Origin of the sequence: Paenibacillus abyssi (genome assembly GCF_014640295.1) — a bacterium.
Lineage (GTDB): Bacteria > Bacillota > Bacilli > Paenibacillales > Paenibacillaceae > Paenibacillus_D > Paenibacillus_D abyssi.
This window is the reverse complement of record NZ_BMGR01000002.1, coordinates 115,343-173,013: the sequence shown is the minus strand read 5'-3', so window position 1 is coordinate 173,013 and position 57,671 is coordinate 115,343. Positions and strand designations below refer to the sequence as shown.

Below are 57,671 nucleotides of genomic sequence, written 5' to 3'. Positions count from 1 at the left end.
AGGGATCCATTCCTTGAGGGCAGTTCTTTTGTTATTGTGCGGGCACGGGCGGCGCTCATGAGGGTGGGGAGTGGTCAGCCGTGACCCTCGCTCGCCGCGCGCAGCCGCGCCCGCTCGGTTTGCGGCTGGGATCGGAGGAAGCAGCCGCTGAGGCGTTAGCTGGATGCCGCAGCCGGCCTCCGTGCGCCGGCGCGAGTGGACTTGCTCCCGGCTGGAGCCGGATCGGGTGCCGTTTCTGCGGCATTCTCCGGGTCGGAAGCAATGGTTTCGCGGTCGGCCCGCTCGACGCGCACCGCGCAGATCTTGAACTCCGGCATCCGGCTGATCGGATGCAGCGCATCATTGGTGAGCCGGTTGATCGAATGCTCGCCTGCCCAATGAAACGGCACGAACACGGTTGTTGGATGAATCTCTTTGGAAATCTTCACATCGAATACCAGAGAGCCGCGGCGGGTCGTCAGCCGTACCCGGTCCCCGAAGCGCAGCAGCAGCTTCTCGGCCAGCGAAGGGTGGATCTCTGCGACGGGAACCGGCGTCTTCTTCATCAGCGCCTCGGTACGGCGGGTTTGCGTGCCGCTCAGGTAGTGACTGCCGTTCCGGCCGGTCGTCAAGATATACGGATACAGTGCATCCGTCGTTTCGGCCGGCATGCCGGGCACGATGCCGTGCAGCTTCGCGCGGCCATCGGGATGGCGGAATACGCCGTCCTCGAACATGCGCGGCGTCCCGGGGTGATCCGGGGCGGGGCAGGGCCAGAACAGCCCCTTCTCCGCTTGCAAGCGGCTGTAGCTCATGCCGCTGTAGTCCGCTTTGCCGCCAGCTGAGGCGCGGCAAAGCTCATCGAATATCGCTTCGGGCGACTCGAAACGAAAATATTGCCCCCGTCCAAGCCGCTCCGCAAGCTCACAGATGAGCTTGTAATCAGGCATACTCTCGCCGGGCGGGAGAAAAGCTTGCGGCCGGTGAAATACACGGCCTTCCAGATTGGTAAGCGTTCCTTCAGCCTCCAGGAACGAGGTGCCGGGCAGCAGCCAGTGTGCATGCTCAGCCGTTTCGGTCTCGAACAGATCGACGACAACGAGCAGCTCGAGCTTCTTCAGTGCATCGATAGCGCGATCGCTGTTCGGACTTGAGACGACCGGGTTGGAGCCGAGAACGATCATTGCCTTGATCTCGCCATCATGGATTTTGTCGAACAGCTCGTAAGCCGATACGCCTTTGCCTGGCAGTTCTGCGGTATCGATGCCCCAGACGCCGGCGACATGCTCGCGTGCGGCCGGATCGTCGATCATCCGATAGCCGGGCAGCTGATCGGCCTTCAGCCCATGTTCGCGGCCGCCTTGCCCGTTGGCTTGGCCGGTTACGGCGCCATACCCGCAGCCGGGCTTGCCGATTTTGCCGGTGAGCAGGCATAAATTAATGAAGTTGAGCGTATGCTCGACACCGTTCACCTGCTGCTCGACGCCGCGCGCAGTCAAGACCATGCCGCTCTCCGCCTTGGCGAAGCCGCGCGCAATCGTGCGGATCATCTCCACCGGAATGCCGGTATACATGGAAACTTTATCCGGTGAAAACGCCTTTACCGCTTTATGGATCTCATCGATTCCGTTTGTATGCTCTTCAACGAATGCTTGGTCATATAGCTTTTCCTGCAGGATGACATACAGCAGGGCGTTGACGAATACAGAATCGAAACCTGGCTGAAGCGGAACGTGAATATCCGCAATCTTGGACGTTAATGTCTGGCGGGGATCGATCGTGACGATAATGGCGTTTTGCTTTTTCGCGGCCAGCAAATACGGCATCATAGTTGGCTGGCATTCGGCGATGTTCGTGCCGGCCAGGATGATGAACTTGGAGCGGCTGATCTCTTCGAGCGGAACGTTCAAGCCGCGATCGATGCCGAATGCTTTGTTTTGGGCTGCAGCAGCGGATGACATGCAGAAGCGGCCGTTGTAATCGATATAACGCGAACGCAGTGCGACACGCGTGAACTTGCCAAGCAAATAACATACCTCATTTGTGAGGGAGCCGCCGCCGAAGACGGACACCGCATCGGGCCCATAACGCGCCTGGATCGATTGAATGCGGCCGGCGATCTCATCAAGCGCCTGATCCCAGGAGGCTTGATGCCACCCGGATCCTGTACTGCCGGGCTCAGGCTTGCGCCATTGTGGAACAAGCAGACGCTCAGGGTGAACAACGTGGCCGAGCGAGTTGAAGCCTTTTTGGCACAGTCGCCCTGTAGCAACCGGAAAGTCCGGGCTCGGCTTCACCTCCCAGGCGGGGCCGGTATCCCTTTCAGTTCGAATCAGATCCACGCCGCATTGCATGCTGCAATAACAACAATGGGAATGAAGCCGGTCAGTATCCGGTTGTGCGGCGATGGGGGGTGAAGCGGCCATATGGATCCCTCCTGTCAGAAATAGGTTTCATTACTCTTCAAAAGCGTCAAACAGATCGCCTTCTTCGATTCGTTCAAATGCACTCAGTGCAGGGCGTTTCCTTCTTATGAAGTAATCGTGCTCTGATCAAGCCGGGCTTTGCCGCCTTGGCCGACCCATGTCTTCTTCCATTGGTTCTGCACGATGAAGATGAGGACGATACACGACAAAGCAATAACACTGAGTATTAGGAAGCCAGGCGTGTAAGAGCCGGTTATCATCTTCAAATTACCGAGAATTTTCGGCAGGAAGTATCCGCCGACCCCGCCTGCGGCTCCGACGATGCCGGTCATGATGCCGATCTCGCTCTGGAAACGCTGCGGCACTAATTGGAATACAGCTCCATTGCCCATGCCAAGGCACATCATGCCGATGAACAGCAGCGGTGTAATAACGGCGAGCGGCGGTAAAGTGGCTACGGAAGCCAGCATAATGGCAACCCCGCCGTACAGCATCATCAGCATCCGAATGCCGCCGATTTTGTCGGCGAGCCAGCCGCCTACCGGCCGGAAGAAGCTGCCGGCAATAACGCAAATGGTGGTGAAGTCCGCAGCTCTTACTGCGCTGAGGCCATATTGGGTATTGAAGAAAATCGTCAGATAGTTAGCCATCCCGACGAACCCGCCGAATGTCACAGCGTAAAGCATACAGAACATCCATGTATCGCGCTGTTTCACTACGGAGGCGTAGTCTGCCAGCTTCTTCGGAGCCGGCTGGTTCGGGCTGTCCTTGGCAAATAAGCTGAATACGATAAATACGATAACGATCGGAATAAGCGCAAAACCGAATACGACCTCCCAGCTGCCGTAATGCTGGGCAATCCGGTTCGCGAACAGGGTGGTGATGACGGTTCCGCTGTTGCCGGCGCCGGCAATGCCCATGGCCAAGCCCTGATATTGCGGCGGGTACCAGCGGCTGGCAAGCGGAAGGGCGGCGGCGAAGGAAGCGCCTGCGACCCCGAGCAGCAAGGCTACAATATAAAGCTCGCCCAAAGAACCGACGAACTGCCAGCCCCACACGAGCGGCACCATGGTGATCAGCATCCCGATCTGCCCGGTCCGTTTTGGCCCGATATAATCGGTCATCCATCCAAGCACGAGGCGGAGAATCGAGCCGCCAAGAATCGGGAGTGCGACGAGATTGGCTTTCTGTGCGGCATCCATTGGATAGTCGGCCATAATGACAACGACGAGCGGCCCGAGCAGCACCCAAATCATAAAGCTGACATCAAAGTATAAGAACGAGCTAAGCAGTGAAGGGGAATGACCGCTTTTCAAAAAGCTTTTCCGATCCATCATAGTAAAAACTCCTCTCCATTTTAAACATTCGGGTTCTTTCTCTGGTTTTTCTTCTGGTTATTGCTCTGTTAATGCCTCTGTTAATCCCTGTCTGAATGTCTCCGGCTGATTGCCGCTGTCTGCTTGAACTTGCCTGAACATCGGTGCGTAACGGAATCTTCACACATAAAAAGCCGCACTGCAATCCTACTCTGATTGCAATCCGGCTTCATTGCCATCGGCAGCACGACGGTGTGCATTGCCGAAATATGGGTCACGACATTGTGAACTTATATGGATTATATGCGAGTTCGAGATTCTATGTCAATATATCTTACATAAGTTTTTTTAAATCAATTCATGCTGTTATCCATGTCATGTTATCCATGTATTAATTGGTATACCTTTACGATCGATGCGGCGATATCCCCGATCCGCTTGCGTTCATTCATCGCCTGCTTGCGCAGAAAATCGTATGCTTCGGCCTCGGATATGCCTTTGATTTCGCATAAAACCGCCTTGGCCTGATCGATCCATTTCCGTTCTTCGAGCCGCTGCAATAACTGTTCCCGCTCTTCCATCCAGCGTTTGCGCTGGTGGTGGGTTCGGATGCCCCATTTAAGCGCGAACTGCATCTCGGTGGTGGTCATGGAAGGATAGAGGACACCGTCCAGCGTATAACCCCAGTCCATTTCCTTAGGGAACTCGCTTTCGTTGCATATCCATAATAGAGGGAGGCGCCGGATTCCGGAAACTGCGGCCTGCCATTCGAGCATCCGCTCTAATGGAACATGCAGCACAACGGCGTCAACAACGCTGACAAGCGAGCGCATCTCATGATCGGTTCTTGCAGTATGAAGGGTGCGGCAGTTCTGCCTAAGGCTGTGGAGGGTAATGAGCTTCGCCGCCTCCTCCACCAGCATGATCGCTTTAAGCATCGGGTGTTCACCTCTTTTCACCGGTCATTACGATAAACTGTGTAATAAAATATAACACATAGAGGGGGTGGTGTCGACGGGAAAATGAGAAGATGATGTTAAGTATATTGACATCATCGAAAAATCGGTCTATACTAATCATATCGTAACTCGAAAATGAATACCAGTCGACACAATGGCGTGTCGCAACAATGGCAATGAAGCCTACTTTTTGCAGCTAAGCAGAGGGTAGGCTTTTGAAGTTTTATTAGGAGGAGAGAGAGTATGAAAAAGAAATTAGTCATGATCGGTAATGGGATGGCAGGCGTATCATTCGTAGAACAACTGTTGAAGCTGAACCCTCATCGTTACGACATCACGATTATTGGCGCGGAGCCGCATCCGAACTACAACCGGATTATGCTCTCGTCCGTACTTGCCGGTGATGCAAACATGCAGGATATCGTATTAAATGACTGGGATTGGTACCGGAATAACAACATTACGCTGCTTGCCGGACAAACGGCAACGGCAATCGATACAGCGGCCAAAACGGTCACAACGGATAAGAAAGAAGTCGTTTCCTATGATGAGCTGGTCATCGCTTCGGGCTCTTTGCCTTTCATGCTTCCGCTGCCGGGAGCGGATAAGGAAGGCGTGATCGCGTTCCGCGATATCAAGGATTGCGAGACGATGATTGAAACGTCGAAAAAATACCGTAAAGCGGTTGTGATCGGCGGCGGCCTGCTCGGCCTCGAAGCGGCGCGCGGATTGATTAATTTGAACATGGAAGTGAAGGTTGTCCATATCCACGGCTACTTAATGGAGCGGCAGCTGGACGAGACGGCAGCGCGCATGCTGCAGTCGGAGCTGGAGCGGCAGGGGATGCAGTTCCTTCTGTCCAAGCAATCGGACACGATCCTTGGCAAGAAACGGGTCACCGGCTTGTCATTCAAGGATGGCTCCCAGGTGGAAGCGGATCTGATCGTGATGGCGGTTGGGATCAAACCGAACGTGCAGCTGGCAAAGGATAGCGGGATTGAAGTAAATCGCGGAATCGTGGTCGACGACCATTTGCAAACGAGCGTGCAGAACATCTACTCAGTTGGCGAATGCGCCGAGCATCGCGGCATTGCATACGGGCTGGTAGCCCCGCTGTATGAGCAGGGCGCGATTCTGGCGAAGCAGCTGGCAGGCGTGGAGAACGAAGGCTATCACGGCTCGGTCGTTTCGACGAAGCTGAAGGTATCCGGAGTGAACGTGTTCTCGGCCGGCAGATTTACCGATGAGCCAGGCACCAAAGCGCTGCGGGTACAAGATGATTTGGACGGGATCTATAAAAAGGTTGTTTTTCAAAACGGAAAAGTGGTCGGCGCTGTGCTGTTCGGCGATACGGCGGACGGCTCACGGCTGTTCTCCCTCATTCGAAAGGGCGAGGATTTCAGCGGCCGCGAGAAGGAAGTGCTGTTCGGGCCTTCAGGCGGTGCCGGAGCTGTAGTATCGAGCGCGGATCTGGTTGCGGATATGAGCGGCGACGAAATCGTGTGCGGCTGTAACGGGATCACAAAAGATACGATCATCGAGGCGATAACGGAACAAAGCTGCGTAAGCGTGAATGAGATTAAAGCTTGCACGAAAGCGTCCGGCTCCTGCGGCGGCTGTAAACCGCTTGTCGAGGCGATCCTCACATCCACGCTTGGCGCGGATAATGTAAAGACCATCAAAGAAGGCATCTGCGGCTGTACGAAGCACAGCCGGGACGAGGTAGTCGAAGCGATCAAGAAAATGCATCTGACAACAACCAAAGAAGTCATGCATGTCATGGAATGGGATAATCCTGAGGGCTGCTCGAAATGCCGCCCGGCATTGAACTACTATCTGGGCATGGCTTGGCCGGAGGAGCATGAGGATGAGCTCGAATCGCGCTTTGTTAATGAAAGAAACCACGCCAACATTCAAAAGGACGGCACGTTCTCTGTCGTGCCGCGGATTTATGGCGGTGTGACAACTCCTGAGGATCTGAAGAAGATCGCAACCGTTGCTGAAAAATATAATGTGCCGATGGTGAAGTTCACAGGCGGACAACGGATCGATCTGCTTGGCGTAAAGAAGGAGGATCTCCCGCATATGTGGAGAGAGCTCGATATGCCTTCCGGTTATGCTTATGGCAAAGCGCTGCGGACCGTTAAGACTTGCGTGGGCAATACGTTCTGCCGATTCGGCACCCAGGATGCGATCAAGATGGGGATCGACATGGAGAAGAAGTTTGAGCGGCTGAATACGCCGCATAAGGTGAAGCTGGCAGTGTCCGGCTGCCCGCGGAACTGCTCGGAAGCGACGATCAAGGATCTGGGCGTTGTGGCAATCGACGGAGGCTGGGAAATTCATGTCGGAGGAAACGGCGGCATGAAGCTGCGTGCGGCGGAGCTGCTCGTGAAGGTGAAGACGGAAGAGGAAGTGCTGGAGTGGACGGGCGCCTACCTGCAATTTTACCGGGAGACAGCCAATTTCGCGGAGCGTACGAGCGAGTGGGCGGGCCGCATCGGACTCGGGGCCATCAAGAAGGCGCTGGAGACGAAGGAAGACCGCGAAGCGCTCGTCGCGCGCATCGACAAGACGCTTGCGCTGACCAAAGATCCATGGCAGCAAATCGTCGAGAGCGACGATCTCCGCAAAGCGTTCGACGCGCTTACTGCTCCGGCTAGCCCAGAAGCTGCGGCTGCAGGGGATGCAGCAATCTAATTGGCGAATGAAATGGGCGGTCTGATCAAGAGATCCGATTATGTGGTCGGACCGCCGTCATGCGACGCCACACCGCGCTAACTGATCCGATCACTGAATGGATGAATGGAGATTTAGCTAGAAGGACGGCTTCAATTCATATGCCGGGCATGCTTGAGATAACGATGAATAACATCGTAAACGTGTTTGGTTACCTGGGTTGGTGTCTCGAAATGTTGAGTGTTAATGCGCACGGTTGAAGATCGTAGTTTGAGTTGCGATGGACGAGAGGAGAGATTCCAATGAACGAATTTAAAATTGGTCATATTTCAGAGTTTCCCGAGCGGCGTGGACGTGTTATTCTGTTTGGAGAGATCGAGTTAGCTATGTTCAAGCTTTCCGACGGAACAGTCCGTGCGGTAGAGAACCGCTGTCCGCATAAGAACGGGAAACTGTCCGAAGGCATTGTATGCGACCATCACGTATATTGTCCGCTGCATGATTGGAAGATTGATCTGCATGACGGTTTAGTGCAAGCTCCGGATGACGGTTGTGTCGAAACCTATCCGGTTCTTGTGGATGATAACGGCAATGTGATCCTGCAGGTAAGCGGTGCGAACTCGAAGGTATCGTAACAAGTATAGGATCTTATTGTGAGCAAGGAGGCGTCACCGATGCCAAGGCTGGAAGGAAGAGTAATCGCCGTAACCGGTCCGAGAAAAGCAGAGGAAATGAGTCGAATGATCGGGAAGTTTGGAGGAACCGCAGTCATTCGGCCTGCTCAGGGCACTGTATTTCTCGACGACACACACATTGAAGAACAGCTCACCCGGTTGATCGAGCAGCCGGCCGATTGGATGCTGCTGACTACCGGAGTAGGGACGGAGGCGTTATTGCAAACGGCAGAGAGGCTTGGGCTGTCGGAGCAGTTCCATCATGCGCTGCGCCGTATGCAGCTTGCAGCCCGCGGCTACAAAACCGTCAATGTGCTGCGCAAGCTGGGGCATACGCCGACCGTTCGCGATAATGACGGGACGACAGCAGGTCTGCTGCGGGAGATGGAAGCATACGAGTTAAGCGGTAGAAGGGTTGCGCTGCAGCTGTATGGCGATCCGGCTCCCCGTGTGACAGCTGCGCTTGCTGCGCGGGGAGCGATCTGCGAGGAGCTGCTCCCTTACCGGCATATTCCGCCCGAGGGCAATGTGGTTGAGACGCTGATTGCGGAGATTATGGCTGGCGCGGTGGACGCAGTGGCTTTTACAAGCACGGTGCAGGTGCGTTATGTGATGGACTGTGCGGCGCGCCTAGGCAGGCTGAAGGAGGTTCATGAAGCTTTCAGCAACGGCGTGCTGGCTGTTGCGGTGGGCAAGGTGACGGCAGAGGCACTGCATGAGGAAGGCGTTGAACGCATGCTTTATCCCGAGGAAGAGCGCATGGGAAGTATGGTCGTTGCGATGTCGCGTTTTTTTGATGGTGATGGCTTGGAGGAAACAGGAGCTGTTAAGCCGGACGAAGCGGAAAAGGAACTGCGGCTTGCAGACTCCAAACGTTGGGAAACAGACAAGCCTGAAGGCTGCTAATCATGTTGCAGGGCATAACTCCTTAGCCAAGGGGATAGCCGATCAAAGAAAGCTTGCGCGTTATAGCTCCTGAGCGAATGGGATAGTGAGTCAAAGGGCAGTGTCTGTATTGGGAGCTTACTGGGGAGGAGAGAGAGCGGATGAGCGGGAAAGGTTTCGTGTTTTTGACCGGAGCGGGTCCGGGGGACCCGAAGTTGATTACAGTGCGCGGACTCGAGACCATCCGCTTGGCGGACGTCATTGTCTATGACCGCCTAGTATCCGAAGAGCTGGTGAAGGAGGCGCGGCCGGATGCTGAGCTGCTTTATGTCGGCAAGGCATCCGGATTTCATACGCTTAAGCAGGAAGAGATCAACGCGCTGATCGCAGATCGTGCGCAGCGCGGCTTGACTGTGACCCGGCTTAAAGGCGGCGATCCGTTCGTGTTCGGCCGAGGGGGCGAGGAAGCGGCCCATCTGGCTGAACGTGAGATCCCGTTCGAGATCGTGCCGGGCATATCCTCCTGCATCGCCGCGCCGGCCTATGCAGGCATTCCGGTGACACACCGAACGCTGGCCGCGTCGTTCGCTGTCGTCACCGGCCACGAGTGCGCCGGCAAGAGCGGCGCCTCGGTCGATTGGGCGTGGGCGGCAGGCGCCGAAACGCTCGTTGTGCTGATGGGATTGCAGCAGCTGCCCCATATCACCGAGCGGCTGCTCGCCCACGGCAAAGACGGCAGCACGCCGATCGCGCTTATTCAGAGCGGATCGCGTGCCCAGCAGCGCGTTGTCGTCGGGCGGCTGGACGACATCGCGCAGAACCCCGAGACCGGGCGGCTTGGCAGCCCGGTTGCGATTGTGATCGGACCCGTTGTAACGATGCGGGACCAACTCGCTTGGCGCGAGGTGGATGAGCTGCTCGCCGCCGGTGGATAACGACTGTTTGTTATCCGTCCGCACGCAGCTGCTGTAGATCCAATGCTTGGCCGATTCCGCTTGGAAAGACCGGAAGAACGCGTCTCGTAAGAGGGCGTTCGTTCCGGTCTTTTTATGTTGTACTCCGGGACAAGCGTGCAAATTATGGTTCCGGGAGTCTCATCAAGCCTATTGATTTCTCATCAAAAGGCGGCTATAATCTGAATTAATCTACCTAACGTTCGTTAGGCAACGGGAACGGGCGGACGGCCGTCCACACAATAAGGAGGGCGATGCCTATGACGGCCAATCGTCTAAAGCAAGCGGCGCTCAAAATGTTCGCAGAGGCAGGTTACGAAGGGACGTCCCTTTCGGAAATTGCTAAAGCGGTCGGCATTAAGACGCCGTCTATTTATGCGCACTTTGAGTCCAAGGAGCATCTTTTTCTCACGCTGGTGGAGGATGTTATCCAGGAGGAGAAGGAGAAATTCGCTCAATTTATCGCCCGCATATCCGAGCAGCCGGTGAAAGAGCAGCTGTACGCGATATTCCGGTATTTTACCGATCTCGAGCCTATGACAAGCGGGCAGTCCTTTCTAAAGCGGACGATGATGGTTCCCCCCAAGGGGCTTCAGACTCAGCTGCAGAAGGATTTCATGCGTTATGAGATCCAGCTGTCGGCGATTTACAGCAGGCTGTTCGAGCGCGGAATGGCAAACGGGGAACTGGACGCCGGGAATACGGAAGATATGCTTGCGTTATTCTATGGTTTAACGGATGGCTTGCTCGTGGAGCATCAATTATATGACACAACGCTTTATCGGACGCGGCAGCAGCAGCTGTGGCAATGGTTCTGGAGAGCGATCGCGAAGGGATGAGGAAGTATGGCTTGGATCTATGTACTGATCGGCGGATTGTTTGAAATCGGCTGGGCGATTGGATTGAAAACGACGGAAGGATTTACACGCTTCTGGCCCAGCGTATTTACGGCCGTTGCGCTTATTATAAGCTTTACGATGTTCGCGAAATCGATGATGAAGCTGGAGATTGGCACCGCCTACGCGGTTTTTACCGGAATCGGCACAGCGGGTACTGTCATTGTCGGTATGGTCTTTATGAATGAACCTGCGGGAGCGCTGCGCGTGTTCTTCGTGCTGCTGCTGATCAGCGGCGTGATTGGCTTGAAGATGATCTCGAAGGAAGACACGGACGAGCCGCAGCCCCATAGACAGCTTGATGCGGCTGCGCTGCAGGACGGAATGCACGACGAATTGGCATCTTCTTTGGGCAAAGGGGGCAAATAACGATGTCATGGATCTTTTTGCTGTTATCCGGCTTGGCTGAGGTGGGCGGCGTGACGTTTATGAAATTGTCGAAGGGTTTCTCCCGTTTGAAGCCGACGTTAGGTGCGATCGGTTTTGGCATATTCAGCTTTTATTTCTTATCCCGGGCGCTTCAGGAAATTCCGATCAGCACGGCTTACGGGATCTGGACGGGAATCGGCTCGGCAGGCGGCGTGCTGCTGGGAATGCTGCTGTTCAAAGAATCCAAGGACTTCCGCAAGCTGCTCTTTATCGGCATGATTATCACCGGGGTGATCGGGCTGCGTGTCGTCGGCGGGGGACACTGACTTCCCAAATCAAAAGCTGTCTGGTGACTTCGGTCTCCAGGCAGCTTTTTTCATAGAAGATTAAATTTCCTTTTCATAAGCTGTTACTAAAGCTTTGGCCCTGTCGACATCCTTCTTCCGCACTTTGAGCTGCAGTGTGTTCGCGGCACCGGCGCCGGTCTTCGATTTCACTCCATTTGCTTTGAGATAGGCTTGAAGCCGGTCGATCCTTTCCGTACGTGAGGGGCCTTCGGATTTGATGGGCTGCCATCGCGATTTGCCTCCGGTGAGGACGGCAATAATGACAATGACGGCGATAGCAGCTAGGATGATCCATAGCACTTCCATAATCGCACACCACCTTGAATGTAATGGAGTCAAAAGATGTTATGCTTCATATGTATTCACCGCGCCTCCGTTTCCATGACAACAGATTTGCGCTTTGTGTTAAAATAAGGATTAAAGCCAAGGCAGTGCGGGGTAATGAATAAGGGGGTAATGCTCCGTGATCCATATTGGATTGGCGGGCTGGGGGGATCATGATTCCCTTTATCCGGATAAGGGTTCAACCAAAAATAAACTAAAAACGTACAGTGAGTGGTTTCCGGCTGTGGAAGTGGACAGCTCGTTCTACGCCGTGCAGCCGCTGCGCAATATGGAGAAATGGGCAGGCGACACACCGGATGCTTTCCGTTTTGTAGTTAAAGCATATCAAGGCATGACCGGCCATACGAGAGGGCGGATTCCCTTTGAGGACGAAGCGTCGATGTACAAAGCCTTCTGCGACTCTTTAGAGCCGATCGTGGCGGCAGGCAAGCTCGAGGCGGTGCTGTTTCAATACCCGCCGTGGTTTGATTGCACGCGTGAGCATGTGGACAAGCTGCGTGAAGCAAAGGCGCGAATGGACGGGTTCACATGCGCCTTGGAATTCAGGCATCGCAGTTGGTTTGAGCCGCAGATGCGGGAGAAAACGCTGGAATTCATGCGCGCGGAGGGATGGATTCACAGTGTTTGCGATGAGCCGCAGGCAGGAGCGGGCAGCATTCCGATTGTTGAAGCGTCCACAGATGATGAGCTGACGGTTGTCCGTTTCCACGGGCGCAATGTGGAGGGCTGGCACAGCAGCGGACAGCCGAATTGGCGCGATGTGCGTTATCTGTACCGATATAACGAGCTGGAGCTTCAGGAATGGACGGATCGCCTGCGGCGGCTGCAGAAGCTGTCGCGTAGGCTGTGCGTCATCTTTAACAACAACTCCGGCGGGGACGCAGCCGATAATGCGAAGCGGCTGATGCAGATGCTGCAGCAGCTGCCGCCAAGAGGCTCTTTTGAGGCTCACGCTCCGGATGACGAGATGCCGGAACAGCTGAAATTGTTCTAGCTCAGCCGGGATACGGATGAAAGTATAACAGGCGGCAAGATGCAGCAAAATAGGTGAGCGGCCTATATTGACAACCGCAACTGTAACTGATAATATTACAGTACGAAGCGGAGGGCCGTAACATGAATAGTGAATTTACGATTGCCGTTCATAGTCTTGTGTATCTTGCGTATTTACCTGAACGTATGGCTTCGAGCGAATGCATTGCCGATACGGTGCAGACTAATCCGGCCCGCGTTCGTAAAGTGATGGGATGCTTAAGGCGAGGCGGATTTGTTGAGACGCGGGAAGGAACACGCGGAGGATATCGACTCACGATTGATCCGGCAACCGTTACGCTGGGGGAAATTTACCGCGTCATGGCGCAAGGATCGTTGATGCCGAACTGGTGCTCCGGGGATCCGGATTCAGACTGTGTGGTTGGCTCGAATATGCAGGAAGTCATGAACGGGATATTTTGCTCCGCCGAGAAGCATTTGGAAGCTTATTTCAGCCAGATTACAATCGCGAATGTGCTTGGCCAGGTTCATGAATGCCAGGATTGCTGACGCGATTTAAACACTAGATGTGACGGGTTACCCCTTAACATATAGAGAAGCAAGATGGTTACAAAGCGGTTACCGCTTTACACCAACACACACTTTTTGGAGAGGATGATTACAATGGCAGTAGCATTGACGAAAGACAACTTTACAAGCAAAATCGAGAGCGGCGTATCGATCGTCGATTTCTGGGCACCATGGTGCGGACCTTGCAAAATGCAGCTTCCGATCGTTGAGGAGCTTTCCACTGAGCTTGAAGGCCAAGCGGTTATCGGTAAAGTGAACGTGGACGAGGAGCCTGAATTGGCTTCCCAATTCGGGGTAATGAGCATTCCTACGCTGATTCTGTTCAAAGACGGTCAACCGGTTGACAAAATGGTTGGTCTGCAAAGCAAAGACGTATTGAAAAACAAAATCATGGGTCAAATGTAATTTGGCGCTTCCAAGCAAGACGATTCCGTAAGCAGAGCAATCTGCTTTTATGGGATCGTCTTTTTTTTGTTAATATCGAAACTTATTTCAGTTCCCCATCGTTAATAGTTCAGGCAGCTAATCAATGGAGGGGGAATATAGCAATGAGTTGGTCTACGATCAAAAAGAAACGGATGATGCTGGCGCTTTCCGCGGCAGTAATGTTGACGACCGCTTTGCCTGCAGGGACTTATGCGGAAACGCCGGATTTTCCAAAGATGATCAGTTCTGAAAGCGTTTCATCACCTGTGCAGGAAGGGCCGCTGTCTGTTAAGGGGGATTCGCCTGTGGATGCCAAAATCTCGAAAGAGAAAGCAGCCCGGCTATCAAAGGAATATGTGAGCATTCCGGACGATTACGTGCTTCAGGGGGCTTCCTTTACTAATGAGATGTTGGCACAAGGCAAGCGCAGCCTGTGGAACCTCACCTTCGTAAAACGGGTAAACAACGAGCAAAGGGGAAACATTCAGACGAGAATTGACGCAGAGAATGGCCGATTGCTCGGTTTGGGCACCTATTTTAATGATCCGGCCCGCAAGCCTGTTTATCCACCGAAGGTGGACCGGGAGCAGGCAAAGGAATTGGCGTTAGCATTTATCGGCCAGGTGAGTCCGCAATATAAAGATCAGCTTCGCTATAACGACGATTATGGCACTGAATTCCGGCCGCCTCTTCAGGGGGAGGTTCGTTATCCGATTCGTTATAACCGCGTTGTGGGCGATGTCGCATACATGGATAACTTTATCAGCCTCGAGCTGGACGGCGAAGGCCATGTGATGCAATATGAGGTGCGCTGGGATGAGACGGTGCAATTCGAGCCGGCCGGGAATGTGATTACGATGGAGGAAGCCGTGCTGCGCTTCCGCGCGGAGGCTGAACCGGAGCTTGTATATCAGGTGCCCTACAATATGAAGTCACCCCGTACTCCGATGCTTAGTTACGAGATGCCCCCGTTTATGCTCGCTGCGTCCGATGGTTCCGTATGGAATCCGCAAAGCGGCCAGCTTTTGCCGAATAAGACGATACCGGTCAGCAGCACGCCGCTTGGCGCCAAGCCCGCAGGCGGTAAAAATCTCACTGCTGAACAAGCGGCCGAGCTTGCAGCTGCGGCATTTCTTATACCGGAGCAAGCCGTGCTGAGGGATAGCAGTTACACGGAGTACAATGACGAGGGGACCGGCAGCAGCCAAGCGATGTGGAATTTGAGCTGGGAAGTGAAGCCGGAGGGGGATGATGCGGGCTCCTATTCGATCTGGGCTGCGGTGGACAGCAGATCTGGCATGATCCACAATTTCTCGGCCTACAAACCTGCGGACCAAGTGAATCAAGGCACATCCTACGAGCAGGCAAGGTCCAAGGCGGTCGAGCTGGTAAAGAAGCAGTTGCCTGGTTATGCCCATGAATTATATCTGCAAAATGATGATGCAAGCCGGTATGAAGGGAAAAAGCCGGGAGAGGTCGGCAGCTATTCTTTCCAATTCGTTCGTCGTGTGAACGGGGCGCGCGTGGACTACGAAAGCGTCTATATTAACGTGAATGCAGGAGATGGAAGCATCCAAAGCTACTACGCTGAGTTTTCCGCATATGCGTATCCTGCGCAAGCGCCGGCCGTGATCGGCAAGGCGAAAGCGATCGATGCGTTCATGGATTACTATAAAGTCGAGCTGACATACGTCCTGCCGGTATATTGGGACGGGCAGCCGATCCCAATAGAGAAATACAACCTGATGGTGGCTTCCGGAGAAATTCCGCCGGGTGGAACAGGGGATGGACAAGAGAGCGCCAAAGCAAAACTGGTGTATCGTCTTGTCGAACGTCCGCTGGATGAGCCAGTATTCCTGGGTGCGGAGAGCGGTGAATGGCATAATCGGACGACAGGCGAGGTGACCGAGCTTGTCAAGCGGCAAGCGACTGATATTGAAGGTCATTGGGCGGCCAGGGAGCTGTCGCTTATGGTCGCTTACAAAGCGCTTGATCTGGAGGATGGCAAGGTGCGCCCCAATGAAATCGTGACGCGCGGAGGACTGATCAAAATGCTGGTGCTGGCGATGAATAGCGGGCACAGGCCGATCCCTTATGCAACGAGGGAATCGGCTTCGTTCAATGACGTTGCTGCGGACTCTGCTTACTTCATCTATGTGGAGAGTGCGGTGGAGCAGAATCTGATTGACCGCGGCGACGGATCGTTCGATCCGGAGGGCAAGGTGGACCGTGAGGAGATGGCGGAGCTGATCGTGCGAGCCCTCGGTTACAATACGCTTGCAGAGCGTGAGGACATGTTCAACATTCCGTTCAAGGATGCGGCCTCATTTGACAAGAAAGGCCAGGCTGCGATTGTCGCGGGTTTGAAAATTATGAATGCCAATGCGCAAGGCAACTTCATGCCGCAGCGCCAAGTGACGCGTGCCGAGGCGTCGGCCGCCTTCTTCCGTTTTCTGCAGGTAAAAGCGGAGCTGCAGGAGGCGCCGCTCCGCAATTAGATGATAAATTGGTGAAAGGGACTATCCCAAGCCTTAAGGGCTTATGGATCGTCCCTTTACTTTTGTCCGCATTGGCTTCAGGTGCCATCAGCCTGCATTCACGGTATAATAAAGGTAAAGGTACCAGGCTAAGCTTCGATAGTTGGGGGGATCGGACATGAAGGATTGGCTGTTCAACATCCGTAAAGGTTATGGCAGGAAGCTGACTTCACTCCACACCTGGAACGGCTGGATTGTCGTCATTCTTGCGCTTACCGGCTTGATTCTGCTGGCGGGCTTCTGGCGCGGGGTGCTCGGCGAAGGCAGAGTGTGGATCAAGTGGCTCCATATCGTGGTTGGCATCGCGTCGATTGTGCCTGTGATCTATTATTTGCTTTTGGCGGCAAAACACTGGAAGCAGCTGGCAGGAAAGCCCTGGCAGCGGTTCAACGTCATAGTTGTGCTCTCGCTGCTTGCGGGTTGGTTCGTCTCCGGTGTCATGCTGTGGCTGTACAGGACGGTAGGGCCGACCTGGTCGAACGTTGCGCTGGTAGTGCATGATGCGCTGACCTGGGTCGGTTTGCCGTACATCATTTACCATTCGCTCACCCGTGTGAAATGGCTCAAAGAGCCGAGCCGCCGTACGATTCAGGCACCTAAGGAACCGGATGGCATCCATGATGCGGCAAAGCCGCAGCCGGTGTATACGAGGCGCGCTTTTCTCCGCCTGGCGATCGGTACGGGGCTTGCAGTGACGCTGGGGCCTTCCTTTATCAAATGGTTAGGAAGCTCGGTAGGCACAAGCCGGAACCTTGAGGATTTGATCGAGAATGACAAAAATCATATGGTTCCCGCACCTCAGCCGATGGTTGCATCTTCACCGCCGATTGGCGGCGGCAGCCGCGGGCAATTCCGCGTGTACACCGTGACGCCGATCCCAACCTTTACGAATGCCAATTGGTCTTTTACGATAGACGGGCTTGTCGATAAGGCTTTCAACTATGACTGGGAGTCGTTCGTTGCGCTGCCTCGCAAGGTGCAGGTTAGCGATTTTCACTGCATCACGGGATGGTCGGTATACGATAATACATGGGAGGGCATTCCGCTCAAGGAGCTGCTGGCCCAAGCAGGAGTTAAGCCGCAGGCACGGACGGTGAAATTTTACTCCGGAGACGGTGTGTATACCGATACGCTTACGATGGAGCAGGCGATGCAGATGGACGATGTCATGGTCGCTTTCATGCACGACGGGAAGCCCATTCCGAGTGATCTAGGCGGTCCGGTAAAGCTGATCGTGCCAAAGATGTATGCGTACAAATCGGTAAAGTGGCTGAACCGTATCGAGCTGATCGAGGGCGAGCATGCGGGCTATTGGATCGAGCGCGGCTATCCTAAGGACGCGTGGATATAACATCACTAACGCGGCGGCCGGCAGCTGGCCCGTGCGGCACGCGTTAGTGACGAGAGCATCGGTAAAGAAGGCGGATCAATCCGTCTTCTTTTTGTTTTGCGAGAATGGGGTGACCGATTTGGCTTGCTCGACCGTATCGTTGACGAACGCCATGTCCTGGTTTTTGGCTTTCATATGATTGGTGCCCTTGTAGTTGTTTTTATGCGTTATATTTTCCATGATCTTCAACCACCTTCCTTAAGAATGAAGATAGTATTCGCACGGCTCCACCGTTCCATACGGGCGAATTGCAACGGAAGCCGCCGAGACCTGGGCATGCTAAGACCATTACGGAAGAGCAGTGAGGAGGAAAAGCTTAAGCTTGCGATCTTGCTGCCAAGGCGGGACCGGGGCTGGAGCTCTACTAGAGGAGGCTTTCAAAGTGAGGGGGTTTCAGTTATAATGACCAGAGATTGTTTAATTCGGAACAGGGGTGTCATGTAATGGCTTTGAAAGCAGGGATTGTCGGTTTGCCAAACGTAGGGAAATCGACGTTGTTTAATGCGATCACACAAGCGGGCGCTGAATCGGCGAACTACCCGTTTTGTACAATTGATCCAAATGTTGGTGTGGTTGAGGTGCCGGATGAGCGCCTGGACAAGCTGACTGAACTCATTGTGCCTAATAAGACGGTTCCAACCGCATTTGAATTTATTGATATTGCAGGCATTGTAAAGGGCGCGAGCAAAGGCGAGGGGCTTGGGAACAAATTTTTGGCGCATATCCGTGAGGTGGACGCGATCGTGCATGTGGTTCGCTGCTTCCAGGATGAGAATATTACGCACGTATCCGGCAAGGTTGATCCGCTCAGCGACATTCAGACGATCAATCTGGAGTTGATCCTGGCGGATCTGGACTCTGTGGAAAAGCGCATTGACCGTTCCCGCAAGAACATGAAGGGCGGCGACAAGAAATACGCGCAAGAGGTTGAAGTGCTTGAGCGTATCAAAGAGGCGCTGTACGAAGACAAGCCGGTGCGCAGCCTTGAGCTGTCCGACGATGAAAAATTGTTGATTCGCGACCTGCATTTGCTGACGATCAAGCCGGTGCTTTACGCGGCGAATGTGAGCGAGGCTGAAGTAGCGAATTCGGACGATAATCCATATGTAAAGATCGTGCGGGAATTCGCCGCTTCCGAGAATGCGGAAGTGGTGCCGATCAGCGCGAAGGTGGAAGCGGAAATCGCCGAGCTCGAGGGCGAGGACAAAGCGATGTTCCTTGAAGAGCTGGGCTTGGAGAAATCCGGTCTGGACCGCTTGATCCAAGCTGCTTACAAATTGCTCGGCCTGTACACGTACTTCACGGCAGGCGTTCAGGAAGTACGGGCATGGACGATCCGCAAAGGGACGAAAGCGCCTCAGGCGGCTGGCGTGATCCATACCGATTTTGAGCGCGGGTTTATCCGCGCCGAGGTTGTATCTTACGAGGATTTGGCTGCAGCAGGCACGATGAATGCGGCGAAGGAGAAAGGCCAGCTTCGTCTTGAAGGTAAAGATTATGTTGTGCAGGACGGCGATGTCATGCATTTCCGTTTTAACGTGTAAGACATCCGAATGCAGGGATGAGCGGGGCGGAGACGCCCCCTTTTCGCGTGTCTGCGTATGCGACAGGACCAGGGCTTTATATCGCCAAGTCATTGCCGCGCATCTGACAAGCGGTACGGGGCGTCATCTTGGCGCGGGCAGCTTTTTCTACCATGGCGGCGGCTGACATTGAAGGAAAAGTTGGAACTGCTCAACAAGCAGGAACTTGTGATATAATAATAAGACGGAATTTTCACTTTAGGAGTGTGTGTAATCATGATGTTGGACCGTTTACAGGCGCTTGCCGACCGCTATGAGAAGCTTAGCGAGCTGCTTTGCGATCCGGATGTAACCAGCGATACGAAGAAGCTGCGGGACTACTCCAAGGAGCAGTCGGATCTGCAAGAGCCATACAATGCATATATGGAATACAAAGAAACGTTAGCGCAGTATGAAGACGCCAAGCTGCTGCAAAATGAAAAGCTGGACGATGAGATGCGCGAAATGGTAAAACTGGAGATCGAAGAGCTGGGCGCCAAGCTTGCCGAGCTGGAGGAGCGGGTTCGCATTTTGCTGCTTCCTAAGGACCCTAACGATGATAAAAACGTCATCGTCGAGGTTCGTGGTGCTGCGGGAGGCGATGAAGCGGCGCTGTTCGCATCGGACCTGTACCGGATGTATACCCGTTTCGCAGATTCGCAGGGCTGGCGCGTAGAGGTGCTGGATGCGAATGAAAGCGATCTGGGCGGCTATAAGGAGATCATCTTCATGATTTCTGGTAAAGGCGCCTACAGCAAGCTGAAATTCGAGAACGGCGCGCATCGCGTGCAGCGTATTCCGGCTACGGAATCCGGCGGACGGATTCATACGTCAACCTCCACCGTTGCGGTAATGCCGGAGGTTGAAGAGGTGGAGATCGAAATTTTCGACAAGGATATCCGTGTCGACACGTTCTGCTCCAGCGGTGCGGGCGGACAGTCCGTAAATACGACGAAGTCGGCCGTGCGCGTCACGCACATCCCGACCGGCATCGTCGCAACCTGTCAGGACGGCAAATCGCAAAACGAGAACAAAGCGAAGGCGCTGCAGGTGCTGCGCGCCCGTATCTTTGAGATTCATAGACAAGAGGAAGAAGCGAAATATGCCGGCGAGCGCAAAAGCAAAGTCGGTACAGGCGACCGTTCTGAGCGGATCCGTACGTACAATTTCCCGCAAAGCCGCGTTACCGATCATCGGATCGGCTTGACGCTGCATAAGCTCGATTCCGTCATGAACGGAGATATGGAAGAGATCATTAATTCCTTGACCGTAGCGGAGCAAGCGGAGCTGCTGGAAAGAGAGAATCTGGCTTAATCAGTGCAAACTTATAAGTGCAAACCTAAAGAATGCAAACCTAAACGGCCTTACCGGCCATAAGCTTGGAGGGCTGTTATATGACGAAAGAACAGTCAGACGCTGCGCAGTTGGCGTATACTCCTGGCATGACCCTACGAGAAGCCTGCCTGCAGGCTTCTTCTCTTTTGTCAGCGGAGGGTGTGTCGGAGCCGCGCTCCAATGCGGAGCTGCTGCTGATGCATTTGCTTGGCAAGGAGCGTGCGGAGCTGCTGCGCGACTGGGTCGAACCGATGCCGGTGGAGAAATGGGACATCTGGCGAGAATATATCGGCCGCAAACTGGCGGGTGAGCCGGTGCAGTATATCATGCGCGAGCAATGGTTCTACGGGCTGCCTTTTCATGTTCAGCCGGGCGTGCTGATTCCGCGCCCGGAAACGGAGCTGCTCGTCGAGGCCGTGCTCGAAGCGGCCGATCGGCTGTGGCCGCAGGCCGCGGGCGGGGAGGCGGGCGGCGAATCGCCCGCCCGCGACCGCCAAGTGCCGACGGTCATCGACGTCGGCACCGGCAGCGGCGCCATCGCCGTGACGCTTGCGGTGCAGCGGCCCGCGTGGCGCGTGTGCGCGTCCGACCTGTCGGAGGACGCGCTTGAGGTCGCCCGCACGAATGCCGCCCGCCATGAGGAGGGGCAGCGGATTACCTTCGTGCAGGGCGACCTGCTCGGGCCGTTTATGGTGCGGCCCGATGGCGTCGGCAGCGCAAGCGGCGGCGTCGCCGGGCTGCGGGCCGACATCCTCGTGTCGAACCCGCCGTACATCCCGGCGGGTGAGCTCGCGCACCTGCAGCGTGAGGTGCGCGACTATGAACCGCGCCTAGCGCTTGATGGCGGCGCGGACGGGCTCGATCCGTACCGGCGCATGCTGGAGCAGCTGCCGGGGCTCGCGTCCGTGCCTCGCATTGTCGCCTTCGAGCTGGGCATGGGCCAGGCGCAGGAGGTGGCGAGACTGCTGCGGGAGTACGGGGCGTGGCAGGAAATCCGCATTATAGAGGATTATGCGGGAATCGAGCGTCATGTCATAGCAATAGGTTGAGCTTAGCCAAGCTTAGCTTAGTGCTGATCTTTTCAAACCGCCTCAGTAACTAGCCGTACGCAGAACAGACCTCCCCAACGGGGCGTATACCAACGCGCACCTTACCTGCGAGTGTTGGGGCGCTGCTGTCGACGTCCGGACCACATCATTAATCTAACTTTAAGAGCTGGGTTGTTAACAGCTCTTTTTTTGTTGGCGCTTTGCATTCAGGTGCAGAAATGCACCTGATAGTCCGCATGGAAGTTTATGAGATTGATAGGTTTACTAGACGGGTGGCGGGGACATACTAGGGACATAGACGTTCCGGAACGCAAGCTGAGGCGCCGACGGGTGCAGCGAGAGGGGCTTGTGTCGTATGGTAATCCGCAATCATTCCCGTTTTTCTTTTCGTAAATCGTATGGTTACATATTCTTCGCGTTGGCGGTGCTGTTGATGAGCTGGGAAGGGCATCGCGTGGACGCTGCAATCGTAGAGAACGGCATTCCGGAGGAGTCGATCCGGCTGCGTATTCTGGCTAATTCCGATTCGCCGCAGGATCAGGCTGTTAAAAGGTTTGTGCGTGACGCGATTGTTGCCGAGATGGCAAGCTGGGTTGCCGGCCCGCAATCGATCGAACAAGCGCGGGAGACGCTGCGGTCCAACCTGCCTGCGATCGAACGGGTTGTGGCGCAAGAGCTGCGCAGCCGCGGCTTTCAATACGGCTTTGAGGTGGAGCTTGGAATGGTGCCGTTTCCTACAAAGATGTATGGCAGCGAGGTTTACCCGGCAGGGGACTATGAAGCGCTGCGGGTGTCGCTCGGCCGCGCGGAAGGGCAAAACTGGTGGTGTGTACTGTTTCCGCCGCTCTGTTTCGTGGACGGCGTAACCGGTGAGGCAACTGCTGCGGCACAGTCTGCTGCAGCGCAAGCAGAGCAGGACCCGGCTGCTTCAGTTAAACCGGTACAAGCATCGGAAACGCCGGAAAAGCCGGAGGTAAAATTTTTTCTCTGGGAACTGATTCGATCATTGCTGGATTTCTTCCGTCAACTGTTTTCTTAAAAGGTTGATTATGAACTTTAGCCTCTTAGCCGAATTCACTCCAGCATTGCCAATTTTCTAAAACCAGTACAGGAGCACAGGAGAAACACAGCGGCTTAGAATATGTTGAAATTAATCCTAATCAAAAGGAGGGATTGGCATGAGTCATGTTGGAGGGTTCAGACATCATTTTACATCGACAGGCGTGATCTTGGTTCTTTTTATCCTGCTGGTTATCGTGAGCAGAGCATTTATCTGGTAATTTAGCGAAGAGCGGGGGACGGCCAATGGCAAACTGTTCCCTGCTTTTTTTGCGTCAAAAGCCGTGAAGGCCGTTTCTGGATAGCATGTTATAAACAGCGCAATAGTACAGATGGATATGCTATAATGGATCGCATTAACGATAGAATTCTATTCGGTGGTAAGGATTGAAGCGTGTGATGAACGATAGGAATATGAAAATATGGGCCGTTGAAAAAGCGGAGCTGGCTGCTGGAGCGGAAGAGGCGGTAACTGCCATTGGGGAAGCGGCTGTTGTACTGCAAAATGGCGGCATCGTCGCCTTCCCTACGGAGACCGTATACGGGCTTGGGGCAGATGCCCGGGACACCGGTGCGGTGGAGCGGATCTTCCAGGCCAAGGGAAGGCCCTCGGATAATCCATTGATTGTACATATTGCTGAGATGGAGCAGCTGGAGCAAATCGTACTGCCGTATGGCGAGGTTGCGAAGCGGTTGATGCTGCGCTTCTGGCCCGGGCCGCTGACGATTGTGCTGCCTGCCCGGGAAGGTGCGGTATCGCCGCGGGTGACGGCCGGGCTCGATACAGTAGCGGTACGGATGCCTGACCATGTTACTGCGCTGCGCTTGATTGCAGTGTCGGGCTGTCCCATCGCGGCGCCAAGCGCCAATCGGTCGGGACGCCCGAGTCCGACCCGTGCAGCGCATGTCGAAGAGGATCTGGCCGGCAGGATCGACGGGCTGGTCGACAGCGGGCCGACCGGCGTAGGCCTGGAATCAACGGTAGTTGAAATAACGGAGGATGGCGAAGCTGTCCGCATTCTTCGTCCGGGCGGCATCGCTTTGGAGGCGCTGCGGGAGGTTGTGCCGGTCACGCCGGACAGCACAGTTGAATCCGTTGAGCAGGCAGCCGCGGACAAATCGGGATCGCCCGCAGGCCAAGAAGCATCGGCTCCGCGCTCGCCCGGCATGAAATACGCGCATTACGCCCCGCAGGGGGCGATGCAGCTGGTGATCGGCGAGCCCGCGGCAGTGCGCGCGCGCATCCAGGACGAGGTCGACGCTGCGCAGCGGCGCGGCGAGAAGACCGGCGTGCTTACGTACACGGAGCATGCCCCTTACTACCGTGCCGACGTCGTCCTTGCCAGCGGCAGTCTGACCCGGTTGGAAAGCGCAGCGCAAGGGCTGTACGCAGCGCTTCGCGAATTTGACACGCACGGTGTGCAGGCCATCTGGGCCGAAGCCTGCCCGCAGGAGGGCATCGGCCATGCACTGATGAACCGGCTGAGCAAAGCGGCCGGCCACCGGTTCATTCGCGTTTGACCCGGGTTGTGCGCGTTCAGACTGCATCGGCCCAGGTCCGGTAAAAGCCGATTCCAATGCATACTTTTTACATGATTTCGGATACTAGAGCAATAATGATAGCATCCGTTACATGTGAGGAGAGCTTGCAATGAAGAAGAGCGTCTTATGGGTCATAACGGAGTGGAGAGCGATTCTCCATTCACCTAAAGCTTTTATCCCGCTGCTGGGAATTTTGTTTATTCCTGTGCTGTACAGCGGGACCTACTTGTGGGCGTTCTGGGATCCTTATGCCCACCTGGAGAATTTGCCTGTGGCCGTTGTGAACGAAGATGCGCCCGTTACTTATGAGGGGAAAACGTATGAGATCGGGAATGACTTGGTGGAGGAGCTGCAGAAGGACCGCAAGTTTGACTGGCACTTCGTCAGCAGGGAAGAGGCGGACCGGGGCTTTCGGAACAATGCGTATTATTTTGAAATTCTGATTCCGCGCGATTTTTCCCGGAACGCGACGACCTTGACTGCGAATCAGCCGACCCCGCTGCAGCTTACAATCCAGTTAAATGAAGGCTTGAACTTTTCCGTGGCGCGAATCAGCCAGACCGGTGTGGAAAAAATCCGGCAGCAGCTTGCGCAAAACTTGACCGAGCAGTATACCGAAGCGGTATTTGCCGATCTCATGGATCTGCGAAGCGGGCTGCAAGAGGCAAGCGACGGCTCCGCGGAGCTTCACAACGGGCTTAAGGAAGCGGCGTCCGGTACGGATAAGATCGTCTCTTCGGTTAAAAATGGCGCACCGTCGGTTCAGCAGCTTGACCGCGGGGCAGCCAAGCTGAGCCGGGCTTCAGGTCAGCTGTCTTCAGGCGCTGCAAAGCTGGATGAAGCATCGGCTGAAATCGCCGGCGGCTTGGCCAGACTGGACGAGGGATACACCGCAGTTCAAGCCGGCAGCGGCCAGCTCGTCCAAGGGCTTGACGGGATCGTCGGAGGCTCGGAGAAATTGGACGGCGCGATCGCATCCTTTATGAAACAGCATCCTGATTTTAATTTTAAAGAGGATCCAAGCTGGGTTCAGATTTCTGCGATTATTGGCCAGGTCTCGGAAGGCATGGTCAAAATTCAAGATTCCATGAAGGATCTGGATGCGGGAATTAAGGAGATTGGAACCAAGCAGCAGCAGCTTGCGCAAGGCGCACAGCAATTTAACGGGAAGCTGAACGAGTTCTCTGCTGGCGCAGCGCAGCTGGACAAGGGCATATCCTCCGTCGCTGAAGGCACGCATCGGCTGTCCCGGAGCTGGAACGACCTTGAAGGCGGCTTGCAAAGGCTGGCTGCCGGGGAACGGGACTTGGTAACGGGCAGCGGGGAGCTGAGCAATGCTCTGGCGGAAGGCGCCGGGAAGCTGGAGAATATCCATGCCTCGCAGCCGTTATATGAAATGATGGCGAACCCGCTGCGACTCCGTGAGGAGTCGCTGAATCCGCTGCCGAATTACGGAACCGGCATGGCGCCGTTTTTCGTGTCGGTCAGCTTATTTGTAGGGGCGCTGCTGATCAGCACCATTTTTCCGATGCGGGATACCTATGGGATTCCGCCTTCCGGGCGGATGTGGTTTCTTTCCAAATTCGGAGTGCTGGCGTTCATTTCTTTAGGCCAATCGCTACTGCTCAGCGCAGTATTAATTTTCGTCATTGGTTTGGAGCCGATCCGGATCGCTGATTTTGCCTGGTTTAGCTTTTTCAGCAGCTTGGTATTCATGTCCATCGTGCAATTATTTGTCACCGCTGCGGATAATGTAGGCCGGTTCATCTGTATTATTTTGCTTGTGATGCAATTAACGGCAACCTCCGGCACTTTTCCTGTGGAGCTTATTCCCGAAGCGCTGCAGGGCTTGCATGCTTTTCTTCCGATCTCCTACACCGTAGAAGGCTTCCGGTCGATTTTGACGACGGGGGATTATGTGAGTCTGATCGACGATTCACTTGTGCTGCTGCTATTTTGGATCGCCTGTATTGCTTTAACGATTCTGCTGCTGTCACTTATGCACCGGCACCGCACAGTCCGCGCAAAGTCGGAGTAACTGCCAGGTATGGCCAATGGCTTGGTCATGTTTCCCTACTCGTCCGCATATCATCAATAGAGAATTGATGGGACTTGGGGGAGATGGATAATGATCGAAGCTTCCGTTCATGCAGGCCAACTGATTACGATCCTCGTCATGGCAATCGCCGTTGGCATGGACGCCTTCTCGCTCGGAGTGGGAATCGGACTGAAAGGCATACGGCTGCGGGACATTCTCAAGCTCAGCTCAATTATTGCGCTCTTTCATATTCTTATGCCGCTCATGGGCATTTTTGCCGGACACTATATGAGTTCGCTGCTTGGCAATGTTGCCACATCGGCGGCCGGAGCGCTGCTGCTGCTGCTCGGCGCCCATATGGTTTACAGCTCGCTGCGCGGGGGGGAAGGCCATTCGATTGACCATCGGAGCGCAGGGGGCCTCCTCCTTTTTGCGTTGAGTGTAAGTATCGATTCCTTCTCCGTTGGGGTATCGCTGGGCATGTTCTCCGTCGATCTTGTGCTCACTGTGCTGATGTTCGGTTTGTTTGGCGGCATGATGTCCATTCTGGGCCTGCTGCTTGGCCGCCGGGTCGGGCGAAATATGGGGGAATATGGCGAAGCGTGCGGCGGAGTCATTTTGTTCGCTTTTGGACTGATGTTTTTATTATAATAGGTTTGTTAAGAGAATGTAGACCATTGCAATTTAGAAAGGAGTTGTGCAGCGTGAAGAAACGGATTTTATTCGTCTGCACCGGCAACACCTGCCGCAGTCCGATGGCGGAGGCTTTGCTTCGCGAGCAAGCTCTTTTGAAAGGGATTGAGCTTGAAGTGAGGTCGGCGGGCGTCTCGACATTGGATGGGCTGCCTGTTTCCGCGAATGCGACCGAGACGCTCCGGCTGAGACGGATCAATCATTCCGGGTCATCGCGCGCTTTGACCCTTGACTCGATCGCATGGGCAGATTTGATCCTGACGATGACCGCAGGCCACAAACGCCATCTGCTGGAGCGTTATCCGCAGGCAGTGGAGAAAGCTTATACGTTAAAAGAATATGTAATTGATGATGAAGCCGTGCTGTCTGATATCGAGGAGCTGGAGCGTTTGTACACCGAGATGCACATGAAGCAGGCTTTAGGAGGCCAGCTGTCCGACGCGGAGCGTGCCCGCCTGTTTGAACTGGAGCAGCGGATTCCGAGCTTTGATATCGCAGATCCGTTCGGCGGCACACTGGTTCAGTATCAAAAGACGGCCGATGAAATCGCCGAAGCGATAGACAGGCTTTTGCGCAAGCTGTAGATGAAAGAAGGATTGATTTTAAGCGGCATTTCCGTTATGATAAAAGCATTAAAGACGGATCCGATGTGACTGGCGACGGAAGTGGGTAACCACAGTGGAGCATCGGAACATACGGCCGGTCGCCTGGGCAAAGAGCAGCGTGTGAACAACACGTCATGCTCTTTTCGTCTTTTAGGCGGGTTAAGTGGTATAATAGGGACATGGAGTGCCAGAGGGCCATGGCTTGTCCGCTCTTTGGCAGAATTAATGAGGAGGTTCAACCTTATGAAGATCGCCATCGGTGCGGATCACGCCGGCTACCGGCTCAAAGACGTGATTATTCCTTTTATTGAATCGCTTGGCCACGAAGTGGAAGACTTCGGCTGTGATTGCGCGCAATCCGTAGATTACCCTGATTACGCGATCCCGGTATGCGAGCGTGTCATTGAGGGCCGGGCAGACCGCGGCATACTGATTTGCGGTACGGGCATCGGCATGTCGATCGCCGCTAACAAGATGCCTGGCATTCGCTGTGCACTTGTACATGATCTTTTCTCCGCGAAAGCGACGAGGGAACATAACGATACGAACGTGATCGCCTTGGGCGAGCGTGTCATCGGTCCAGGCGCAGCGGAGGAAATTATCCGCATCTGGCTCGATACCCCGTTCTCGAACGGCGAACGGCATGTCGGCCGCGTGAACAAAGTAAAACAGCTTGAAGATAAATTTTCCCTTCACCCGTGATGAGGATAATGATATGAGTGAACTCGATTTGCGTTTGATTGCCGGCCAGGTGGAGACGGTAGTAAGAGAGCTGGTTGACGCTGCTAAGCTCGGCGCCGGGAGGCTGCTTGTCATCGGCACAAGCACGAGCGAGGTGCTTGGGCGCCATATAGGCACATCGGGTACTTTAGAAGCGGCGAGATCCATTTTTGACGGTGTGGAGGTTGTGCGCAGGGAAGTGGGCTTTTACCCGGTTTATCAGTGCTGCGAGCACTTGAACCGGGCGCTGGTCACGACGCGGGAAGCGATGGAGCGATACGGGCTGGAGGAAGTGGCGGCGGTGCCGGTGCCGAAGGCAGGCGGTTCGATGGCTGCTTATGCATACCGCAATCTGCAAGCCGCTACTCTGGTGGAGACGGTTCAAGCCCATGCGGGCATCGATATCGGCGATACGCTGATTGGGATGCATCTGCGCCGTGTCGCAGTGCCTGTCCGCCCGTCGATTCGAACGATTGGCGCTGCGCATGTCACGATGGCTGTTACGCGGCCGAAGCTGATTGGCGGCGCACGGGCGGTGTATACGCTGGATCCGGAATTGCCGGCCGTTGCTTCGAATCCGGAAAGCCCTGGCAGCACATGCGAATAATTGCAGGTTTTAGCTGATGATGGTTGAAGGTAACTACTATATTATTATGCTGCGTCTGTTCACATCCAATAGGCAATGGACAGAGTGGTTAGGAGGATACTAGAAAATGGAAAACTTACGCAAACAGGATCCTGAATTGGTTAAAGCGCTTGGCCTTGAGCTGCAGCGCCAACGCGACAACATCGAACTGATCGCTTCCGAGAACATTGTCAGTGAAGCGGTGCTTGAGGCAATGGGTACGGTGCTGACGAACAAATATGCTGAAGGTTATCCGGGCAAACGTTACTATGGCGGCTGTGAGCATGTAGACATCGCCGAAGATATCGCCCGCAACCGCGCCAAAGAATTGTTCGGCGCAGAGCATGCGAACGTACAGCCGCATTCGGGCGCTCAAGCCAACATGGCTGTTTATTTGGCGGCGCTGCAGCCTGGAGACACTGTTCTTGGCATGAACCTGGCGCACGGCGGCCACCTGACGCACGGCAGCCCGGTCAACGCTTCCGGCTTGCTCTATAACTTCGTCGCTTACGGCGTTGACGAAGATACCTTCACCATTGATTATGAAGAAGTGCGCAAAGCCGCTTTCAAGCATCGCCCCCGCATGATTGTTGCTGGAGCGAGCGCTTATCCGCGCATTATCGATTTTGAAAAGCTGGGACAAATCGCCAATGACGTAGGCGCATTGTTCATGGTCGATATGGCTCACATCGCGGGCCTGGTCGCTGCCGGCTTGCATCCGAGCCCAGTGCCGCATGCTCACTTTGTGACGACAACCACGCATAAGACGCTTCGCGGACCGCGCGGCGGGATGATCCTGTGCCGCAAGCCATGGGCGCAAGCGATCGACAAAGCAGTATTCCCTGGTTCCCAAGGCGGCCCGCTGATGCATATTATCGCTGCCAAAGCCGTAGCATTCGGCGAAGCGCTGCAGCCAAGCTTCAAAACGTATGCCCAGAATGTTGTGGACAACGCCAAGACGCTTGCTGACGCTTTGGTTGCTGAAGGTCTTAACTTGGTATCCGGCGGCACCGACAATCACTTGATGCTCGTTGATACGCGCAACCTGAACATTACCGGCAAAGAAGCCGAGCATGTTTTGGACCAAGTGGGCATTACAGTCAACAAAAACGCGATTCCATTCGATCCAACCAGCCCGTTTGTAACGAGCGGCATTCGGATCGGTACCCCTGCTGCCACCTCCCGCGGAATGGATGCGGCTGCGATGAAAACGATCGCGCAAGTGATCGCGCTGACGCTGAAAAATCCGAAGGACGAGGCAGTGCTGGCCAAAGCCGAAGGCATGGTGCGTGACCTGACTGCCCAATACCCGCTCTACCCTGGAATGACTTACTAATCTTTTGTAAATCAAGGGACGCTGCCGCTGGCAGGCGTCCCTTTTTTTGGGTGCGGGTTAACGGGCGATGTGATAAAGTGATGGTATAAACTTTAAGCGCTGCCGCACAGGAGGGATGAAAAATGTTGGAATTCCTCGTTATTGCAATCATTATTGTTGTAACCTTGATTATTTTGTCACGTTATGGAAGAAAATCATTGAATAACAAGGGACTGGGCTTGCCGCGCCAGAAACCTCCGGAAATGCTTGGCATACGAACCGGCCATCCGGCTTACCCGGCAGCTGTCCGGCTTGAGTCTGCATTGCGCGGTGCCGATCTTGAGAACCGGGTCATGGAACGGATATTGAGAACACACCCGCAGATGAAGGACCGGGAGTGGGATTGGCTGTGGTTCGAGCTGAAACGATTTTTTCTGTTGAGCGCATTGATGCGCAAAGTTAATATGTACAGCTCCATGGTCGATGACATTTGGCATGAGATGCTGATGTTCACGCGGGAGTACAAGCAATTTTGCGAGCGGTTTTGCGGGTCGATGATCCATCATGCGCCGCATGCCGCCCAGCCGTTGCAGGCTGCCCAGCCGGAAAAGGACAAAGATGAGCGGGCTTGGTTTGATTGGGTCTATAGCGAGCTGTTTGAACCGGTGCCGGCGAGCAGCTCAATATGGGGATCGTTTTACCGGTATCCACTGTCCAAAACGATGCTGGAGAAGCTTGGGCGGGCAGATAAAAGGGAGATACAGGCTGAGCGGTTTAACATGGCTGCTGCATCGGCGTTTCCTGACATGGCTGCTGCGGTTGAGTATTTAATCGAACGGGCCCAAAGCCAGGTTATTGCGGCACAGGCACATATGGAACGCAGAGAGCGTCCCGAGAGGGAACGGCATGATCCGGCCGTGGCAGGCATGTTTGGCGCAGCGATGATATTCGCTTCCCTTTCCTATGCTCCGGAAGATCATGCATCATATTATGAATATATGCAAACAATGGAAAGAGAACAGCAAAGGCAGGATGGCGGCGGTTCTTCCGGCTATGCATGCAGCGGAGGCCGGCAGGATTCGGAAAGCGGCAATGGCGGGGATAGTGATGGCGGTTCCTCCGGCTGTTCGGGCGGCGGCTGCAGTTCATAGAGCATTTCCTTGACAATTTTGGCCTCCGTTTTCCGATTTTGAATGTGAATTGAAACATACTGTGCAGAGCTCAAAAGACAATGGTATAATGTACAGGGTTATGCAACTTTAGGTTTGTAGGTGCTAGGAGGAAAAGACTCGACATGAGCAAATTGTTTATATGTGACCACCCGTTAATTCAGCATAAACTTACATTTATTCGGGACAAGAATACGAATACGAAGGATTTCCGAGAATTGGTCGACGAAGTGGCTACTTTGATGGCCTATGAGATTACACGCGATATTCCACTGGAAACGATTACCGTACACACGCCGGTCGCCGAAGCGGAGGCACGGGTTGTTTCCGGCCGGATGTTGGGCCTTGTTCCTATTCTTCGTGCCGGCCTTGGCATGGTGGACGGGATTCTTAAGCTGATCCCTTCCGCAAAAGTAGGACACATTGGTTTATTCCGCGATCCACAGACGCTTCAACCTGTCGAATATTATATTAATTTGCCGACTGACGCCGTTTCGCGGACACTGATTGTGATCGATCCGATGCTGGCAACCGGCGGTTCGGCAAATGCTGCGATCGAAGCGCTTAAGAAGCGCGGCTGCTTTCACCTTAAATTAATGTGCTTGATCGCTGCCCCTGAAGGCATCAAAGCCGTGCAGGATGCACATCCTGACGTGGATATTCATGTTGCGGCAGTGGATCAGCATCTGGATGATCACGGTTATATCATTCCTGGTTTGGGAGATGCCGGTGACCGGATGTTTGGCACAAAGTAGTGCCGTCGCATCCATGATTTTCAGGTAAATCATTCGAATAATATCGTTAAAGCTTGATAGGAGTGAACCCTTTTGTCCAAACTGAAAGTGATGACGATCTTCGGGACTCGCCCCGAAGCCGTCAAGATGGCACCGTTGGTATTAGAACTGCAAAAGCACGCGGACGACATCGAATCCATCGTTTGCGTTACTGCACAGCACCGGCAAATGCTCGACCAGGTGCTGGAATTCTTCAAGATCAAGCCGGACTATGACCTTAATGTAATGAAAGACCGTCAGACGTTGACAGAAACAACGATTCGAGTGATTGACGGTCTTGATCCGGTGCTGCGGGAGGCCAAACCGGACATCGTGCTTGTTCACGGGGATACGCAGACGACATTCCTAGCCAGTTATGCGGCATTTCTGCAGCAGATTCAAGTCGGGCATGTTGAGGCGGGATTGCGCACGTGGAACAAGATGTCGCCTTATCCGGAGGAAATGAACCGGCAGCTGGCCGGTGTACTCTCCGATGTTCATTTTGCTCCAACCGAGCAGTCAGCTGACAATCTGCGCAAAGAGAACAAGCCGGAATCTGCGATTTATGTAACCGGCAATACGGCAACCGACGTGTTTCAATACACGGTGGATGATGCCTTTACGCATCCGGTTATCGAGTGGGCGCAAGGAAAGCGCCTCATCCTGATGACGGCCCACCGCCGGGAAGCGCTGGGCGAACCGCACCGGAATATTTTCCGCGCGGTCAAACGGATCGCCGATGAGTTTGAGGACATTGCGATTGTGTACGCGGTTCATCCGAATCCGGCCGTGCGTGAGCCGGCGAATGAAATTCTCGGCAGCCATCCGCGGATCAAGCTGATTGAACCGCTGGATGTGTTCGAATTCCATAACTTTTATCCGCATGCCCATATGATTCTGACGGATTCGGGAGGATTACAGGAGGAGGCGCCGTCGTTCGGGGTGCCGACACTGGTGCTTCGCGATACAACGGAAAGACCGGAAGGGATAAAGGCCGGCACACTGGAATTGGTCGGTACCGATGAACAGCGTGTATTTGAGCGGACCCGAGCCTTGCTTACCGATCCGGATCTGTATGAGCGGATGAGCAAAGCGGCAAATCCATATGGCGATGGACAAGCGTCGATCCGGATTGTACAGGCGATTTTGCATCATTTTGGCAAGTTGGCGGACAGGCCGAGCCCGTTCACACAACGTTCATAGTTAACATGCAGACAGGCGCATGAAGCTAAAGGGTACAGCATACAGTTGTACTGTATGGTTTTGAAACTGCTAAAAACCATATCTATCAAGAGATTTGCGACTTCAGTTCACTAAATGTTTGAATTTATATCAATTGACAAACCTTGCGTCGCTTCGATAAAATATATGAGGATTGACAGGGGTATGAGCCATGAATCAAAAGGGCAAAGGAGACAATCCTTGGCGTGCGGCCGGTCTGGTCGGCGTAATGGGTCTCGACATCGCAATATGCATTTACTTGGGTTATTTCCTGGGCTCTTGGCTTGGCGGTTCGCAAGGCTGGGTTGTCTTGGGAGTACTCGGTGGTCTGGCCGTCGGTATTCTGTCCTGTGTGTTGCTTGTCAAAAAGGTACTGGAGGACACCGATGGATGAAATCATAAGACGTGCAACGCGATCTGCTCTTTTTGTTGTATTAGCCTGCCTGGTCATGAGGTTTGTTGTTCCAGAAGGCAAAACGGTGGCTGCAGGATTAATTCTCGGCATAATGGCGAGCTTAATGAATGCGCTTTTGCTCCGTAGGAGAATTGCACTCATCGACCGTGTGATGTCCGAACAGCGACCAAGAAGAATAAGCATCGGAATGGGCAGTCGCTTAGCAATGGTGCTTCTGGTGGCTATAGTAGCATTACGATTTCCAGAGTACTTCGACTTACCTTCCACATTGATAGGCAGCTTTTATGTGCAGTTCGCGATTTTGGTAACAGCCTTCTTACACAATGCAAGACATTCTAATGGAAAGGGGTGAAAAATGTAGATGCATGTATTTCCGATTATTGAGCTCGGAGGAATACCTTTTGATCTCTCTTCCATTATAGCGATCCTAGTTTCAAGTATACTCGTGTTCGCACTTGCAAGGGCTGCGGTGAGCAACTTGTCTGTTCATAATCCTTCCAAGATCCAGAACTTTATGGAATGGGTGCTTGAGTTCATGCACAGCACAATTGCAAGCACAATGCCGATGCACAGGGCAAAGCGGTTTATCACGCTTGGAACAACGCTGATCATGTTTATTTTCATCTCTAACTTACTCGGATTGCCGTTTGGTATCGTAACGGACGTCAAAGAAGAGTTGAAGTGGGGCAATGTAGTTGTCATTTCTCAGGAAACGATAGAAGAGCATGGTGGATACGCTCACGTAGCGTGGTGGAAATCCCCTACTGCAGATATTGCCGTAACGGCCGGTTTGGCCATAGTCGTGTTCCTGCTTGTCCATATCCTTGGGTTAATGATGAACACAAAGCATTACCTCAAACACTATTTCGAACCTTACTGGTTTTTCTTCCCGCTTAACGTGATCAAGGAAATTTCGAAACCGGTCACGCTCGCCCTTCGTTTGTACGCGAACATTTTTGCGGGTGAAGTACTGATCGCGACCATTCTGATGCTCGGATGGATCGGCTTTCCGTTACTCTCGATTTGGCAAGGATTTAGTATATTTATCGGTGCGATTCAAGCCTTCCTCTTTACGGTACTCACCATGGTTTATATTTCACAGGCAACCGTTCACGAAGAAGAAGGACATTAACCCCCGTATGAACCTGAACCACGGTTTTTATAGACCGGAATCGGGATTCTCATATAATGTAAGTTAAAACCAAAAAAAAGATCCCTAAGGAGGATATATCAATGGATTTATTGGCAGCAGCAATTGTTATCGGTTTGGGTGCAATCGGAGCAGGTTTTGGTAATGGTATGATCGTAAGTAAAACAGTTGAAGGTATCGCTCGTCAGCCAGAAGCTAAGTCTTCTTTGCAAACAACGATGTTTATCGGTGTTGGTATCGTCGAGGTTGTGCCGATTATCGGTGTCGTTCTTGGTTTCCTGATTTTCTTTGGTTAATAGTATAACTGAATCATTTCAAGGCGGGGAAGGCGGGAGCCTCCACGCCTTCGTTATGATTGCCGTTCCCTAATTAATTGGAAACCATTTGCGGAAAGGAGTGTCAGCATTGGAGTTTGTATGGACATCAACAGTCATTGCGATCGTCGCGTTTGTTTTATTGTACTTTCTCTTGAATAAATACGCTTTTGGTCCGTTGTTCGGCATCATGGAGAAGCGCAGAGAACTCGTTCAAGAGCAAATTTCTTCAGCCGAGAATAACCGTAAGCAAGCGGAGCAGCATTTGGAAGAGCAGAAGCAAGCGCTCCAACAAGCGCGTAAAGACGCTTATGAAATTATCGAACAAGCAAAAACAACGAGCACAAAACAAGCGGACGTTATTATTGAATCCGCAAAAGCCGAAGCCAGCCGCCTGAAGGAAGAAGCGGTGCAAGATATCCAAACAGAAAAGAACAAAGCGCTGGCTGCAGTTCGCAGCGAAGTAAGCGGCTTGTCTGTGAAAATTGCTTCCAAAATTCTTGATAAGCAAATCGATCAAAAAGCACAAGAGCAACTGGTTGATCAATACCTTAATGAGGTAGGAGGCAAACCATGAGCCGTGAAACTCTCGTTGCAAAACGATACGCGAAAGCACTGTTTGAGCTCGCTCAGCAAAACAATGTCGTATCTGACGTAGAGGATCAACTGATGCTCGTTGTTCGCGCATTGGAAGGCGACGCGGATATCGTCAAGTTCTTGGTTTCTCCGAATATCTCCACCGATAAGAAGATCGACCTTGTAAAGCAGGCGCTTTCCGGTAAGGTATCGGAGATGGTCATTCAAACGATAGAGCTTCTGATCTCTCGCGGCCGAAACGACATTATTGGAGAAGTATATAGTGCTTACAAGAAAGTAGCGGGCGAAGCGCTTGGACAAGCGGACGCTATCGTCTACACCGCCAAGCAATTGCCAGAAGACGAAATGCAGAAAATCGGCATTCGCTTTGGAGCGATGATCGGCAAGAAGATTCGTGTTGAACAGATCGTGGAACCGGCTCTGCTCGGCGGCATTCAAGTTCGTATCGGCGACCGCCTGTACGACGGCAGCCTGTCCGGCAAGCTGGCACGTTTAGAAAAATCGTTGAAATCACAAGCACTATAGATAGGGGTGAGCGAATTGAGTATCAGACCTGATGAAATCAGCACGCTGATTAAGCAACAGATCGAACAATATAAATCCGAGATCCAAGTCGTCGATGTTGGTACCGTTATTAGTGTCGGTGACGGTATTGCCCGCATTCACGGCCTTGATAACGTTATGGCCGGTGAATTGCTCGAGTTCGCCAACGGCGTAGTCGGTATGGCGCAAAACCTTGAGGAAAACAATGTCGGCGCGATCATCCTTGGACCATACACCGAGATTCGCGAAGGCGACCAAGTAAAGCGTACGGGCCGCATCATGGAAGTGCCGGTTGGTGAAGCGCTGCTGGGCCGCGTCGTTAACTCGCTGGGTCAACCGCTCGATGGTAAAGGACCGATCAACACAACTGAAACACGCCCGATTGAATCCCCGGCACCAGGCGTAGTAGACCGCAAATCGGTTCATGAGCCGATGCAAACGGGTATCAAAGCGATCGACGCCATGGTACCGATCGGCCGCGGCCAACGCGAGCTCATCATCGGTGACCGTCAAACGGGTAAAACAGCGATTGCGATCGATGCGATCATCAACCAAAAAGGCAGTGGCATGAAATGTATCTATGTCGCCATCGGCCAGAAGCAATCCACCGTTGCCAACGTTGTGGAAACTCTTCGCCGTAATGGTGCGATGGACTACACGATTGTCGTAACGGCATCCGCATCCGAACCATCTCCGCTGCTCTTCCTGGCTCCATATGCAGGCTGCGCAATGGGTGAATATTTCATGTATAAAGGCGAGCACGTACTTGTTATCTATGATGACTTGACAAAGCAAGCTGCAGCATACCGCGAGCTTTCGCTCTTGCTCCGCCGTCCACCGGGCCGGGAAGCTTATCCTGGTGACGTATTCTATCTGCATTCCCGTTTGCTCGAGCGCGCAGCGAAGCTGAACGATGAGCTGGGCGGCGGTTCTTTGACTGCTCTGCCGTTCATCGAGACGCAAGCTTCCGACGTTTCGGCTTACATTCCTACAAACGTAATTTCGATCACCGACGGACAGATCTTCCTGGAATCCGACCTGTTCTACTCCGGTCAGCGTCCAGCGGTTAACGTTGGTATCTCCGTCTCCCGGGTAGGGGGAGCGGCACAAATTAAAGCGATGAAAAAGGTTGCCGGTACACTGCGTCTTGACCTTGCGGCATACCGTGAGCTCGCTGCGTTCGCGCAGTTCGGTTCCGACCTTGATAAATCGACACAAGCCCGCCTTAACCGCGGTGCTCGTACATTGGAAATCCTGAAACAAGGCGTCAACCAGCCTATGCCGGTTGAAAAGCAGGTTATCAGTATTTACGCAGCGGTTAAAGGTCACCTCGACGACATTCCTGTAGGCGATATCCTGCGCTTTGAAAGAGAGTTCCTGGCTTATCTTGAATCCAACCAACCGGAAATTCCGGCATCGATTCGCGATACCAAGGATCTGTCTGCTGACAACGAGAAAGCGCTCGTAGACGCGATCAACAAATTCAAACGCAGCTTCGCTGTTACGGCTTAATAGATTTCGGTTACCCAGTCCCGTTATAGAGACGGTAGGGTTCCCCCTGTTCTGCAACAAACACCAGGCTTTGGAGCGTTAACCCACGCCTGAGCCTCGGGCAGACTGGAGCGAAACGGATGCTCCCGAAGAGTTTACGTGCCGCCTTTAAACTTGAATTGCGACCGACTGATATAATCAACAGCAATTCAAGTTTAACAGCGGCCGGAGGGAGCTGCGGTTTTGCGCAAGTCTTGTTTTGAGAGGCTCGGCATGGTCTTTCCGCTTCAAGCAACAAAGGCGGGTGAAACAAATGGCTAAAGGCATGCGCGATATTAAACGCCAGATCAAAAGCGTTCAAAATACGAAGCAAATCACCAAAGCGATGGAGATGGTCGCGGCTGCAAAGCTGAGAAGAGCTCAGGAAGCAGCGCAGGCGGCTCGTCCTTATGCGGAGAAGCTGAAGGAAGTCGTTGCGAGCATCGCAGCCGGTACCAAGGGCGTTAAACACCCGATGCTGGAGACGCGTCCGATCAAGAAGACCGGTTATCTGGTCATCACCTCCGACCGCGGCCTGGCAGGCGGTTACAATGCCAACGTGCTTCGTAAAGTAACACAGACGATCAAGCAAAAGCATACATCAAGCGACGAATACGTTTTGTTCGTTATTGGACGTAAAGGCCGGGATTACTTCCGGAAGCGTAATATGCCAATCGTCGAGGAAGTAACCGGTATCCCGGATGCTCCGGCGTTTGCGGACATCAAGTCGGTTGCTTATACGGCCGTCAAGAAGTTCGAAGAAGGCGCTTATGATGAGCTCTACCTGTACTACAATGAATTCATTAATGCACTGACGCAGATCCCTGTCGAGAAGCGGTTATTACCGCTTGAAGAGGTGGGTGGCGATGAGTCGGTTGCAAGCTATGAATATGAACCATCGCCGGAAGGCGTGCTCGAGGTACTGCTGCCGAAATATGCGGAAACGTTGATTTACAGTGCTTTGCTCGATGGTAAAGCCAGTGAATTCGGCGCCCGTATGACAGCCATGGGCAGCGCAACGAAAAATGCGACGAAGATGATTTCCGATCTTACCTTGACTTACAACCGTGCGCGTCAAGCATCCATCACGCAGGAGATCTCCGAGATCGTTGCGGGTGCAAACGCACAATCGTAAGGAACGGAACAATATAGAAGGAACCAGGAGGGACAAATATGAAAAAAGGACGCGTTGTATCCGTCATGGGTCCGGTTGTCGACGTTGAGTTTGAACGCGGTCACTTGCCTGAAATTTTGAATGCCATCAAGATCGACTACAAAGGCGAGGGCGGCGGTAAAGACATCAACCTGACGCTGGAGGTTGCGGTGCACTTGGGAGATAACATGGTGCGCGCCGTTGCCATGAGCTCGACTGACGGTCTTGTACGCGGTGTTGAAGTTGTTGACACCGGTGCTCCGATCACGATTCCTGTAGGTGCGCCTACACTGGGTCGCGTATTTAACGTGTTGGGTGAGCCGATCGACAATGCAGGCGAGGCAAAATCGGAAGTTAACCTGCCGATTCACCGTCAAGCTCCTGCTTTTGACGAGCTGTCCACGCAAGCAGAAATTCTTGAAACAGGCATTAAAGTTATCGACCTTCTTGCACCGTATGCAAAGGGCGGTAAAATCGGATTGTTTGGCGGTGCAGGTGTAGGTAAAACCGTTACAATCCAAGAGCTGATCAATAACATCGCGCAAGAGCATGGCGGTATTTCCGTATTCGCCGGCGTTGGGGAGCGTACCCGTGAAGGGAACGACTTGTACCATGAGATGAAAGACTCGGGCGTTATTGATAAAACGGCAATGGTATTCGGACAAATGAACGAGCCGCCAGGTGCGCGTCAACGCGTTGCCTTGACCGGTTTGACAATGGCCGAGTATTTCCGTGACGAAGAAGGCCGCGACGTGCTTTTGTTCGTTGATAACATCTTCCGCTTTACCCAAGCGGGTTCCGAGGTTTCCGCCCTTCTGGGCCGTATGCCTTCCGCGGTAGGTTACCAGCCGACACTGGCAACGGAGATGGGCCAATTGCAAGAGCGCATCACTTCAACGAAAAAAGGCTCCGTTACATCGATCCAAGCGATCTATGTTCCTGCGGATGACTATACGGATCCGGCTCCTGCAACGACGTTTGCCCACTTGGACGCAACGACGAACCTTGAGCGTAAAATTTCCGAGATGGGTATCTTCCCTGCGGTGGATCCACTTGCATCTTCCTCGCGTATTCTTGCTCCTGAAGTTGTAGGAGAAGAGCATTACGAGGTTGCGCAAGGCGTGAAGAGAATTCTTCAACGCTACAAAGAATTACAAGACATCATCGCCATCCTGGGGATGGATGAGTTGTCCGAGGAAGATAAGTTGACTGTTTCCAGAGCACGGAAAATTCAACGCTTCCTGTCCCAGCCGTTCCACGTTGCGGAACAATTCACCGGGATTTCGGGCAAATATGTTCCGGTTAAAGAAACGGTCCGCAGCTTCAAAGAGATCCTCGATGGCAAACATGATGAACTGCCGGAAGCGGCATTCATGTATGTCGGCACGATTGAAGAGGCCGTGGAGAAAGCCAAAACGCTGTAAGGCGAAAGGCAGGAGGGTTTCACATGAGCACCTTTTTATTAGAAATCGTTACGCCTGAGCGTAAAGTATACGCACAGGATGTTGATATGGTGATTGTGAAGGGCATTGAGGGCGAGCTCGGCATTATGCCGAATCATATTCCGCTTGTTACTCCGCTCCGAATCGCACCGGTTGTCATTAAGAAAGACAAGCGCCAAGAGGTTATAGCCGTAAACGGCGGTTTCATCGAAGTGCGCAAAGACAAGGTTGTCATCCTCGCGGAAAGCGCTGAGCTTCCTGCGGATATTAATGTCGAACGTGCTCAATCTGCGAAAGAGCGTGCGGAACAGCGTCTGAACGCAAAGCGTGATGAAATTGACTTCCGACGGGCAGAGATGTCATTGCAGCGCGCGATGAATCGTCTGGATGTCAAACAACGTCAATCATAAAATGAAACCCGCCCTGGGATCAACTCTCCCGGGCGGGTTTTTATTTTAACAGGTTTCCTTTCAAAACTTAATCGGGATTGTTTAATAGCTGCCGAAACAGGGTAATATACGAGCAGCGACAAACACCGAATTTTTGATTGATGAAGGGAGAGGAATTGAAATGGCAACGAAATCACCAGAGAAAAAATCGCAATCGGCGGCAGTAGTCGAACAATTAAACAAACAGGTGGCGAACTGGAGCGTTATGTATATGAAGCTTCACCATTTCCACTGGTATGTTAAAGGACCGAATTTCTTCGCCCTGCATGCGAAGTTTGAAGAATTGTATAATGAATCAACACTTATAATGGATGAGCTTGCAGAAAGGGTACTGACGATCGGCGGCCAGCCGTACTCTACCCTTAAGGAGCACTTGGCGGAAGCTAGCATCAAGGAAGCCAAAGGCGGCGAATCAGCGGATGCGATGCTCAAATCACTGATTGATGATTTGAACCAGCTTGCCAAGGAAACCAGCGAAGCGGCAGAAATGGCCGAAGAAGCAGGAGACGAGCCCACTGCAGATATGTTGATCGGCAAACAGGAATGGATGGAGAAAACGGTCTGGATGTTAAAAGCGTGCTTGGGTTAATTGATTACCACAACTGATACGACAAAAGGCAGCCGCCTGATAAGTGGCTTCCTTTTTTTATGTGAAAATAAAGAAATAGCAGGCGGATTTTTATCCCTGATATTGGTAACCCTAAATGCGCGCGGAAATCGGTTTGGATCCTCCAAATCAACTACATCATAGACGTTAGTGGTAGCTTTTGTTATAATTGTGAGGGAAATTTGACCAAGGCGCGGTGCTGCTGCCTCGCCCTTCATGCTAGCGAACGGAGGCGATTCAATGGAGAAGTACATCAATAACTATGTGATTGTAGCGATCTTCATCCTGCTTGGCATTTTGCTCCCTGTAGTCGCGCTGACCGCCGGGAGAATTCTTCGTCCGAGCAAACCGAGTACAGAGAAGCAGACAACGTATGAGAGCGGTAATATTCCGGTCGGTGAAGGACAGGTCCGGTTTAATATCCGCTATTATTTGTTTGCGCTGATGTTTGTTATTTTCGATGTCGAAACCGTTTTCTTATATCCTTGGGCCGTTGCGTATCAGCAATTGGGCCTGTTTGTGCTCGTTGAAATGTTGATTTTCGTTTCCTTGCTGCTTGTCGGCTTACTCTATGCTTGGAAGAAGAAGGTGCTCAAATGGAATTCAATTTAGCGTCAATTACACCCGAGGAGCGCAAGGAACTGGAGCGCAATGTATTCATGGGAACGCTGGAGGAGCTCAAAGCATGGGCGCGCAGCAACTCGTTATGGCCGTTGACCTTTGGTCTGGCTTGCTGCGCCATCGAAATGATGGGCACTGGAGCTTCGCACTATGATCTGGACCGATTCGGCGTTATGTTCCGTACTTCACCGCGCCAGTCCGATGTGATGATCGTGGCCGGCACGGTTACCAAGAAAATGGGGCCTCTGCTCCGCCGTTTATATGACCAGATGCCGGAGCCAAAGTGGGTGATTGCGATGGGTTCGTGCGCAACGGCTGGAGGGCCTTATGTAAAATCTTATGCTGTCATGAAAGGCGTCGATCAGATCGTCCCGGTCGATGTATATATCCCAGGCTGTCCGCCTAATCCGGCAGCACTGATCTATGGGATCAATAAACTGCAAGAGAAGATCCGCTATGAGGCGAAGACCGGAAAGCGGGTGACCAATCGATGAGTGAGGATAACAAGGACAAAGAGCAGCCGCAATCGCAGCAGCCGGAAGGCGAGATAAAAGAGGCTGGCGACAAAGAGGCGGCAGCACCAGAGCAGGCCGTTGATCCGGAGCGGGAAGCGAAGCTGAAAGCAGCTGCGGAAGCCAGGGCTGCACGGGCGGCGGCGAAAGCGGCCGCTGAATCCGGCGAAGCTGCAGGGACAGGTGAAGCGAAGTCGGCTGCAGATCCGGAAAAGGAAGCAAAGCTGAAGGCGGCGGCGGAAGCCCGCGCGGCTCGTGCCGCGGCAAAAGCGGCAGCGGAGGAAACGCCGGAGGAGCCGAAAGCACCATCGCCGAACCAGCCGCGGCTTGATCGCGCAGCAGCGCTTGTCCGCTCCGAGCTTGGCGAGACATCCGTCGCGGACGCTTACATAAATGAATTGAATGGAGATGTGCCCACCCTGGTCATTGAACCGAAGCAGATCCGTGCGGCCGCAGAGCTGTTTAAACAGCACGAATCGCTTCGCTGCAATTACTTGCGCAATGTATCCGGTGTGGATTATGAGACCTACATGGAAGTGGTGTATCATCTTATCTCTTTGGATACAAAGGAAGATTACGTATTGAAGGTGAAGGCCGATCGCGAAACGCCTTCTGTCGATTCCGTTACGCCTGTATGGGCAACGGCGAATTGGAACGAACGTGAAATATATGATTTGCTGGGAATTGACTTTCCCGGCCATCCGGACCTGCGCCGGATCATGATGCCGGACGATTGGGTCGGGCATCCGCTGCGCAAAGACTATGAACCGCTTGACCCGGAGGTGTGACCTGACGTGATTCGTACTGAAGAACTGCTGCTTAACGTGGGTCCGCAGCACCCAAGCACACACGGCGTATTCCGCATTATCATTAAGCTGGATGGGGAGGTCATTACCGAAGCAATCCCTGTAATGGGCTATTTGCATCGGGGAACCGAGAAGCTGGCGGAAAATCTCAATTATACACAAATCATTCCTTATACGGACCGGATGGACTACGTGTCGGCGATGACGAACAACTACGTGCTGTGCCACGCAGTGGAAACGATGATGGGGCTGGAAGTGCCGGAACGGGCTGAATTCCTGCGCCTGATCGTGATGGAGCTGCAGCGTGTCGCCAGTCACCTGGTATGGTGGGGGACGTATTTGCTCGATATCGGTGCCATGAGTCCGTTCCTATATGCTTTCCGCGACCGCGAGATCATTATTGATCTGTTCAACGAGCTGTGCGGTGCGCGGTTGACCTATAACTACATGCGTGTGGGCGGCGTCAAATGGGATGCTCCTGAAGGCTGGATGAACAAGGTGCGAGATTTCATTCCGTATATGGAGAAGAAGCTGGATGAATACAATAACCTGGTCAGCGGCAATGAGATCTTCCTGGCCCGGATCAAAGGTGTCGGCACATATGACGCCCAGACCGCGATCGACTATGGATTGTCGGGTGCGAACCTGCGCTGTACGGGCGTGAACTGGGATATCCGCAAAGCGGAGCCTTATTCCTTATACAACCGCTTTGAATTTGACGTGCCCGTGGGCAAAATAGGCGACTGTCATGATCGATACTTACTGCGACTCGAGGAAATCCGTCAGAGCCTCCGCATTTTGAAGCAGGCGGTAGAGCAATTTCCTAGCGATGGGGAGACGATGGGTAAGGTGCCTCGTGTCATTCGTCCGCCGGCCGGAGAAGCGTATGTGCGCATCGAATCGCCGCGCGGCGAGATCGGCTGCCATATCGTCTCAAAGGGCAAGTCCGAGCCGTACCGCTTAAAGTTCCGCCGTCCTTCCTTCGTCAATCTGCAGATCTTGCCTAAGCTGCTTGTAGGTGAAACGATGACGAATCTGATTACGATACTGGGCGGCATCGATATTGTTGTCGGGGAGGTCGATTGCTGATGGGCGACTTGCTGCTCGAACAGCTCACTTGGGGCAATGCGCTGATTTTCTTTTTATCCGCCGTCGTGCTTCTAATGATTGTACTGGGTTTTGTCACCTATGCGATCTACTTCGAACGCAAGGTCATCGGCTGGATGCAGCTGCGGATCGGCCCCAATCGTGTCGGACCGTTCGGTCTCCTGCAGACGGTTGCTGATATCTTAAAGCTGTTGCTCAAGGAGGATACGATCCCGCGTAAGGCGGATCGCGCATTGTTCATCCTTGCGCCGGTGCTTGCTTATGTGCCGGCATTCGCTGTATTGGCGGTTATTCCTTATACGGACAGTTTGTATTTTGCGGATTTGAATGTCGGATTGCTCTATTATGTTGCCTTGTCGGGCATTACGACGCTGGCGATCGTGCTCGGCGGCTGGGCATCCAATAACAAATATGCATTGCTGGGCGGGATGCGCTCGGCTGCGCAAATGATCAGTTACGAAGTGCCGCTCGTCATTTCCATCGTCGGCGTAGTCATGCTCTCCGGCAGCTTGAACCTGCGTACCATCGTCGCCGAGCAGGGCAACTGGTTCTGGGAATGGAACTTTTTGCCTCAGATCATCGGATTTGTCGTCTTCGTTATTGCGGCGGTATCCGAGCTGAACCGTACGCCGTTTGACCTTCCGGAGGCGGAGTCGGAGCTTGTGGCCGGTTATCATGTGGAGTACAGCGGCTTCCGCTTTGCATTTTTCATGCTGACGGAGTATGTGTATGTATACGCCATTGCCGCATTGACGACGATCCTGTTTCTGGGAGGCTGGCATGCGCCGGCACCGTTCCTCGATTTCGTCCCGGGATTATTATGGTTTATGTTGAAATTTGCCTGTATCGTGTTTTTCCTGTTCTGGCTGAGGGCGACGTTCCCGCGTGTGCGGGTCGATCAGCTGATGGGTTTTGGTTGGAAGGTACTGCTTCCACTGGCGATTCTAAATGTATTTGTTACAGCAGCCTACATCGAGTTTTTCATAAAAAGGTAACGGGGGGAGACGGATATGAAAGGATTGTTAAAAGGACTGGGCGTTACACTCAAATCGATGACATCGAAGAAGGTCACCACTTCCTATCCCGACGAACCGTTCGTGATGCCGGATCGCTTCCGTGGCATTCAGCATTTTGAACCTGACAAATGCATCGTCTGCAATCAATGCGCGCGCGTTTGTCCGACCGAATGCATCACACTGACCGGCAAGCCGAATCCCGACCCGGAGAAAAAAGGGAAAGTCATCGACACGTACGATATCAACTTCGAGATTTGCATCTTGTGCGACTTGTGCACCGAGGTGTGTCCGACCGAAGCGATCGTGATGACGAATAATTTTGAGCTGTCCTCATACAGCCGCGATGAATTGTTCAAGGATATGGAATGGCTGAGCACGAACAACAAGCTGGTGCGCAAAGACAATAACAATATCGGCGCTCCGACGAAAGGGGGCGGCAAGTAAGCCATGTTCAATATTGAAGTGACGGGCGAATTTGTCGCATTCTTCGTATTTGCCGTTATCATCATCAGCGGCGCGGTACTGATGGTGAGCTTCACCAAGGTCGTTCACATGGTGATCTCCCTTGCGGCGGTGTTTCTTGGCTTGGCGGGCATGTTTGTGTTGCTGGAAGCGGAGTTCGTTGCCTTTGTGCAGGTATTGATCTATGCGGGTGCCGTATCGATTCTTATGGTCTTCGGCATCATGATGACGAAGCATCAAGCGATGCAGGATGAACCCAAGCGGCCGGTGCATGAAGCGTTGTCGGCCATTGCCGCATTATGTTTATTCGGCATTTTATTCTATGCGATTCGGATCACCGAGCTGTCTGTTCCAGAGCAATTCCAGGCAGGCGAAGACAATACGATGGAAATCGGTAAGCTGCTGTATACGGGCTATGTCATTCCATTCGAGCTCGTATCGGTACTGCTTACAGTCGCCTTTATCGGCGCGATTGTAATCGCGAAGAAGGAGGCCGATTAATGTTATCTTCCTATTTAACGATGGCGGCGATTCTGTTCTGTATCGGTCTGTACGGTGCGCTGGCAAAACGGAATGCGGTTGTCGTGCTGTTATGTATCGAGCTTATGCTCAATGCGGTCAATCTGAACTTGATTGCCTTCTCTAAATATGGCGTTGTACCCTCATTAACCGGACAAATTTTCTCGCTCTTTACCATTACAGTCGCAGCGGCTGAAGTGGCGGTAGGGATTGCGATCCTGATTGCGTTGTTCCGCAGCAGAGGCACAGTTGAAATCGACGAATTCGACGAGATGAGGAGGTAGCGCAGAATGGACAGCATTTATTCACAGTACGCATGGCTCATTCCGTTGTTTCCGCTCGTCGCGTTTCTGATCATCACGGCATTCGGACGGAGTTTACGCGCCACTTCAATTATGGTCGCTCTCACGGGTTCGTTAATCGCGCTTATGCTGTCGATATTGGTATTGTTCGAGCAGATGGGCAGCGGTGAAGAATTCAGCGAACGTTTTACATGGATGACAATAGGCAATGTACAGCTATCGATGGGCATTGAGGTGACGCATCTAACGTCGTTAATGCTGGTCGTCGTTACGCTGGTCAGCTTCCTCGTTAACTTGTATTCGATGGGTTATATGAAGGACGATGAACGGATCTCCGTATTTTACGGCTATATCGCGCTCTTCACCTTCTCGATGCTTGGGTTGGTCTTGTCCGAGAACCTGCTTACGATGTATGTATTCTGGGAGCTGGTCGGCGTCTGTTCGTTCCTGTTGGTCGGTTTCTGGTATACGAAGCCGGAGGCAAGAGCGGCCGCGAAGAAGGCCTTTATCGTTACGCGTATCGGAGATGTCGGTCTGCTGATCGCGATTCTGCTGTTGTTCTGGTACATGCCGGATCATGCGCTTGATTTTGCCTCGATTAAGAATGTTTTCGACGGTCAGACAGGGACAATCGCTGAAGGCATTACGACATTGATCGCGATTCTGATTTTTGTCGGCGCCGTCGGCAAGTCCGGCCAGTTCCCGCTGCATGTGTGGCTGCCGGATGCAATGGAAGGCCCGACGCCGATCAGTGCCTTGATCCATGCCGCTACCATGGTTGCGGCAGGCGTATTTCTGGTGGCCCGGACCTACGATATCTTTGAGGCATCTCAAGCCGCCATGAATACGGTCGCTTATGTGGGGGCGTTTACGGCGATCTTTGCCGCGACCATCGGGATTGCACAGAATGATATCAAGCGGATCCTCGCCTATTCAACGGTAAGCCAGCTTGGCTACATGATGATGGCACTCGGATTAGGCTCGTTGACAGGCGGTATCTTCCATCTGTTCACACATGCTTTCTTCAAAGCGCTGCTGTTCCTGGGCGCTGGCAGCATTATTCACGCGGTACATACGCAAAACATTCAAGAGATGGGCGGGCTTGGCTCGAAGATGAAGATTACCGCCTGGACGTTCGGGATTGGCGCGTTGGCGTTATCCGGGATCCCTCCGTTCTCCGGCTTTTGGTCGAAGGATGCGATTTTGTCCACGGCGCTGGATCACAATCCGCTGCTCTTTGTAGTCGGCCTCGTTGCGGCATTTTTCACCGCTCTATACATGGCTCGGCTCTTCTTCCTCGTCTTTACGGGAGAATCGCGCAGCAAAGCGCATGCGCATGAGTCGCCTGCCGTTATGACAGTGCCGCTCATTGTATTGGCCGTGCTTGCCGTCCTGGCCGGATTCGTGGAGCTGCCTTGGAGCGGGCTCGGCTTTCTCGGCGGATGGTTGCTGCCAGGTGAAGAAGTCGTCCATCACGGCAGCGAGCTGGTCATGGTCATCTCCACCGCGGTTGGCGCATTAGGGATTTATTTAGGATGGCTGATCTATGTAAAAGGGACGATCTCCCGTGATGTGGTATCATCACGCGTGCCTGGGCTGGTCAAGCTCCTGGAACGAAAATATTATATGGATGAGCTTTATCATGCCGTTATCGTTGTGCCGCTGCGCGGCATCGGTCAGGCGCTGCAAGCGGTTGACGACTATATCATCGACGGGGTTGTAAGGCTGACGGGCGCTGCTGCGGTATGGACCGGAAGAGCGGGCATACGCATGCAGAACGGACAGGTGCAGACATACGGCCTGATCACAGCTATCGGCTTGATCGTGCTCATCGTCGTGATTGTCGGAAGGAGGTTTTGGTAATGCTCGCAGATTTACCGGTATTGTCGCTCATTACCTTCTCGCCTCTGCTCGGTATACTAGTGCTGCTGTTCCTTCCGAAGCAGCGGAGCCGCCTGCTGAAAGTGACGGCAATTGCGGCCACGCTGCTGCCGTTAATTTTAACGTTCTGGTTGTACGCGAACTACCATCCTGAGGTAGGCGGAGCGGAGTTCAAGGAACTGTCCACATGGGTTGAAGTGCCGGTTAACAAAGAAACGCTGGCGCCCGGTGTGACATCCTACATGCTGGAGTTCCAGTATCATATGGGTGTAGACGGCTTGTCTTTGCCGCTCGTGCTGCTGACGGCTTTGGTATCGCTTATGGCCGCACTGGCTTCGGTTCATATCAAGAAAAGATGGAAGTCTTTCTATATTTGGTTTCTGCTGCTTGAAGTCGGGATGCTGGGTGTGTTCCTGGCGCGGGATTTGATGCTCTTCTTCGTGTTCTTTGAGCTGACGCTGATCGCGACCTTTTTCCTTATCGGCATCTGGGGATACTTTAACCGGGAAAAAGCGGCTAATAAATTTCTGATTTACAATGGTCTGGGCTCTGCGCTCATGTTGATGGCATTTGTGATGCTCATTGCGACAGCGGGCCTTACCTATGTGCAGACCGATAACACGGCGTCGCTTATATACAGCGGCAATTACGAGAATCTGCTGTCCAATCTGACGAATCCGGAAGCGCTGGTGAATGTGCTTCCCGAGATGCTGGGAGGAAACAATCCGTTTTATTTAACGGATGGGGTGAAATGGGCGGTATTCATTTTGCTGCTCATCGCATTTGGCATTAAGCTTCCGATCTTTCCGTTCCATACGTGGATGCTGAAGGTGCATACGGAAGCCCCGCCGGCCATTGTTATGATCCACTCCGGGGTTTTGCTTAAGATGGGCGCCTACGGACTGCTCCGCTTCGGGATCTTTCTGTTTCCGGAGCAGGCCCGTGAATGGGCGGTTGTGCTCGCCGTACTCGGTGTAATCAACATTATCTATGGCGCGCTTCTGGCGATGGTGCAGAAGGAATTTAAGCTGGTGCTCGCTTATTCCTCCATCAGCCATATGGGCATCGTGCTTCTGGGTATCGCGTCCTTTAACGAGATCGGCTTGCAGGGGGCCGTGTTCCAGCTGGTATCGCATGGTCTGATCTCGGCGCTGCTGTTCCTGATCGTAGGCAGCCTATACGAACGGACAGGGACGACGGAAATTCCGGAGCTCGGGGGACTGGCGCGCTCTATGCCGTTTATGAGCGGGATTCTGCTTGTAGCGGGTATGGCTTCTCTGGGATTGCCGGGACTATCCGGCTTTATAGGTGAGTTTTTGTCACTGCTAGGGTTGTTTGATACGATGAAGTGGCTGACGGTTATCGCTACGATCGGTGTTATTCTGACGGCAGTTTATGTGCTGCGCGCCGTGCTGGCCATCACGTACGGTGCGATGCCGGAGCGGTTCATCACATTCAAGGATGCGCGGCTGATCGAAGCGGTACCGATGATTGCGCTGCTCGCGTTTATTGTCCTGCTCGGCGTATATCCGTCGGTTTTGACGGATACGCTGCAGCACAGCTTCGATGTTTTGATCAATCAATTGAATGCAAGGGTGGGAGGGTAGACCATGGCGTACAACGATGCACTAGGACGATTAACATGGAACGATCTGGCCTATCTCACGCCCGAATTGACGCTGGTTATCGCGGCAATTCTTCTAACATTGATCGATTTGGCGCTGCCGAATCGATTCAGCCGGCAGACGATCGGCTGGCTGTCGCTCAGCGGCCTTCTCCTATCGCTATACTTTGTCGTATGGCATATGCTGAAGATGAATCCGGTTGGAGGAGAGCCGGGCGCTGTGGTCCGTTTATTGGGTGACAGTTATCGGATTGACGATTATGCGAGCCTGATGAAGATCATCTTCCTTGTTGGGGCAGCGCTAATCGTACTGATGAGCCTTGGCACGGTGAAGCGGGATGATGAACTGCCGGATAAAGGCGAGTTCTATACCTTGCTGCTGCCTGCAGTGCTGGGTGCGATGATTATGGCCTCCTCAGGCGATTTGATTACGATCTTTGTCGGCATGGAACTGCTTAGCATTACGACCTATGTGCTTGTCGGCATGCGCAAGAAAGTGACGATCGGTTCGGAAGCAGCATTTAAGTATGTGGTTATCGGGGGCATTTCCTCGGCGATTATCCTGTTTGGAATGTCGTATTTATATGGAGTTACCGGTTCGACGAATCTGGGGTTGATCGCGCTTGGCCTGCAGAATGCCGTTTCACAATATCCGGCATTTGTCTACATTGCATTTTTCTTTATGCTTGGCGGCTTGGGCATGAAAATTGCCGCCGCGCCGTTTCATGCATGGGCGCCTGACGTCTATCAGGGTGCCAGCACGCCTGTTACGGCATTTTTGGCAGTCATTTCAAAGGCCGCGGCGCTAGCTGTGTTATTCCGGATCTTCTACAATACTGCTTTGTTTGATACATCGTATTTTAAAGGAGGAGCCGCAGGATCGCTGGGGGGAGACGTATTCCTTGCTATGAAGGTACTGGCTGTCTCTGCGATGATCGTGGGCACTACGGTTGCCTTGCGCCAGCGTAATATGAAACGTATGCTGGCCTTGTCAGGCGTAGCAAACGCGGGGTATTTGCTGGTGCCGATCAGCGTTGGAATCGTAGGATTCCACTCGAATAATATGAGTGAGCTGCTGTTTTATTTGATCGCATACCTGTTCATGAACATCGGCGCTTTCGCCGTGCTGGCGGTTGTCAGCAGGGCTGCGGGCCATGAGGAGCTAAGCGGTTTTGCGGGCTTGTATTATCGGGCGCCATGGACAGCGGCGGCGATGATAGTGATGATCTTGTCACTGGCCGGACTTCCGGTCACCGGCGGCTTCTTCGGCAAGCTGTTCATATTAATTGGCGCAGCACAAATGAAGGATTTCTGGATTGTCGCCATTATGGTCGCAACCAGCGTAATTTCGTATTACTTTTACTTCTCCGTCATTCGGCAGATGTTCATGCGAACGTCTGAAGGCGGCGGCGAGATCTGGATACCGGTACCTACAGGGCTGGCAATTTGGATTTGCGTAGGGGCAACGATAGCGCTGGGTATTTTCCCGAATCCGGTGCTGGATTGGTTGAATACGGTGTTCTCCTTGCCTGGAGATCTGTGGGTTCGTTAATCGTATAGGGTTTTGATCAGCTCTTGCTGGATTCTGCCGCATAAGACGCTGCCGGACTACGGTGGCATTATAGTGCGGCGAGAATTGCGGCAGGAGCTTTTTGTTTGCATCTGAATAACGCAGCTGAAGCTGGCGAGTGGTAATTCACTCGTGAAAGTTTTTAAATTTGAAACAAGATTGAGCGTTGAAACGGTCCGGTTGCCATATAATAAAAATGGTCCCTATTTTATTGGGAAATCAAAAAAAATGATCGTTAGGACAATAGTCCTTTTCTTTGTCGAAAAAAAGGAAATAGAACGATCAACGCGAATCGTTTCATATTAGAAAACAAAGGTTAAAGGCAAATTATGATGATAAAATTTCATTGTCATGAACCAAACGCGGCAAAACCGATGGACCGATCGGCCGGGCCGCAAAACAAGCGGACGTCGATGGGCCCAAAGACGGACGCACGCAGGAGGGGCGCGCGCGCGCTGCTCTTCCTGCTTGCATTGCTGCTTCTGCAGGGAGCCGCTCTTCCCAATCCGGCGGCGCATGCGCCGAGCTACGGTCAGGCCGGGCATGACGGAGCCGAAGAGGAGCCAAAGAGCTGGCTGCTTAAATGGAGCGACCCTTCAAAGGAAACCGAGTTGAGCGGAACGCAGGTCCTTCACCGCCAGCTGGAGACGGCTGTGATGGTTGTCCGTCCGGAGCCCGGCTCGGATGTGGAACTGTGGCTGAACCGGCTGCGTGAGCTGCCTGGCGTGGAGTATGTGCACCCTAATGGACGGGTACGGATGCTGTCCGCTGCCGCACCGAATGATCCGGATCTGCCAAAGCAGCGGTATCTGGATCAGATCGATGCGAAGAATGCTTGGGAAATCGCGCATGACCACACCGGGATAACGATAGCGCTCGTTGATACCGGTATTGATATGGAGCATCCCGATCTCAAGGGTAATCTTGTGTCCGGCACAAATCTTGTGAGGCCCGGCAGAAGTCCGCAGGACGACAATGGGCATGGAACAAGTGTTGCGGGCGTTCTTGCTGCGGTTGGCAATAACGGGGAGGGTGTTTCCGGTATTTTATGGAACGCTAAGCTTATGCCCGTCAAGGCGCTCGATGCCGACGGATTCGGCGATGAACAGCGGTTAGGCGAGGGGATCCTGTATGCCGTAAGAAACGGGGCCAAAATTGTTTTGCTATCTGTGGGTCTTTACCGAAACTCGCCCTATATGCGGGACATCGCAGAATATGCGGAAAGCAAAGGCGTGCTGCTTGTAGCGGCGACAGGCAATGATGGCTTAAAGTATGGTTCGAAGGCTGCGGTGAAATATCCGGCGGGTTATCCTTCGGTGTTGGCTGTAGGCGGCGCGACGGCTGACAACAAACCGGAGCCAAGATCAAATCCCGGCTCCGAAGTTGATATTGTTGCCCCATGGAATGTGTATACCACGGCACTCGGCGGAGGATATAAGAAAGAAGAAGGCACCTCGATGGCAGCGCCGCAGGCTGCTGCAGTTGCTGCACTCATTTGGGCTAAATATCCGAGTCTCAAGCCTTTCCAGATCAGAGCCTTGATCCGTCAATCGGCCAAGGATATCGGAGGGAAAGGATGGGATTCTGCTACAGGTTACGGATTGCTTCAAGCTGACAAGGCCTTGACTGCCGATTATAAGCCGGATGCTGCCGAACCTAATGACAGCCGTGCCGCTGCTTACCATTTTCCGCTGCACACTCGGCTTTCAGGTCAATTAGCAACAGGGAAGGATAAAGACTGGTTCGTAATAGATATTCCGTTTGACGGCACGCTTTCGATGAAATTTCAAGGTTTAACGTCACCAGGCAAGCCTCTTCCCCCGGTCAGGATGACCCATTACGCGGGCTCACGGACGAGAGGGACGCAGGATATGAAGATTGGGAATAAAACAGTGGATTGGGAAGTTAGCAAAGGGAAAAACTATATCGAGCTGCAATTTGACGACACCAAGCACAGCGGAGTTCTGCCCTATTTGCTGACGGCCGATTTTCAAATTGCTCCGGATGCTTATGAGGTCAATGACAAGAACTATGAAGCTTATACGTTAACGCCGAACAGCCAATCGGTGACAGGGAATTTCCACCAAACAGGCGATCGTGACTGGTTTGCGGTTACGTTCAAACAAGGCGGAAAGCTTCATCTTAAGCTGGAGACCGATTCGGTGCGAATCGATCCCGGACTGGCAATCGGCAAAGCTGGGGAACAAATCCTGGAAATCGACAAAAGAGGCGATGGCGCAACTGAGTTAACCGATGAATCGTCTCCGATAACCATTACACCGGGTAAGTATTTTATTCGGGTGCACAATGCTTCGGCAAGTGAAGCAAGCCCTGTCGTGGCGACGTATAAATTGACGCTTGATTATCTCACTGTTTATGATGACCCTAACGAGCCCAATGACAAATCTTATGAGGCGACAGCCGTAAGAGCGGATACAGAATATGTTGGCGTAATCGACAAAGCGAAGGATGAGGATTGGTTTCAGCTTCGACTAACGCAGGAGAGCATTGTTTCCATGAGGCTGAATGATATTCCAGGCCAAGTAACGATGACGATGCATAGCTTTGACAAAACGCAGAAATCTTTGTTTAAAGTGACTTCAGTTAACGGAAAGACGTCGTTGGTTACAAACCGCAAACTAAGTCAGGGCAATTATTACGTGAAAGTAACAGCCAGCAAACCATTTCATCATCAGTACTACCGCTTTCAGGCAAATGTGGACCCGCTGATCTCCGGCTTCCGCGATATTAGCGGCCATTGGGCGAAACAGGCCATTTCAGGGCTGGCTGACCAAGGGGTTGTCAGCGGCTATGGGGAATATCGTTTTGAACCGGGCCGCGGCATAACTCGCGCTGAGGCGGTGACCATATTGATTAGAGCGTTCGGCGAGCCAGGCTCTGGAACAGCTGCAGTGTTCAAGGATGTTTCCGATAGCCATTGGGCTTACGGTTCCATAGCCAAAGCGGTGAAAGCCGGGTGGGTGAACGGGTATCCGAACAATACCTTTGCGCCGGACCGCTTGATTATCCGTGCTGAAATGTCTGCCATGTTCGGCGCAGCGATGGGCTTGAAGGGCGTATCGCCGGACCAACCGCCGTTTGCAGATGTAAAGGTGGATCATTGGGCCGCGCCTATGTTGATGAAATTAAAACATTCCGGTTGGATTACAGGATATCCGGGTAATAAATTCCAACCGCAGCAAACCGCAAGCCGTGCTGAGTTTTCAGCGCTGATCTACCGAGCATTGAAATGAAAGGAATGAATGATAAGTTATGAATCTTGGGGGCATGGGAGCGGCAGTCGGAATGAATGGGCTGATGTCCATTGTTGTGACGCTTCTTAGTATTACATTTGCCTGGTATGTTATTCAGGAAATAAAGCTGGATGCTTTTGTAAAACGGCCTCGGAGTCGACAAGCACGCATGCTGCAGGTGCTGTTAGCCATCGTGCTTGGACATGGGTTTGCCAGCTTTATATTGGATTATTTGCAATGGTCCAGCATGTTGCGCTGGTTTGTCGAATAAGCAGATTAAAAAAAGTTAACAATGGGTAATACATGACGGAACGAAAAAAGAATAGCTTTGCGAATGCTATCTTTACGTCGATCAATGGCCGAGTGCAGCAGGGAAAAAATAACACTTGTCGAAAAGTGTAAGATAATGTTAAGATGGAGCTTGTGGAATTCTGTCTAAAGTGCCATTTTCTTCTGGTAAAGATAGTAAAGATCGCAACGCGCGGGGGGAATAATAAAATGAGCAAAATAATCGTCCGCGGTGGCCAAAGATTATCGGGAACCGTAAAAGTAAGCGGGGCTAAAAACTCCGTACTGCCGATACTTGCGGCTTCATTGCTTGCTAATGAAGGGGAGAGCGTCATCCATGATGTGCCGCTCCTTGATGATGTTATAAATATACAGAAGGTTATCGGTTCTCTGGGAGCAAAGATCTCCTATAAGAGCGAGATGATGTACATTGACGCTTCACAATTGACGTCTTTTGAAGCGCCATACGATCTGGTTCGCAAAATGCGCGCTTCATTCCTCGTAATGGGCCCGCTGCTGGCTCGTTTGGGAAGCGCCCGGATTTCCTTGCCTGGAGGATGCGCAATTGGTACTCGGCCGATTGACCAGCATTTAAAAGGTTTCGAAGCAATGGGTGCGGAGATCAATTTGGGTCAAGGTTATATCGAAGCGAAAACAAACGGCAAGCTGCAAGGCGCTAAGATTTATCTGGATGTTGCGAGCGTTGGTGCAACGGAGAACATTATGATGGCAGCCGCACTTGCTGAGGGTACGACAACAATTGAGAATGCGGCAAAAGAGCCGGAAATCGTTGATTTGGCCAACTACTTGAATGCAATGGGCGCGAAGGTCCGCGGAGCGGGCACAGGCATGATCCGCATTGAAGGCGTAGAAAGCTTACGCGGCGTCGCTCACACAGTCATTCCGGATCGGGTTGAAGCTGGAACTTACATAATCGCGGCGGCCATTACCGGCGGCGATGTCTATGTGGAAGGTGCAATCTCCGATCATCTGGCTCCCGTTATCTCTAAGCTTCAAGAGATGGGCGTTGAGATTGAAGAAGGAGATAACGGCCTTCATGTCAGAGCGAATCATCCGTTGAAGAGCGTTGATGTTAAGACGTTGCCATACCCTGGATTCCCTACCGATATGCAATCACAAATGATGGCGCTGCTTATGGTATCTGAAGGAACAAGCATCGTCACTGAAACCGTATTTGAGAATCGCTTCATGCATGTGGAAGAGTTCGCCAAACTGCAAGGACAGATCAAGGTTGAAGGCCGCAGCGCAATTATTAGCGGAAACACCCCGCTTGTCGGCGCTAAAGTTTGCGCTACTGACCTTCGTGCAGGCGCTGCACTGATCTGTGCAGCTTTGAAGGCGGAAGGCGAAACGGAAATCTCCGGCATTTATCATGTCGACCGCGGATATGTGAACATTACAGAGAAGCTTGCAAGCCTGGGTGCGAATATTAAACGTGAAGAAGTGATTACTACTGAGGTTACAGCAGCAGAAGAAGCAGCTGCCAACGTGATCAAAGAAATCACCGAAGAAGCTGTTCCGGTTTTAACTCCGGCAGTGGCCGCACAATCCGAATCAGTCCCGCCTTTGGCGCCGGCCATGTCAGCAGATTCTGATTCCGGCAGCTTCAAACGGGATAAAGATGTCGCAGCTGTATTAAATGTTCAGCCCACTTGGGCATAACCAAAATTGACCGAAAAGAGCGGCCTCATGCAGGCGGCTTTTTTTTGTTGGATGAGGCCAGAGAAACGATCATTTACTTGTATACGCAGCACGGTATGCAACTGCTGAAAGTTGACGGTGCGAGGATCAGACAGGCAGGTTCTATCCTATTAATCCGGCTCATAGAATGAACTATCAATAACGACTGAGAGTGAGCTCGAGATAAGGCGCAGCCCTTCTAATGTCTTGCCTCGGCCTGTTTTGCGGTCGCCTAATCTCATGGAAGGAGCCGGTAATGAAAATACTAGGATCAAAGTTTTGGTGGATGGCATTCGGGCTTGGATTATTCGCTATCGCCGTTTTCTTCCCGCAGCCAAGGCAGCAGCCCCCTGTGCCT

General features: G+C 53.0%; 58 protein-coding genes and 1 riboswitch (1 of these 59 cut by a window edge). Of the genes, 53 read left to right on the top strand and 5 right to left on the bottom strand.

All coding sequences use genetic code 11. The features are described 5' to 3' along the window. Nucleotides 1-155: 155 nt before the first annotated feature. The 3 genes from IEW11_RS03415 to IEW11_RS03405 all read right to left on the bottom strand — a co-directional run bounded on the left by IEW11_RS03415 (nt 156) and on the right by IEW11_RS03405 (nt 4,659). Nucleotides 156-2,405, bottom strand: coding sequence for a molybdopterin oxidoreductase family protein (locus tag IEW11_RS03415; RefSeq protein ID WP_188529042.1), 2,250 nt, complete (start codon nt 2,403-2,405; stop codon nt 156-158). 104 nt (nt 2,406-2,509) lie between these two features. Continuing rightward, complete coding sequence (locus IEW11_RS03410) at nt 2,510-3,739, bottom strand: nitrate/nitrite transporter (protein ID WP_188529486.1); 1,230 nt, start codon at nt 3,737-3,739, stop codon at nt 2,510-2,512. Nucleotides 3,740-4,101: 362 nt separating this feature from the next. After that, nucleotides 4,102-4,659 carry an ANTAR domain-containing response regulator gene (locus IEW11_RS03405; RefSeq protein ID WP_188529040.1) on the bottom strand — a complete coding sequence of 186 codons (558 nt, stop codon included), beginning with the start codon at nt 4,657-4,659 and terminating at the stop codon, nt 4,102-4,104. A 264-nt stretch (nt 4,660-4,923) separates the two neighbouring features. On the opposite strand from IEW11_RS03405, the gene nirB reads away from it, so the two are divergent. The 7 genes from nirB to IEW11_RS03370 all read left to right on the top strand — a co-directional run bounded on the left by nirB (nt 4,924) and on the right by IEW11_RS03370 (nt 11,462). Then, nucleotides 4,924-7,380 (top strand): nitrite reductase large subunit NirB, encoded by a 2,457-nt coding sequence (gene nirB, locus IEW11_RS03400; RefSeq protein WP_188529038.1) that lies wholly within the window; start codon nt 4,924-4,926, stop codon nt 7,378-7,380. Nucleotides 7,381-7,661: 281 nt separating this feature from the next. Next, complete coding sequence (gene nirD, locus IEW11_RS03395; protein WP_188529036.1) at nt 7,662-7,994, top strand: nitrite reductase small subunit NirD; 333 nt, start codon at nt 7,662-7,664, stop codon at nt 7,992-7,994. Nucleotides 7,995-8,033: 39 nt separating this feature from the next. After that, nucleotides 8,034-8,939: a uroporphyrinogen-III synthase gene (locus IEW11_RS03390; RefSeq protein WP_188529034.1), complete on the top strand. Its 906-nt coding sequence runs from the start codon at nt 8,034-8,036 to the stop codon at nt 8,937-8,939. Nucleotides 8,940-9,079: 140 nt separating this feature from the next. Beyond that, nucleotides 9,080-9,853, top strand: a complete 774-nt coding sequence (gene cobA, locus IEW11_RS03385) for a uroporphyrinogen-III C-methyltransferase (protein ID WP_188529032.1) — start codon at nt 9,080-9,082, stop codon at nt 9,851-9,853. A gap of 278 nt (nt 9,854-10,131) precedes the next feature. After that, on the top strand, nt 10,132-10,710 hold the full coding sequence (locus tag IEW11_RS03380; RefSeq protein ID WP_188529030.1) for a TetR/AcrR family transcriptional regulator: 579 nt from the start codon (nt 10,132-10,134) through the stop codon (nt 10,708-10,710). Nucleotides 10,711-10,716: 6 nt separating this feature from the next. Next, a complete protein-coding gene (locus tag IEW11_RS03375) occupies nt 10,717-11,136 on the top strand; it encodes a DMT family transporter (RefSeq protein ID WP_188529028.1) in 420 nt (139 codons plus the stop codon). Between the two features lie 2 nt (nt 11,137-11,138). Next, nucleotides 11,139-11,462, top strand: a complete 324-nt coding sequence (locus tag IEW11_RS03370) for a DMT family transporter (protein ID WP_188529026.1) — start codon at nt 11,139-11,141, stop codon at nt 11,460-11,462. Nucleotides 11,463-11,522: 60 nt separating this feature from the next. On the opposite strand, the gene IEW11_RS03365 is transcribed toward IEW11_RS03370, so the two are convergent. Then, the gene (locus IEW11_RS03365; protein WP_188529024.1) at nt 11,523-11,789 is read right to left on the bottom strand and encodes a hypothetical protein; all 267 of its coding nucleotides are present in this window, start codon (nt 11,787-11,789) and stop codon (nt 11,523-11,525) included. Nucleotides 11,790-11,946: 157 nt separating this feature from the next. On the opposite strand from IEW11_RS03365, the gene IEW11_RS03360 reads away from it, so the two are divergent. The 5 genes from IEW11_RS03360 (at nt 11,947) to IEW11_RS03340 (ending at nt 17,705) form a co-directional block, all read left to right on the top strand. Next, nucleotides 11,947-12,822 (top strand): DUF72 domain-containing protein, encoded by an 876-nt coding sequence (locus IEW11_RS03360; RefSeq protein WP_188529022.1) that lies wholly within the window; start codon nt 11,947-11,949, stop codon nt 12,820-12,822. 122 nt (nt 12,823-12,944) lie between these two features. Further along, on the top strand, nt 12,945-13,370 hold the full coding sequence (locus tag IEW11_RS03355; RefSeq protein WP_188529020.1) for an RrF2 family transcriptional regulator: 426 nt from the start codon (nt 12,945-12,947) through the stop codon (nt 13,368-13,370). 114 nt (nt 13,371-13,484) lie between these two features. Continuing rightward, on the top strand, nt 13,485-13,796 hold the full coding sequence (trxA, locus tag IEW11_RS03350; protein ID WP_188529018.1) for a thioredoxin: 312 nt from the start codon (nt 13,485-13,487) through the stop codon (nt 13,794-13,796). A gap of 143 nt (nt 13,797-13,939) precedes the next feature. After that, nucleotides 13,940-16,315 (top strand): S-layer homology domain-containing protein, encoded by a 2,376-nt coding sequence (locus tag IEW11_RS03345; RefSeq protein WP_188529016.1) that lies wholly within the window; start codon nt 13,940-13,942, stop codon nt 16,313-16,315. 157 nt (nt 16,316-16,472) lie between these two features. After that, nucleotides 16,473-17,705 (top strand): molybdopterin-dependent oxidoreductase, encoded by a 1,233-nt coding sequence (locus IEW11_RS03340; protein ID WP_188529014.1) that lies wholly within the window; start codon nt 16,473-16,475, stop codon nt 17,703-17,705. 75 nt (nt 17,706-17,780) lie between these two features. On the opposite strand, the gene IEW11_RS03335 is transcribed toward IEW11_RS03340, so the two are convergent. Further along, nucleotides 17,781-17,924, bottom strand: a complete 144-nt coding sequence (locus tag IEW11_RS03335) for a hypothetical protein (protein ID WP_188529012.1) — start codon at nt 17,922-17,924, stop codon at nt 17,781-17,783. A 263-nt stretch (nt 17,925-18,187) separates the two neighbouring features. Between IEW11_RS03335 and ychF the strand changes: the two genes are divergently transcribed. The 41 genes from ychF to spoIID all read left to right on the top strand — a co-directional run. Then, nucleotides 18,188-19,288 carry a redox-regulated ATPase YchF gene (gene ychF / locus IEW11_RS03330; RefSeq protein ID WP_188529010.1) on the top strand — a complete coding sequence of 367 codons (1,101 nt, stop codon included), beginning with the start codon at nt 18,188-18,190 and terminating at the stop codon, nt 19,286-19,288. Nucleotides 19,289-19,546: 258 nt separating this feature from the next. Next, a complete protein-coding gene (gene prfA / locus IEW11_RS03325; protein ID WP_188529485.1) occupies nt 19,547-20,620 on the top strand; it encodes a peptide chain release factor 1 in 1,074 nt (357 codons plus the stop codon). Nucleotides 20,621-20,700: 80 nt separating this feature from the next. Continuing rightward, a complete protein-coding gene (gene prmC, locus IEW11_RS03320) occupies nt 20,701-21,690 on the top strand; it encodes a peptide chain release factor N(5)-glutamine methyltransferase (protein ID WP_188529008.1) in 990 nt (329 codons plus the stop codon). 355 nt (nt 21,691-22,045) lie between these two features. Then, nucleotides 22,046-22,729 (top strand): stage II sporulation protein R, encoded by a 684-nt coding sequence (spoIIR, locus tag IEW11_RS03315; RefSeq protein WP_188529006.1) that lies wholly within the window; start codon nt 22,046-22,048, stop codon nt 22,727-22,729. 139 nt (nt 22,730-22,868) lie between these two features. Then, nucleotides 22,869-22,970: a sporulation protein YjcZ gene (locus tag IEW11_RS03310; protein WP_188529004.1), complete on the top strand. Its 102-nt coding sequence runs from the start codon at nt 22,869-22,871 to the stop codon at nt 22,968-22,970. A gap of 178 nt (nt 22,971-23,148) precedes the next feature. Beyond that, nucleotides 23,149-24,270 carry an L-threonylcarbamoyladenylate synthase gene (locus IEW11_RS03305; RefSeq protein WP_188529002.1) on the top strand — a complete coding sequence of 374 codons (1,122 nt, stop codon included), beginning with the start codon at nt 23,149-23,151 and terminating at the stop codon, nt 24,268-24,270. A 130-nt stretch (nt 24,271-24,400) separates the two neighbouring features. Further along, a complete protein-coding gene (locus tag IEW11_RS03300) occupies nt 24,401-26,329 on the top strand; it encodes a YhgE/Pip family protein (RefSeq protein ID WP_188529000.1) in 1,929 nt (642 codons plus the stop codon). Nucleotides 26,330-26,419: 90 nt separating this feature from the next. After that, nucleotides 26,420-26,980 carry a manganese efflux pump MntP gene (locus IEW11_RS03295; protein WP_188528998.1) on the top strand — a complete coding sequence of 187 codons (561 nt, stop codon included), beginning with the start codon at nt 26,420-26,422 and terminating at the stop codon, nt 26,978-26,980. A gap of 53 nt (nt 26,981-27,033) precedes the next feature. After that, complete coding sequence (locus IEW11_RS03290) at nt 27,034-27,606, top strand: low molecular weight protein arginine phosphatase (protein ID WP_268237356.1); 573 nt, start codon at nt 27,034-27,036, stop codon at nt 27,604-27,606. A 55-nt stretch (nt 27,607-27,661) separates the two neighbouring features. Then, nucleotides 27,662-27,742, top strand: a riboswitch (ZMP/ZTP riboswitch). A gap of 128 nt (nt 27,743-27,870) precedes the next feature. Further along, the gene (gene rpiB / locus IEW11_RS03285; RefSeq protein ID WP_188528996.1) at nt 27,871-28,329 is read left to right on the top strand and encodes a ribose 5-phosphate isomerase B; all 459 of its coding nucleotides are present in this window, start codon (nt 27,871-27,873) and stop codon (nt 28,327-28,329) included. A 13-nt stretch (nt 28,330-28,342) separates the two neighbouring features. Next, entirely contained in the window at nt 28,343-28,954 is a 612-nt protein-coding gene (locus IEW11_RS03280) for a TIGR01440 family protein (protein WP_188528994.1), read from the top strand. 106 nt (nt 28,955-29,060) lie between these two features. Continuing rightward, nucleotides 29,061-30,308, top strand: coding sequence for a serine hydroxymethyltransferase (gene glyA / locus IEW11_RS03275; RefSeq protein WP_188528992.1), 1,248 nt, complete (start codon nt 29,061-29,063; stop codon nt 30,306-30,308). A gap of 122 nt (nt 30,309-30,430) precedes the next feature. Then, nucleotides 30,431-31,438, top strand: a complete 1,008-nt coding sequence (locus IEW11_RS03270; protein WP_188528990.1) for a UCP032817 domain-containing protein — start codon at nt 30,431-30,433, stop codon at nt 31,436-31,438. A gap of 143 nt (nt 31,439-31,581) precedes the next feature. Continuing rightward, nucleotides 31,582-32,211, top strand: coding sequence for a uracil phosphoribosyltransferase (gene upp, locus IEW11_RS03265; RefSeq protein ID WP_188528988.1), 630 nt, complete (start codon nt 31,582-31,584; stop codon nt 32,209-32,211). Between the two features lie 72 nt (nt 32,212-32,283). Then, entirely contained in the window at nt 32,284-33,432 is a 1,149-nt protein-coding gene (wecB, locus tag IEW11_RS03260) for a non-hydrolyzing UDP-N-acetylglucosamine 2-epimerase (RefSeq protein ID WP_308422691.1), read from the top strand. A 190-nt stretch (nt 33,433-33,622) separates the two neighbouring features. Continuing rightward, nucleotides 33,623-33,844 (top strand): hypothetical protein, encoded by a 222-nt coding sequence (locus tag IEW11_RS03255; RefSeq protein WP_188528986.1) that lies wholly within the window; start codon nt 33,623-33,625, stop codon nt 33,842-33,844. After that, nucleotides 33,837-34,217, top strand: coding sequence for an ATP synthase subunit I (locus tag IEW11_RS03250; protein WP_188528985.1), 381 nt, complete (start codon nt 33,837-33,839; stop codon nt 34,215-34,217). Before IEW11_RS03255 ends, IEW11_RS03250 begins: the two co-directional genes overlap by 8 nt. Nucleotides 34,218-34,226: 9 nt before the next feature. Continuing rightward, entirely contained in the window at nt 34,227-34,997 is a 771-nt protein-coding gene (gene atpB / locus IEW11_RS03245) for a F0F1 ATP synthase subunit A (RefSeq protein WP_188528984.1), read from the top strand. 101 nt (nt 34,998-35,098) lie between these two features. Then, nucleotides 35,099-35,311, top strand: a complete 213-nt coding sequence (gene atpE, locus IEW11_RS03240) for a F0F1 ATP synthase subunit C (protein ID WP_308422690.1) — start codon at nt 35,099-35,101, stop codon at nt 35,309-35,311. A 109-nt stretch (nt 35,312-35,420) separates the two neighbouring features. Next, on the top strand, nt 35,421-35,906 hold the full coding sequence (atpF, locus tag IEW11_RS03235; protein ID WP_188528983.1) for a F0F1 ATP synthase subunit B: 486 nt from the start codon (nt 35,421-35,423) through the stop codon (nt 35,904-35,906). Continuing rightward, nucleotides 35,903-36,451: a F0F1 ATP synthase subunit delta gene (locus IEW11_RS03230; protein WP_188528982.1), complete on the top strand. Its 549-nt coding sequence runs from the start codon at nt 35,903-35,905 to the stop codon at nt 36,449-36,451. Before atpF ends, IEW11_RS03230 begins: the two co-directional genes overlap by 4 nt. Nucleotides 36,452-36,466: 15 nt before the next feature. Then, nucleotides 36,467-37,981 (top strand): F0F1 ATP synthase subunit alpha, encoded by a 1,515-nt coding sequence (atpA, locus tag IEW11_RS03225; protein WP_188528981.1) that lies wholly within the window; start codon nt 36,467-36,469, stop codon nt 37,979-37,981. Between the two features lie 292 nt (nt 37,982-38,273). Further along, nucleotides 38,274-39,134 (top strand): ATP synthase F1 subunit gamma, encoded by an 861-nt coding sequence (gene atpG / locus IEW11_RS03220; RefSeq protein WP_188528980.1) that lies wholly within the window; start codon nt 38,274-38,276, stop codon nt 39,132-39,134. A gap of 38 nt (nt 39,135-39,172) precedes the next feature. Continuing rightward, complete coding sequence (atpD, locus tag IEW11_RS03215) at nt 39,173-40,576, top strand: F0F1 ATP synthase subunit beta (protein ID WP_188528978.1); 1,404 nt, start codon at nt 39,173-39,175, stop codon at nt 40,574-40,576. Nucleotides 40,577-40,599: 23 nt separating this feature from the next. Beyond that, entirely contained in the window at nt 40,600-41,004 is a 405-nt protein-coding gene (locus IEW11_RS03210; RefSeq protein ID WP_188528976.1) for a F0F1 ATP synthase subunit epsilon, read from the top strand. Between the two features lie 160 nt (nt 41,005-41,164). Next, nucleotides 41,165-41,632 (top strand): Dps family protein, encoded by a 468-nt coding sequence (locus IEW11_RS03205; RefSeq protein ID WP_188528974.1) that lies wholly within the window; start codon nt 41,165-41,167, stop codon nt 41,630-41,632. A gap of 258 nt (nt 41,633-41,890) precedes the next feature. Beyond that, nucleotides 41,891-42,262: an NADH-quinone oxidoreductase subunit A gene (locus IEW11_RS03200; protein ID WP_188528973.1), complete on the top strand. Its 372-nt coding sequence runs from the start codon at nt 41,891-41,893 to the stop codon at nt 42,260-42,262. Beyond that, a complete protein-coding gene (locus tag IEW11_RS03195; protein ID WP_188528972.1) occupies nt 42,247-42,765 on the top strand; it encodes a NuoB/complex I 20 kDa subunit family protein in 519 nt (172 codons plus the stop codon). Before IEW11_RS03200 ends, IEW11_RS03195 begins: the two co-directional genes overlap by 16 nt. Further along, complete coding sequence (locus IEW11_RS03190) at nt 42,762-43,571, top strand: NADH-quinone oxidoreductase subunit C (RefSeq protein ID WP_188528971.1); 810 nt, start codon at nt 42,762-42,764, stop codon at nt 43,569-43,571. Before IEW11_RS03195 ends, IEW11_RS03190 begins: the two co-directional genes overlap by 4 nt. A 6-nt stretch (nt 43,572-43,577) precedes the next feature. Next, nucleotides 43,578-44,678, top strand: a complete 1,101-nt coding sequence (locus tag IEW11_RS03185) for an NADH-quinone oxidoreductase subunit D (protein ID WP_188528970.1) — start codon at nt 43,578-43,580, stop codon at nt 44,676-44,678. Further along, entirely contained in the window at nt 44,678-45,691 is a 1,014-nt protein-coding gene (nuoH, locus tag IEW11_RS03180; RefSeq protein WP_188528969.1) for an NADH-quinone oxidoreductase subunit NuoH, read from the top strand. The genes IEW11_RS03185 and nuoH overlap by 1 nt, the downstream gene beginning before the upstream one ends. A 15-nt stretch (nt 45,692-45,706) precedes the next feature. Beyond that, the gene (gene nuoI, locus IEW11_RS03175) at nt 45,707-46,156 is read left to right on the top strand and encodes an NADH-quinone oxidoreductase subunit NuoI (RefSeq protein ID WP_188528968.1); all 450 of its coding nucleotides are present in this window, start codon (nt 45,707-45,709) and stop codon (nt 46,154-46,156) included. A 3-nt stretch (nt 46,157-46,159) separates the two neighbouring features. Then, complete coding sequence (locus IEW11_RS03170; RefSeq protein ID WP_188528967.1) at nt 46,160-46,675, top strand: NADH-quinone oxidoreductase subunit J; 516 nt, start codon at nt 46,160-46,162, stop codon at nt 46,673-46,675. Then, a complete protein-coding gene (gene nuoK, locus IEW11_RS03165; RefSeq protein WP_188528965.1) occupies nt 46,675-46,977 on the top strand; it encodes an NADH-quinone oxidoreductase subunit NuoK in 303 nt (100 codons plus the stop codon). The genes IEW11_RS03170 and nuoK overlap by 1 nt, the downstream gene beginning before the upstream one ends. Nucleotides 46,978-46,983: 6 nt before the next feature. Then, nucleotides 46,984-48,858, top strand: coding sequence for an NADH-quinone oxidoreductase subunit L (gene nuoL, locus IEW11_RS03160; RefSeq protein ID WP_188528964.1), 1,875 nt, complete (start codon nt 46,984-46,986; stop codon nt 48,856-48,858). Beyond that, a complete protein-coding gene (locus tag IEW11_RS03155; RefSeq protein ID WP_188528962.1) occupies nt 48,858-50,483 on the top strand; it encodes a complex I subunit 4 family protein in 1,626 nt (541 codons plus the stop codon). Before nuoL ends, IEW11_RS03155 begins: the two co-directional genes overlap by 1 nt. A gap of 3 nt (nt 50,484-50,486) precedes the next feature. Then, nucleotides 50,487-52,052 carry an NADH-quinone oxidoreductase subunit N gene (locus IEW11_RS03150; RefSeq protein ID WP_188528960.1) on the top strand — a complete coding sequence of 522 codons (1,566 nt, stop codon included), beginning with the start codon at nt 50,487-50,489 and terminating at the stop codon, nt 52,050-52,052. Nucleotides 52,053-52,399: 347 nt separating this feature from the next. Continuing rightward, nucleotides 52,400-55,324: a S8 family peptidase gene (locus tag IEW11_RS03145; protein WP_229724937.1), complete on the top strand. Its 2,925-nt coding sequence runs from the start codon at nt 52,400-52,402 to the stop codon at nt 55,322-55,324. A 52-nt stretch (nt 55,325-55,376) separates the two neighbouring features. Continuing rightward, nucleotides 55,377-55,595 (top strand): DUF1146 family protein, encoded by a 219-nt coding sequence (locus IEW11_RS03140; protein ID WP_229724936.1) that lies wholly within the window; start codon nt 55,377-55,379, stop codon nt 55,593-55,595. Between the two features lie 227 nt (nt 55,596-55,822). After that, the gene (gene murA, locus IEW11_RS03135) at nt 55,823-57,295 is read left to right on the top strand and encodes a UDP-N-acetylglucosamine 1-carboxyvinyltransferase (protein WP_188528956.1); all 1,473 of its coding nucleotides are present in this window, start codon (nt 55,823-55,825) and stop codon (nt 57,293-57,295) included. Between the two features lie 274 nt (nt 57,296-57,569). Beyond that, nucleotides 57,570-57,671, top strand: partial view of a stage II sporulation protein D gene (gene spoIID / locus IEW11_RS03130; protein WP_188528954.1) — the 5' portion only. It continues 969 nt past the right edge of the window; 102 of the gene's 1,071 nt are visible here — the first part of the coding sequence; its start codon is at nt 57,570-57,572; its stop codon lies off the right edge, out of view.

Coding starts and splice junctions, on each gene's coding strand:
- nuoL (WP_188528964.1), top strand. CDS start 46,984: ATGGACAGCATTTATTCACAGTACGCATGGCTCATTCCGTTGTTTCCG.
- IEW11_RS03300 (WP_188529000.1), top strand. CDS start 24,401: ATGAAGAAGAGCGTCTTATGGGTCATAACGGAGTGGAGAGCGATTCTC.
- IEW11_RS03390 (WP_188529034.1), top strand. CDS start 8,034: ATGCCAAGGCTGGAAGGAAGAGTAATCGCCGTAACCGGTCCGAGAAAA.
- IEW11_RS03195 (WP_188528972.1), top strand. CDS start 42,247: ATGGAATTCAATTTAGCGTCAATTACACCCGAGGAGCGCAAGGAACTG.
- IEW11_RS03375 (WP_188529028.1), top strand. CDS start 10,717: ATGGCTTGGATCTATGTACTGATCGGCGGATTGTTTGAAATCGGCTGG.
- upp (WP_188528988.1), top strand. CDS start 31,582: ATGAGCAAATTGTTTATATGTGACCACCCGTTAATTCAGCATAAACTT.
- IEW11_RS03405 (WP_188529040.1), bottom strand. CDS start 4,659: ATGCTTAAAGCGATCATGCTGGTGGAGGAGGCGGCGAAGCTCATTACC.
- trxA (WP_188529018.1), top strand. CDS start 13,485: ATGGCAGTAGCATTGACGAAAGACAACTTTACAAGCAAAATCGAGAGC.
- IEW11_RS03205 (WP_188528974.1), top strand. CDS start 41,165: ATGGCAACGAAATCACCAGAGAAAAAATCGCAATCGGCGGCAGTAGTC.
- nuoH (WP_188528969.1), top strand. CDS start 44,678: ATGGGCGACTTGCTGCTCGAACAGCTCACTTGGGGCAATGCGCTGATT.
- atpB (WP_188528984.1), top strand. CDS start 34,227: ATGCATGTATTTCCGATTATTGAGCTCGGAGGAATACCTTTTGATCTC.
- IEW11_RS03295 (WP_188528998.1), top strand. CDS start 26,420: ATGATCGAAGCTTCCGTTCATGCAGGCCAACTGATTACGATCCTCGTC.
- IEW11_RS03280 (WP_188528994.1), top strand. CDS start 28,343: ATGAGTGAACTCGATTTGCGTTTGATTGCCGGCCAGGTGGAGACGGTA.
- IEW11_RS03140 (WP_229724936.1), top strand. CDS start 55,377: ATGAATGGGCTGATGTCCATTGTTGTGACGCTTCTTAGTATTACATTT.
- IEW11_RS03230 (WP_188528982.1), top strand. CDS start 35,903: ATGAGCCGTGAAACTCTCGTTGCAAAACGATACGCGAAAGCACTGTTT.
- IEW11_RS03415 (WP_188529042.1), bottom strand. CDS start 2,405: ATGGCCGCTTCACCCCCCATCGCCGCACAACCGGATACTGACCGGCTT.
- atpE (WP_308422690.1), top strand. CDS start 35,099: ATGGATTTATTGGCAGCAGCAATTGTTATCGGTTTGGGTGCAATCGGA.
- nirD (WP_188529036.1), top strand. CDS start 7,662: ATGAACGAATTTAAAATTGGTCATATTTCAGAGTTTCCCGAGCGGCGT.
- IEW11_RS03365 (WP_188529024.1), bottom strand. CDS start 11,789: ATGGAAGTGCTATGGATCATCCTAGCTGCTATCGCCGTCATTGTCATT.
- IEW11_RS03145 (WP_229724937.1), top strand. CDS start 52,400: ATGATGATAAAATTTCATTGTCATGAACCAAACGCGGCAAAACCGATG.
- IEW11_RS03340 (WP_188529014.1), top strand. CDS start 16,473: ATGAAGGATTGGCTGTTCAACATCCGTAAAGGTTATGGCAGGAAGCTG.
- IEW11_RS03170 (WP_188528967.1), top strand. CDS start 46,160: ATGTTCAATATTGAAGTGACGGGCGAATTTGTCGCATTCTTCGTATTT.
- nirB (WP_188529038.1), top strand. CDS start 4,924: ATGAAAAAGAAATTAGTCATGATCGGTAATGGGATGGCAGGCGTATCA.
- IEW11_RS03155 (WP_188528962.1), top strand. CDS start 48,858: ATGCTCGCAGATTTACCGGTATTGTCGCTCATTACCTTCTCGCCTCTG.
- IEW11_RS03345 (WP_188529016.1), top strand. CDS start 13,940: ATGAGTTGGTCTACGATCAAAAAGAAACGGATGATGCTGGCGCTTTCC.
- glyA (WP_188528992.1), top strand. CDS start 29,061: ATGGAAAACTTACGCAAACAGGATCCTGAATTGGTTAAAGCGCTTGGC.
- IEW11_RS03210 (WP_188528976.1), top strand. CDS start 40,600: ATGAGCACCTTTTTATTAGAAATCGTTACGCCTGAGCGTAAAGTATAC.
- IEW11_RS03270 (WP_188528990.1), top strand. CDS start 30,431: ATGTTGGAATTCCTCGTTATTGCAATCATTATTGTTGTAACCTTGATT.
- IEW11_RS03190 (WP_188528971.1), top strand. CDS start 42,762: ATGAGTGAGGATAACAAGGACAAAGAGCAGCCGCAATCGCAGCAGCCG.
- nuoI (WP_188528968.1), top strand. CDS start 45,707: ATGAAAGGATTGTTAAAAGGACTGGGCGTTACACTCAAATCGATGACA.
- ychF (WP_188529010.1), top strand. CDS start 18,188: ATGGCTTTGAAAGCAGGGATTGTCGGTTTGCCAAACGTAGGGAAATCG.
- IEW11_RS03200 (WP_188528973.1), top strand. CDS start 41,891: ATGGAGAAGTACATCAATAACTATGTGATTGTAGCGATCTTCATCCTG.
- cobA (WP_188529032.1), top strand. CDS start 9,080: ATGAGCGGGAAAGGTTTCGTGTTTTTGACCGGAGCGGGTCCGGGGGAC.
- murA (WP_188528956.1), top strand. CDS start 55,823: ATGAGCAAAATAATCGTCCGCGGTGGCCAAAGATTATCGGGAACCGTA.
- IEW11_RS03380 (WP_188529030.1), top strand. CDS start 10,132: ATGACGGCCAATCGTCTAAAGCAAGCGGCGCTCAAAATGTTCGCAGAG.
- IEW11_RS03305 (WP_188529002.1), top strand. CDS start 23,149: ATGAACGATAGGAATATGAAAATATGGGCCGTTGAAAAAGCGGAGCTG.
- IEW11_RS03410 (WP_188529486.1), bottom strand. CDS start 3,739: ATGGATCGGAAAAGCTTTTTGAAAAGCGGTCATTCCCCTTCACTGCTT.
- prfA (WP_188529485.1), top strand. CDS start 19,547: ATGTTGGACCGTTTACAGGCGCTTGCCGACCGCTATGAGAAGCTTAGC.
- IEW11_RS03355 (WP_188529020.1), top strand. CDS start 12,945: ATGAATAGTGAATTTACGATTGCCGTTCATAGTCTTGTGTATCTTGCG.
- IEW11_RS03370 (WP_188529026.1), top strand. CDS start 11,139: ATGTCATGGATCTTTTTGCTGTTATCCGGCTTGGCTGAGGTGGGCGGC.
- spoIIR (WP_188529006.1), top strand. CDS start 22,046: ATGGTAATCCGCAATCATTCCCGTTTTTCTTTTCGTAAATCGTATGGT.
- IEW11_RS03335 (WP_188529012.1), bottom strand. CDS start 17,924: ATGGAAAATATAACGCATAAAAACAACTACAAGGGCACCAATCATATG.
- atpD (WP_188528978.1), top strand. CDS start 39,173: ATGAAAAAAGGACGCGTTGTATCCGTCATGGGTCCGGTTGTCGACGTT.
- IEW11_RS03255 (WP_188528986.1), top strand. CDS start 33,623: ATGAATCAAAAGGGCAAAGGAGACAATCCTTGGCGTGCGGCCGGTCTG.
- prmC (WP_188529008.1), top strand. CDS start 20,701: ATGACGAAAGAACAGTCAGACGCTGCGCAGTTGGCGTATACTCCTGGC.
- nuoK (WP_188528965.1), top strand. CDS start 46,675: ATGTTATCTTCCTATTTAACGATGGCGGCGATTCTGTTCTGTATCGGT.
- IEW11_RS03310 (WP_188529004.1), top strand. CDS start 22,869: ATGAGTCATGTTGGAGGGTTCAGACATCATTTTACATCGACAGGCGTG.
- IEW11_RS03150 (WP_188528960.1), top strand. CDS start 50,487: ATGGCGTACAACGATGCACTAGGACGATTAACATGGAACGATCTGGCC.
- rpiB (WP_188528996.1), top strand. CDS start 27,871: ATGAAGATCGCCATCGGTGCGGATCACGCCGGCTACCGGCTCAAAGAC.
- IEW11_RS03250 (WP_188528985.1), top strand. CDS start 33,837: ATGGATGAAATCATAAGACGTGCAACGCGATCTGCTCTTTTTGTTGTA.
- atpG (WP_188528980.1), top strand. CDS start 38,274: ATGGCTAAAGGCATGCGCGATATTAAACGCCAGATCAAAAGCGTTCAA.